This window comes from Streptomyces sp. NPDC055025, from assembly GCF_053608565.1.
The window spans coordinates 43,950-101,620 of sequence record NZ_JBSGVS010000002.1 but is presented as its reverse complement, the minus strand read 5'-3'; the positions used below and the strand labels follow the sequence as shown (position 1 = coordinate 101,620).

Annotated in this window: 35 protein-coding genes (1 of these 35 only partly in view); 15 read left to right on the top strand and 20 right to left on the bottom strand. The window is 70.9% G+C overall.

All coding sequences use genetic code 11. From position 1 onward, the window contains the following. The 6 genes from ACWGDX_RS01705 to acnA all read right to left on the bottom strand — a co-directional run. A protein-coding gene (locus ACWGDX_RS01705) for a non-ribosomal peptide synthase/polyketide synthase (protein ID WP_453621162.1) crosses the window boundary here: on the bottom strand, nucleotides 1-5,177 show its beginning. It extends 17,509 nt beyond the left edge of the window; 5,177 of the gene's 22,686 nt are visible here — the first part of the coding sequence; its start codon is at nucleotides 5,175-5,177; its stop codon lies beyond the left edge, outside the window. Nucleotides 5,178-5,396: 219 nt separating this feature from the next. Then, complete coding sequence (locus ACWGDX_RS01700; protein ID WP_453621160.1) at nucleotides 5,397-6,719, bottom strand: sensor histidine kinase; 1,323 nt, start codon at nucleotides 6,717-6,719, stop codon at nucleotides 5,397-5,399. 1 nt (nucleotide 6,720) lies between these two features. After that, nucleotides 6,721-7,374, bottom strand: coding sequence for a response regulator transcription factor (locus ACWGDX_RS01695; RefSeq protein WP_453621158.1), 654 nt, complete (start codon nucleotides 7,372-7,374; stop codon nucleotides 6,721-6,723). Between the two features lie 130 nt (nucleotides 7,375-7,504). Further along, nucleotides 7,505-8,158, bottom strand: a complete 654-nt coding sequence (locus ACWGDX_RS01690) for a response regulator transcription factor (RefSeq protein ID WP_453621156.1) — start codon at nucleotides 8,156-8,158, stop codon at nucleotides 7,505-7,507. Between the two features lie 147 nt (nucleotides 8,159-8,305). After that, on the bottom strand, nucleotides 8,306-8,500 hold the full coding sequence (locus ACWGDX_RS01685) for a hypothetical protein (protein ID WP_453621154.1): 195 nt from the start codon (nucleotides 8,498-8,500) through the stop codon (nucleotides 8,306-8,308). A 275-nt stretch (nucleotides 8,501-8,775) separates the two neighbouring features. Next, entirely contained in the window at nucleotides 8,776-11,490 is a 2,715-nt protein-coding gene (acnA, locus tag ACWGDX_RS01680) for an aconitate hydratase AcnA (RefSeq protein ID WP_453621152.1), read from the bottom strand. 412 nt (nucleotides 11,491-11,902) lie between these two features. Here acnA and ACWGDX_RS01675 point away from each other — a divergent pair, with 412 nt between their 5' ends. The 4 genes from ACWGDX_RS01675 (at nucleotide 11,903) to ACWGDX_RS01660 (ending at nucleotide 17,244) form a co-directional block, all read left to right on the top strand. Then, nucleotides 11,903-12,712, top strand: a complete 810-nt coding sequence (locus tag ACWGDX_RS01675; RefSeq protein WP_453621150.1) for a leucine-rich repeat domain-containing protein — start codon at nucleotides 11,903-11,905, stop codon at nucleotides 12,710-12,712. Between the two features lie 543 nt (nucleotides 12,713-13,255). Beyond that, complete coding sequence (locus ACWGDX_RS01670; protein WP_453621423.1) at nucleotides 13,256-13,861, top strand: superoxide dismutase family protein; 606 nt, start codon at nucleotides 13,256-13,258, stop codon at nucleotides 13,859-13,861. A gap of 366 nt (nucleotides 13,862-14,227) precedes the next feature. Further along, the gene (locus ACWGDX_RS01665) at nucleotides 14,228-15,208 is read left to right on the top strand and encodes a hydroxyacid dehydrogenase (protein ID WP_453621148.1); all 981 of its coding nucleotides are present in this window, start codon (nucleotides 14,228-14,230) and stop codon (nucleotides 15,206-15,208) included. Next, a complete protein-coding gene (locus ACWGDX_RS01660) occupies nucleotides 15,205-17,244 on the top strand; it encodes a DUF2264 domain-containing protein (protein ID WP_453621146.1) in 2,040 nt (679 codons plus the stop codon). The genes ACWGDX_RS01665 and ACWGDX_RS01660 overlap by 4 nt, the downstream gene beginning before the upstream one ends. Nucleotides 17,245-17,342: 98 nt before the next feature. Here the strand turns inward: ACWGDX_RS01660 and ACWGDX_RS01655 are convergent, their stop codons facing one another. Further along, entirely contained in the window at nucleotides 17,343-18,308 is a 966-nt protein-coding gene (locus ACWGDX_RS01655) for a quinone oxidoreductase family protein (protein ID WP_453621144.1), read from the bottom strand. 160 nt (nucleotides 18,309-18,468) lie between these two features. On the opposite strand from ACWGDX_RS01655, the gene ACWGDX_RS01650 reads away from it, so the two are divergent. After that, a complete protein-coding gene (locus tag ACWGDX_RS01650; protein ID WP_453621142.1) occupies nucleotides 18,469-19,065 on the top strand; it encodes a TetR/AcrR family transcriptional regulator in 597 nt (198 codons plus the stop codon). 411 nt (nucleotides 19,066-19,476) lie between these two features. Beyond that, complete coding sequence (locus ACWGDX_RS01645; RefSeq protein ID WP_453621140.1) at nucleotides 19,477-20,448, top strand: nitroreductase/quinone reductase family protein; 972 nt, start codon at nucleotides 19,477-19,479, stop codon at nucleotides 20,446-20,448. Nucleotides 20,449-20,459: 11 nt separating this feature from the next. Here the strand turns inward: ACWGDX_RS01645 and ACWGDX_RS01640 are convergent, their stop codons facing one another. Both ACWGDX_RS01640 and ACWGDX_RS01635 read right to left on the bottom strand, forming a co-directional pair. Then, nucleotides 20,460-21,107, bottom strand: coding sequence for a histidine phosphatase family protein (locus ACWGDX_RS01640; protein ID WP_453621138.1), 648 nt, complete (start codon nucleotides 21,105-21,107; stop codon nucleotides 20,460-20,462). Next, nucleotides 21,104-22,588, bottom strand: coding sequence for an FGGY-family carbohydrate kinase (locus ACWGDX_RS01635; RefSeq protein WP_453621136.1), 1,485 nt, complete (start codon nucleotides 22,586-22,588; stop codon nucleotides 21,104-21,106). The genes ACWGDX_RS01640 and ACWGDX_RS01635 overlap by 4 nt, the downstream gene beginning before the upstream one ends. Nucleotides 22,589-22,967: 379 nt before the next feature. Here ACWGDX_RS01635 and ACWGDX_RS01630 point away from each other — a divergent pair, with 379 nt between their 5' ends. From ACWGDX_RS01630 to ACWGDX_RS01620, 3 genes are all read left to right on the top strand, one after another. Beyond that, the gene (locus ACWGDX_RS01630) at nucleotides 22,968-23,753 is read left to right on the top strand and encodes a DeoR/GlpR family DNA-binding transcription regulator (RefSeq protein WP_382851300.1); all 786 of its coding nucleotides are present in this window, start codon (nucleotides 22,968-22,970) and stop codon (nucleotides 23,751-23,753) included. Nucleotides 23,754-23,857: 104 nt separating this feature from the next. Continuing rightward, nucleotides 23,858-24,874, top strand: coding sequence for a 2-hydroxyacid dehydrogenase (locus ACWGDX_RS01625; RefSeq protein ID WP_453621134.1), 1,017 nt, complete (start codon nucleotides 23,858-23,860; stop codon nucleotides 24,872-24,874). 46 nt (nucleotides 24,875-24,920) lie between these two features. Further along, a complete protein-coding gene (locus tag ACWGDX_RS01620; protein WP_453621132.1) occupies nucleotides 24,921-26,372 on the top strand; it encodes an FGGY family carbohydrate kinase in 1,452 nt (483 codons plus the stop codon). A 38-nt stretch (nucleotides 26,373-26,410) separates the two neighbouring features. On the opposite strand, the gene ACWGDX_RS01615 is transcribed toward ACWGDX_RS01620, so the two are convergent. The 5 genes from ACWGDX_RS01615 to ACWGDX_RS01595 form a co-directional block, all read right to left on the bottom strand. Further along, complete coding sequence (locus tag ACWGDX_RS01615; RefSeq protein WP_453621130.1) at nucleotides 26,411-30,625, bottom strand: hypothetical protein; 4,215 nt, start codon at nucleotides 30,623-30,625, stop codon at nucleotides 26,411-26,413. A gap of 126 nt (nucleotides 30,626-30,751) precedes the next feature. Beyond that, on the bottom strand, nucleotides 30,752-31,633 hold the full coding sequence (locus tag ACWGDX_RS01610) for a carbohydrate ABC transporter permease (protein ID WP_453621128.1): 882 nt from the start codon (nucleotides 31,631-31,633) through the stop codon (nucleotides 30,752-30,754). Further along, complete coding sequence (locus ACWGDX_RS01605) at nucleotides 31,630-32,715, bottom strand: carbohydrate ABC transporter permease (RefSeq protein ID WP_453621126.1); 1,086 nt, start codon at nucleotides 32,713-32,715, stop codon at nucleotides 31,630-31,632. The genes ACWGDX_RS01610 and ACWGDX_RS01605 overlap by 4 nt, the downstream gene beginning before the upstream one ends. After that, nucleotides 32,712-34,085, bottom strand: a complete 1,374-nt coding sequence (locus ACWGDX_RS01600; RefSeq protein ID WP_453621124.1) for an ABC transporter substrate-binding protein — start codon at nucleotides 34,083-34,085, stop codon at nucleotides 32,712-32,714. The genes ACWGDX_RS01605 and ACWGDX_RS01600 overlap by 4 nt, the downstream gene beginning before the upstream one ends. After that, nucleotides 34,082-37,207 (bottom strand): family 78 glycoside hydrolase catalytic domain, encoded by a 3,126-nt coding sequence (locus ACWGDX_RS01595; RefSeq protein ID WP_453621122.1) that lies wholly within the window; start codon nucleotides 37,205-37,207, stop codon nucleotides 34,082-34,084. The genes ACWGDX_RS01600 and ACWGDX_RS01595 overlap by 4 nt, the downstream gene beginning before the upstream one ends. A gap of 401 nt (nucleotides 37,208-37,608) precedes the next feature. Between ACWGDX_RS01595 and ACWGDX_RS01590 the strand changes: the two genes are divergently transcribed. The 4 genes from ACWGDX_RS01590 (at nucleotide 37,609) to ACWGDX_RS01575 (ending at nucleotide 45,373) form a co-directional block, all read left to right on the top strand. Continuing rightward, nucleotides 37,609-39,210 carry an alkaline phosphatase D family protein gene (locus ACWGDX_RS01590; RefSeq protein ID WP_453621120.1) on the top strand — a complete coding sequence of 534 codons (1,602 nt, stop codon included), beginning with the start codon at nucleotides 37,609-37,611 and terminating at the stop codon, nucleotides 39,208-39,210. A 332-nt stretch (nucleotides 39,211-39,542) separates the two neighbouring features. Next, nucleotides 39,543-41,072: a helix-turn-helix domain-containing protein gene (locus ACWGDX_RS01585; RefSeq protein ID WP_453621118.1), complete on the top strand. Its 1,530-nt coding sequence runs from the start codon at nucleotides 39,543-39,545 to the stop codon at nucleotides 41,070-41,072. 354 nt (nucleotides 41,073-41,426) lie between these two features. Then, nucleotides 41,427-43,220 carry a protein kinase domain-containing protein gene (locus ACWGDX_RS01580; RefSeq protein WP_453621116.1) on the top strand — a complete coding sequence of 598 codons (1,794 nt, stop codon included), beginning with the start codon at nucleotides 41,427-41,429 and terminating at the stop codon, nucleotides 43,218-43,220. Nucleotides 43,221-43,459: 239 nt separating this feature from the next. Beyond that, complete coding sequence (locus ACWGDX_RS01575; RefSeq protein ID WP_453621114.1) at nucleotides 43,460-45,373, top strand: FHA domain-containing protein; 1,914 nt, start codon at nucleotides 43,460-43,462, stop codon at nucleotides 45,371-45,373. Nucleotides 45,374-45,503: 130 nt separating this feature from the next. Here the strand turns inward: ACWGDX_RS01575 and ACWGDX_RS01570 are convergent, their stop codons facing one another. Together ACWGDX_RS01570 and ACWGDX_RS01565 are read right to left on the bottom strand one after the other, a co-directional pair. Next, the gene (locus ACWGDX_RS01570) at nucleotides 45,504-45,857 is read right to left on the bottom strand and encodes a VOC family protein (protein WP_453621112.1); all 354 of its coding nucleotides are present in this window, start codon (nucleotides 45,855-45,857) and stop codon (nucleotides 45,504-45,506) included. 205 nt (nucleotides 45,858-46,062) lie between these two features. Next, complete coding sequence (locus tag ACWGDX_RS01565) at nucleotides 46,063-49,455, bottom strand: S8 family serine peptidase (RefSeq protein ID WP_453621110.1); 3,393 nt, start codon at nucleotides 49,453-49,455, stop codon at nucleotides 46,063-46,065. Between the two features lie 256 nt (nucleotides 49,456-49,711). Here ACWGDX_RS01565 and ACWGDX_RS01560 point away from each other — a divergent pair, with 256 nt between their 5' ends. Beyond that, entirely contained in the window at nucleotides 49,712-51,301 is a 1,590-nt protein-coding gene (locus tag ACWGDX_RS01560) for a hypothetical protein (protein ID WP_453621108.1), read from the top strand. A gap of 91 nt (nucleotides 51,302-51,392) precedes the next feature. On the opposite strand, the gene ACWGDX_RS01555 is transcribed toward ACWGDX_RS01560, so the two are convergent. After that, on the bottom strand, nucleotides 51,393-51,563 hold the full coding sequence (locus ACWGDX_RS01555; protein ID WP_453621106.1) for a hypothetical protein: 171 nt from the start codon (nucleotides 51,561-51,563) through the stop codon (nucleotides 51,393-51,395). 382 nt (nucleotides 51,564-51,945) lie between these two features. Between ACWGDX_RS01555 and ACWGDX_RS01550 the strand changes: the two genes are divergently transcribed. Then, on the top strand, nucleotides 51,946-52,362 hold the full coding sequence (locus ACWGDX_RS01550; protein WP_453621104.1) for an ATP-binding protein: 417 nt from the start codon (nucleotides 51,946-51,948) through the stop codon (nucleotides 52,360-52,362). Between the two features lie 63 nt (nucleotides 52,363-52,425). Here the strand turns inward: ACWGDX_RS01550 and argF are convergent, their stop codons facing one another. The 3 genes from argF to ACWGDX_RS01535 all read right to left on the bottom strand — a co-directional run bounded on the left by argF (nucleotide 52,426) and on the right by ACWGDX_RS01535 (nucleotide 57,507). Then, nucleotides 52,426-53,442, bottom strand: coding sequence for an ornithine carbamoyltransferase (gene argF / locus ACWGDX_RS01545; RefSeq protein ID WP_453621102.1), 1,017 nt, complete (start codon nucleotides 53,440-53,442; stop codon nucleotides 52,426-52,428). Nucleotides 53,443-53,666: 224 nt separating this feature from the next. Then, a complete protein-coding gene (locus ACWGDX_RS01540) occupies nucleotides 53,667-54,899 on the bottom strand; it encodes an arginine deiminase (protein WP_453621100.1) in 1,233 nt (410 codons plus the stop codon). Nucleotides 54,900-54,975: 76 nt separating this feature from the next. Continuing rightward, nucleotides 54,976-57,507, bottom strand: coding sequence for a polynucleotide kinase-phosphatase (locus tag ACWGDX_RS01535; RefSeq protein WP_453621098.1), 2,532 nt, complete (start codon nucleotides 57,505-57,507; stop codon nucleotides 54,976-54,978). Between the last annotated feature and the right edge of the window lie 164 nt (nucleotides 57,508-57,671).

The following is a 57,671-nucleotide window of genomic DNA, read 5'->3' as shown; positions in this document are numbered from 1 at the left end:
TGGTCTGTCACCCGGTCCAGGACGACGGACGCCGTCGCACTCGGCTCGGTGGGCGCGACGAGCGTCGGCTCCTCGACCGGCGCCAACTCGGCCCGCCACGCCTCCAGCGCCACCGACGTATCCCGACCGGCCAACCACGCCCAGTACGGCCGCGACGACACCGGCACACCGAGTCCGACCGCCCGGCCGCCTGCCGCATACAACGCCCACAACTCCCGCATCACCAACGGGAGCGACCAACCATCCAACAGCAGGTGATGCAGCGTCACCACCATCCGGAAACGACGCTCACCGACCCGCACCAGCGCCACCCGCAGCAACGGAGGCGCCGCGAGATCGAACCGTGCCGACCGCTCCTCGACACCCACCCGATCCGCGGCATCGTCGCCCAGATCCGTCAAGTCGACCTCGCGCCACGGCAGTTCGGCCCGGCCAACCACCACCTGCACCGGACCCGCAGCGCCCCCGACCTGCACGAAACCGGCCCGCAAGGCCGCATGCCGATCCACCAACGCCCGCCACGACGCCCGCAGCAGGCCCCCGTCCACCTCACCATCGAGCGCCAGAACCATCTGCTCGACATAGACATCCACACCGTCTTCGTCGAAGAGCGAGTGGAACAACAGGCCCTCCTGAAGCGGAGCGATCGGCAGTACCTCCGCCAGCCCCGGAACCGCCTCCTCGATCTCCTCCACCCCGGCCTGGTCCAGTACCACCAGCGGGAAGTCAGACGGCGAGTACCCGCCGGCCCCCGCACAGACGTCCGCGACCAGACCGACGAGCGCGCTCGCCCACGCCTCCACCAGTCCGCGCGCCCGACCGACATCCAACAACCGCGGTGGGAACGCCAACCGCAGCTCCAGCACCGGCCCGTCCGCCGACTCCCGCACCAACCCCAGCAACTCCAGGGCATGCATCACCGGAGCCTGCGGCGCACTCCCCGCCCCAAAACCGTCGCCAGTCCCCACGCGACCGAGATAGTTGAAGCCGACCTGCGCCGACGGCAGCCCCGCCAACTCCCCAGCGGTGTCAGGATTGACGTACCGCAGCAGCCCGTAGCCGAGCCCGTCCCCGGGCACCGCGCGCACCTGCTCCTTCACCCCGAGCACCGACGCACGACCAACGGCACCCGCGCCGGCGGCCAATCGCACCGGACGCGAGGCGGTGAACCACCCCACCGTCCGCGACAGATCCATTCCCTCGGACAACGGCAACCGGCCGTGCCCCTCGACATCCACCAGGAACCCGCCGTCCACACCGGCCCACTCGCCGACCGCCCCGGCAAGCCCGGCCAGCAACACCTCGTCCACCCCGGCATGAAACGCCGCCGGCACCGCCGCCAACAGCGCGGACGTCACCTCCGCCGGGACGGTCACCGCCACCTCACGAACCGTCGCACCCACATCCACCAGCGGATCCAGCGGAACATCCGTCAGCAACTCCTGCGGACCATCCACCACCGCCCGCCATGCGGCCAGCTCAGCCACCCGCTCGGCCCGACCCGCCTCCACCGCCAACTCCCGCGCCCACGCCCGGAACGACACCGGAACCGGCTCCAACTCCACGGACCGTCCCTCGGTGAGGGCCTCATACGCGGACCACAGATCCGGCAGGAGCATCTGCCAGGACACCGCGTCTACGACCAGGTGGTTGGCCACCACGACCAGTCGGCCCGCCACCTCCGGCCCGGCATCCAACCACACCACCTGCACCATCACCCCGGCCGCAGGATCCAACCGCCCCACCGCCGCCTCGACTTGCTCGCCCACCACCGCTGCCGGATCAACCCCGACCACAGACACCCGAGCCACGAACCCGGACACATCCACCGCATCCGCCCCGGGCACCGCCAACACCCCGGACTCCGCCACCAACCGTGCCCGCAGAATTTCATGTCGGTTCATCAGGGCCGCCATCGCGTCCCGCAGCGCCGCCTCGTCCAGTCTCGCCGGCGCCTTGACCGCCATCGACTGCACGACCGCGCGAACGCCCTCGGCACCGACCCGGTCCAGCACCTCGCGCATCACCGGGGTCAGCGGCACCTCGCCGGCGGCGGAGTCCGCCGGGCGCGTGCCGTCCGCCGCGCCGTCGACCGGCGTCGCCACCGCGGCCAACCGCGCCGGTGTCCGCAGTTCGTGCACCTGGCGGGCGCCGACGACCAGACCCTCGCGGCGGGACCGCGACACCAGCAGCATCGCCGTGATCGAGTCGCCGCCAAGCGCGAAGAAGCTGTCCCCTACCCCGACCTCCTCCAGCCCCAGCACCTCGGCGAACAGGGCGCAGAACGCCTCCTCGGCGGGCGTCGCCGCAACCCGACCGGCACTCGGCGCAGCCTCCGGCACCGGCACCGGCACCGGCACCGGCAGCGCGGCCCGGTCGATCTTCCCGTTGAGGGTCAGCGGGAACACGTCGAGGACAACGACCGCCGACGGAACCATGTACTCCGGCAGGCGGGTCGCCGCGAACTCCCGTACGTCCTCACCGTCCGGGTCCCCGACGACGTATCCGACCAGCTGACCGTCCCGAACCACCACCACGGCCCGCTCGACCCGCGGGTGCGCGGCAAGGACGGCCTCCACCTCACCCAACTCCACCCGGAAGCCACGGATCTTCACCTGCGCGTCCGCACGCCCCACGAACTCCAGCTGCCCGTCCGACGTCCACCGGGCCAGGTCCCCGGTGCGGTACATCCGCCCGCTGCCGTCACCGAACGGGCACGCGACGAACCGTTCCGCCGTCAGATCCGCACGACCGATATAACCGCGGGCCAGACCCGAACCCGCGATGTACAACTCGCCCGCCACACCCACCGGAACAGGCCGCAGGAACGCATCCAGCACATAGGTACGAACATTCCCCAGAGGACGGCCGATCGCGGGCGGCGCGTCCTCACCCGTAATGCCCTCCTCCAGCAGGACGGCGGTGGTGATGACAGTGGCCTCGGTGGGCCCGTACGTGTTCCACACCCGGGCGCCCTCACGCCACTTCGCCGCGAGACCGGCCTCAAGCCGCTCCGCACCCAGCACCCAGTTCCCCACCCCCGCAACCGACGTCGGCTCCAAAGCCCCCAGCAACGACGGCACCACACTCGCCACACCCACACCGGCCGCCTCCACCATCGCGGCAAGGGCAGACGGGTCCTGCCGCTCCTCGGACGAAGCGACCGCCAACGTGCCCCCGGCGCCCAGCGTGACCGCCACGTCCAGCACCGCCGCATCAAAACTGAACGACGCGAACTGCAACGCCGTCACACCAGGCTCCACACCGAGAACGGGACCCATCGCCGAAGCGAGGTTCGCCACGGAGGCATGCGCCACCGCCACACCCTTCGGACGCCCCGTCGACCCCGACGTATAGATGACGTACGCCAGCTGGTCCGAGGTGACCTCGGGCAGCTCACCCGAGCCGGTCCCCAACTCGCCCAGCAGCACCGCCTCCACATCCGCCGACAACCGGTCTACGGTCTCCTCCGCGACCAGCACCAACTCCGCACCGCTGTCGGCCACCATGAACGCCAGCCGGTCGGACGGATACTCCGGATCCAACGGGACGTACGCGCCACCCGCCTTCCACACCGCCAACATCGCGGTCACCATCTCGGCCCCACGCGGCAGACACAGACCCACCCGCGACTCACGCCCCACCCCACGAGCGACCAGCCCACGGGCCAACGCATCCGACCGCGCATCCAACTCGCCGTAAGACAGGGCCTGTCGCCGGAACCACAACGCCGCCGCGTCCGGCGTCCGCACCGCCCACCCACGGAACCGCTCCACCACCGTCGACGCGTCCACATCCCGCGCCGTACCGCTCCACCCGCTCATCATCAGGGCACGTTCGTCATCCCCCGCCACTCCGATCCGGCGCACCGGCGCCGTCGGGTCCTCGACCGCGCGCGTGACGAATCCGGCCAGCGAGCGCTGGACCGCCCGCACCCACGCCCGGTCGTAGAGCGCCGCGTTCGCCTCGACGGTGATCTCGGTCCCCGAGCCCGTCCGGTCGATCAGCACCCCGAAGTCCTCGACCAGTCGGGTCGACACGTCCCGCGCGACGCCTCGGCAGTCACCGAAGGCCAACTCCCCTGTCCGCGGCAGGATGTTCAGGTAGGGCCCGAAGTGCCAGCGGTCGCCCTCCGGCCAGCCCAGGTCCCGGCGTAGGTGCTCGCCCCGGTACCGCTGGTGGTGGAGCAGTTCGCCGAGGGCCCCGTCGGCCGTCCGGGCGAGGTCGAGGAGGCTCGCCCCGGCCGGGACCGGGAACCGTAGGGGCAGCATGTTCGCCCGGGTGATGCGGGCCCGCAGGTCCCTCTCGCCCACGCGCCCGGTCATGGGCAGGCTGAGCAGTGCCTCGGCCGAACCGGTCATGCCGCTCACGAAGGCGCCGGAGGCGGCGGCGAGCAGCCGGGACGTCCGCAGGCCGGCGCTGTCCGCCGCGGAGCGCAGCGCGTCCGTTGCGGCGGGTGCGAGGCTGCCTGTCTCGCGCAGCACCGCTCCGGCCCCGGTCTCCTGGGGAAATCCGGAAACACCGGAAAGGCGCGGAACCTCGGCCAATTCCGGCCGGTCCGAGAATCGGTCGCGCAGATAGAGTCGGTCGTCGGTGAATTCGGGCGAGTTCCGGTACCTCGTCTCCTCGTCAAGTGCCTCACTCAGCGAAACGAACTCGGCCTCCGGATATACCGCGCCCCTGACGTGAGCCGAATACACCTCGGCGACCCGGCGCGCCATCAGTGTGCACGCATATCCGTCGAGCAGCAGGTGGTTATAGCCCTGGAACCAGCAGTACCGATGGGAATCGAGACGGAAGAGCACGAACGAGAACAGCCGCTCTCCGCGCGGATCCTCAACGCCGGCGAGTTCCTCGCGCATCCGGGTTTCCAGCCACGCCCGCGGGTCGCCGCCGCCCCCGTCCGGCTCCTCGACGCGCAGCGACCATCGCCGAGCGGGGTGCGGTACGGCGCGTGCGCTGCCGACCGCGTCCTCGGCGAATCGCACGCCCAGGATCTCCGTCTCCTCGACCGTCCGGCGCAGCGCGGCCTCGAAGGCGGGCACGTCCAGCGCGCCCGTGATCTCGACGGCCTGCCCGACGCTGTAGAGCGCGCGAGGGCCTCCGAGGCGCTGCGCGTGCCAGATTCCCTCCTGGCTGTCGGACAAGGAAAAGCTGCCACCGATTCGCTCGCTCATATCTAGGCCTAACCCCTATTCCCTCTCCATGGGCATGCAGCTGCCCAATGCACCATTTCGCAGGAAACGCAAGGAAAGAGCTTCCGCTCGGAAAGCTCCTGGGAATCCCCACCCGTGGACCGAAAATCCCGGTGAAACGTCGTCAGAGCCCGTTCACGACCGGGGCCGGTCAATCAAGACAATACCTATCGGACGGTGTCGTCCAACCCGCCGTTCTGGTCACTTGGACGCGGTGGCCGCGCGCGGCTGTGGCCAACCCTCGTATCGCTCCCCGGCCTTGACAAGGAGGGGAAAGGAGACCTCGACGACGAGTCCGCCGCCCGGCCTGGCGCGGGCGGTGAGGGTGGCGTCGTGGGCGGCGGCGATGGCGCGGACGATCGACAGGCCGAGGCCGTGGTGGCCGTCGCCGGCGGTGCGGTACATGCGCTGGAACGGTTCGAAGAGCTGGTCGACCCGGTCCTTGGGGACCTCGGGGCCGGTGTTGGAGACCGTGAGGACGGCGCGCCGGTCGTGGCGCCGCACGGTGATGTCCACGGTCCCGTCGGGAACGTTGTAGTAGGCCGCGTTGTGGACGAGGTTGGCGACCAGCCGCTCCAGGAGCGCGCTGTCGCCGGCGACCGGCGTCGGCTCGGTGCGGTCCTCGATCCGTACGCCGTGCCGCAGGGGCTCCGGAAGCTGGGTGAGCAGCACGGACTCGTTGATCTCGGCCAGGTCGACGGGCTCGGTCCGTTCCACGCCCCGTTCGCTGACGGCCAGGGTGAGGAGGGATTCCAGCAGGGCTCCCTGGTGGGTGCTGATCCGCAGCAGGCGCTCGAAGTTCTCGCGGAACGACTCGGCGGTGGCGTCGCGGTCGAGGAGGGACTCCTCCAGGAGGGCGCGTTCCACGGTGAGCGGGGTGCGCAGCTCGTGGGCGGCGTTGGCGACAAAGCGCTTGTGGGACTCCAGGGCTGCTTCGAGCCTGGCGAGGAGCCCGTCGATGCTGTCGGCGAGTTCGCTGATCTCGTCGCGGGGGCCCGCGACGGCGAGGCGCTCGTGCACGTTGCTGGCGGAGATCCGGGCGATGCCGGCGTTGAGGGTGCGCATGGGCCGGAGCACGCGCCGGGCCAGGAGCCAGCTGAGCACGATGGAGATCGCCGCCATTATGGCGAGGGCGGTGCCGGACTGCACGAGGAGGTCGTGCATCTGGACGTCGTGCAGATGCTCGGTCTGCCTGCGCAGTTGGTCGTTGAGCCACACGGTGAGGTCCTGCCCGGATCCCGGGCCTGGCCGGATGACGGTCCCCGGTGATGAACCGCCTCCCGGTAGCCCTTCGTCGTGTACGGCGGTGACGACGCTGCGGGTGGGGCGGTTGACGAGCAGATAGGTGATGCTGAGCAGGACCGCGCCGGAGGCGATGAACAGCAGCCCGAAGAGCATGGCGAAGCGGACCCGGACCCGGCGGGGCGTGAGGGGGCGGATCAGGGCTCGCACCCAGGCGGCGCCGGGGCCGCTCAGCCAGCCGTGGGCGCGAACTCGGACGCGGGCCATGAGGGTTGTTGCCATGTCAGATCCGGTAGCCCTCTCCGGGCACGGTCTGGATCACGGAGCGGTCGACGAGTTTGGTCCGGAGCCGGTTGACCGTGGCCTTGACGGTGGTGGTGCCGGGGTCGATGACCTCGTCCCACACCTTGGCGAGCAGCTCGTCGGCCGGGACGGTCCGTCCCTCGGCGCCGAGCAGGTAGGCGAGCACGCCGAACTCCTTCGCGGTGAGAGGAAGTTGGGTGCCGGCGTGGCTGGCGGTACGGCGGGCGGGGTCGAGCAGGAGGGAGCCGCGGGCAAGGACGGGTTCCCGCACGGGGTGAGCGCGGCGGCCGAGGGCGCGGGTGCGGGCGAGGAGTTCGGCCCAGGCGAAGGGCTTGGGGAGGTAGTCGTCCGCGCCGAGGCCGAGGCCCTCGACCCGGTCGGCGACGGAGGCGGAGGCGGTGAGCATGAGCACCTTGGTGCGGACGCCCTCGGCGGTGAGCTCGGCGCAGACCTCGTCACCGTGCACGTCGGGGAGGTCGCGGTCGAGGACGACCACGTCGTAGTCGACGTCGATGGCGAGGTCGAGCGCGGTCCTCCCGTCGTAGGCGGTGTCCACCGCAAGGCCCTCGCGGCGGAACACCCTGGTGATCGAGTCCGCGAGTTCCGTATGGTCCTCAACCACCAGTACCCTCATCGCTCCCCCTACGAGACACACGTCACGGACCTGAGGCTCCCCCACCCCGGGTCACACCCGGGTTACTCCCCTCACAGGCTGGCGCACCGTCACCCGCCTGGCAACAACGGCCGTCCCGCGGTCGCGCCCGTCAGATCCGGTAACCGACGTGCGGGAGCGTCTCGATGACCGGCGGATCGCCGAGCTTCCGGCGCAGTCGGCTGACGGTGACCTTGACGGTGTTGCTGAACGGGTCGGCGTCCCGGTCCCAGGCCCGTTCCAGCAGTTCCTCGGCGGATACGACGGCACCGCCGGCGGCGAGCAGCACCTCCAGGACGGCCATCTCCTTCGGCGACAGGTCCAGCTTGCGTCCGCCGCGGAGCGCGGTACGGCGGGCGGAGTCGAGCTCGATGTCGCCGCGGACGAGGACGGGAGGCACGGCGGGCTGATCGCGTCTGTCCAACGCCTGGACACGGGCGATGAGTTCGGCGAAGGAGAAGGGCTTGGCAAGGTAGTCGTCCGCGCCGAGGTCGAGGCCGTCGACGCGTTCGGCGAGGGTGCCGGCGGCGGTGAGCATCAGGACGCGGGACGGGCTGCCCTGCCGGACGAGCGCACGGCAGATGTCGTCACCGTGCACGAGCGGCAGGTCACGGTCCAGGACGACGACGTCGTAGGCCCCGCTCGACGCCCGGCTCAGCCCCTGCTCGCCGTCGTGCGCGAGTTCGACCTCCATGGCATGCCGACGCAGCCCCCTCGCGATGCTCTCCGCGAGATCCTTGTGGTCCTCCACGATCAGTACGCGCATGACCCAACTCTGGCAACAGGAGGGTCACTTAGGGGTAACAAGGGACGTAAGCGGGCTCATCGCGGTCGTGGCCTCCGACACGGACCACTCGGTGCGGGACCGGACAGTCACGGACGCGGACACCAACAGGCGCTCCCGCGGTGGTGGTTACAGCCGGCAGCCGGGCGTTGTCGGTGCTGGGTGGCAGCATCGGGCGCGGTCGGCCTGGCCGGTCATCTCGGCGGCGGCGCAGGCGGCCTGACCGTGCAGGATCGTGGTCAGGTGGCCGGCGACCCACGCTTCGGCCTCGGCCGTGCCGGGCTTGTGGAAGCAGTGCGCCGCGCCCCAGCGGTACTCCGCCACGTGCACAAGGCCGAGAAGGACGTGCAGGCCGATGCGTCGGTCGGCGGCCTGCTGCGATGTGCCGCAGCCGCGTCGTTCACCACACGCTCGCGAGGACAGAGGAGCCCCGCACCTGGTACCAGGTGCGGGGCTCTTCGTCGTCGTAGGATGCGCGGCTCCGCTCCGGGAACAGATCGCGTGCGGCCATGGTCGCAGGCGCGTCTTCCGCCCCGTCAGCGCGAGTGCCCCGCCCCCCGCGCGCGAGATGCGGGGGCAGGGCGCTCGTTCACATCAGGTCAAGAACTGACAAGTTGGCGCAGCACGTACTGCATGATCCCGCCGTTGCGGTAGTAGTCCGCCTCGCCCGGGGTGTCGATGCGGACCACCGCGTCGAACTCCACGCCCGTGTCCGTGGTGACCTTGACCGTGCGGGGGGTGGTGCCGTTGTTCAGTTCCGTGACGCCGGTGAAGGAGAAGGTCTCCTCGCCCGTCAGGCCCAGGGCCTCCGCCGAGGCGCCCTCGGGGTACTGGAGCGGGAGGACGCCCATGCCGATCAGGTTCGAGCGGTGGATGCGCTCGTACGACTCGGCGATGACGGCCTTCACGCCCAGCAGCGCCGTGCCCTTCGCGGCCCAGTCGCGGGACGAGCCCGAGCCGTACTCCTTGCCCGCCAGGACGACCAGCGGGGTGCCGGCGGCCTGGTAGTTCTGGGAGGCGTCGTAGATGAAGGAGACCGGGGCGCCCTCGACGGTGAAGTCGCGGGTGAAGCCGCCCTCCGTGCCCGGCGCGATCTGGTTGCGCAGCCGGATGTTGGCGAAGGTGCCGCGGATCATCACCTCGTGGTTGCCACGGCGGGAGCCGTACGAGTTGAAGTCGCGCCGCTCGACGCCGTGCTCCGTGAGGTACGTGCCGGCCGGGGTGTCGGCCTTGATCGCACCGGCCGGGGAGATGTGGTCCGTGGTGACCGAGTCGCCCAGCTTGGCGAGCACACGCGCGCCGGCGATGTCCTCGACCGGGCTGGTCTCCATCGTCATGCCCTCGAAGTACGGGGGCTTGCGGACATAGGTGGACCGCGGGTCCCACTCGAAGGTGTTGCCGGTCGGGATCGGCAGCGCCTGCCACTGCGCGTCGCCCGCGAAGACGTCCTGGTAGGACTTGTTGAACATGTCCTCGCCGATGGCGTTGGCCACGACATCGTTGACCTCGGCCTCGGTGGGCCAGATGTCCGCGAGGTAGACGGGCTTGCCGTCCTGGTCGATACCCAGGGCGTCCTTGGTGATGTCCACCTTCATCGAGCCGGCGAGGGCGTACGCGACGACCAGCGGCGGGGACGCCAGGTAGTTCATCTTGACGTCGGGGTTGATCCGGCCCTCGAAGTTGCGGTTGCCGGAGAGCACCGAAGCGACCGCGAGATCGTGCTCGTTGACCGCCTTGGAGACCTCCTCGGGCAGCGGGCCCGAGTTGCCGATGCAGGTGGTGCAGCCGTAGCCGACGAGGTTGAAGCCGACCTTGTCGAGGTACGGGGTCAGACCCGCCTTGTCGAAGTAGTCGGTGACGACCTTCGAACCGGGGGCGAGGGTGGTCTTGACCCAGGGCTTGCGGGTCAGGCCCTTCTCGACCGCCTTCTTGGCCACCAGCGCGGCGGCGACCATGACATACGGGTTCGAGGTGTTGGTGCAGGAGGTGATCGCGGCGACGACCACGGCGCCGTGGTCGATCTCGTACGTCGAGCCGTCGGGGGCCGTGACCGATGTCGGCCGCGTCGGTACGCCGTCGGCGGAGGCCGGGGCGTCGGAGGCCGGGAAGGACTCCTTGCCCGCCTCCTCGTCCTCGGACACGTAGTTGCGTACGTCCTCGGTGAACTTCTGCTTGGCCTCGGCCAGGACGATACGGTCCTGGGGGCGCTTCGGGCCCGCGATGGACGGGACGACCGTGGCGAGGTCCAGCTGCAGCTTCTCGGAGAAGTCGGGCTCGGCGGCCGGGTCGAGCCAGAGGCCCTGCTCCTTGGCGTACGCCTCGACGAGCGCGACCTGCTGGTCGCTGCGGCCGGTCAGCCGCAGATACTTCAGCGTCTCGTCGTCGATCGGGAAGATCGCGGCGGTGGAGCCGAACTCCGGCGACATGTTGCCGATGGTGGCGCGGTTGGCGAGGGAGGTGGCGGCGACGCCCTCACCGTAGAACTCGACGAACTTGCCGACGACGCCGTGCTTGCGCAGCATCTCGGTGATCGTGAGGACGAGGTCGGTCGCGGTGGTGCCGGCGGGCAGCTCACCGGTCAGCTTGAAGCCGACGACACGCGGGATGAGCATCGAGACGGGCTGGCCGAGCATCGCGGCCTCGGCCTCGATACCGCCGACGCCCCAGCCGAGCACACCGAGGCCGTTGACCATGGTGGTGTGCGAGTCGGTGCCGACGAGGGTGTCGGGGTACGCCTGGCCGCCCCGGACCATGACCGTACGGGCCAGGTGCTCGATATTGACCTGGTGGACGATGCCGGTGCCGGGCGGGACGACCTTGAACTCGTCGAACGCGGTCTGGCCCCAGCGCAGGAACTGGTAACGCTCCCTGTTGCGGCCGTACTCCAGCTCCACGTTCTGCGCGAAGGCCTCCGCCGTACCGAACTTGTCGGCGATGACGGAGTGGTCGATGACCAGCTCTGCGGGCGCCAGCGGGTTGATCTTCGCCGGGTCGCCGCCCAGTTCCTTCACGGCCTCGCGCATGGTGGCGAGGTCCACGACACAGGGCACGCCGGTGAAGTCCTGCATGATCACGCGTGCCGGGGTGAACTGGATCTCCTGGCTCGGCTGCGCCTGGGAGTCCCAGCCGCCGAGCGCGCGGATGTGGTCGGCGGTGATGTTCGCGCCGTCCTCGGTGCGGAGCAGGTTCTCCAGCAGCACCTTCAGGCTGTATGGGAGGCGCGCGGAGCCCTCGACCTTGTCCAGCTTGAAGATCTCGTACGACTCGTCGCCCACGCGCAGCGTGCTGCGGGCGTCGAAGCTGTTCGCCGACACGACAGTCTCCTTCATCAATGTGCGCGTACTACCGCGCCTGTACCTCTATGTGCGGCCTACCGCCGCGTGGTGCCGCCACGACCCTCGCCGATCCGCTAAGGTAAGGCTTGGTTAGGTAACCCTTACCGAGTGGCGGCCGCGGTACGCCTCGGGCAGATATCTCGATGTCGAGATAACTCTAGTACATGACCGCTGCCGGGTCATGCGCGGGCTCGGTGACCGCTCTGGACGACCACGACGTCTCAGTGTCCTACTCCTCCATCAACGTCTGCTTCCGGTCCCGTCCGCATGCGGAACGTCACGCAATTCCCCATCAGCAGCGTCAGCTTCCCCACGCAAGCATTCGCCCCCGAGTCTCTCGCGCGCGCATAGTCACTGAAGCGGCCCTCAGCAACCTCCGTATCTTGGTGCCATGACGGACGCGGAAGAACCGAAGCTCTACGTGAACCGCTGGGGCGACACATCAGATCCAGCCCCGGAGCGGCAGGGGCCCCGCCAGGACGCGTGCTCGTGCTTCGACCAGTCCAGGCCACGCCCGCGAGCCCGCGTCGGATTCCACACCGAACGGCAGGACACCTCTGCCCCGGGCTGGCAACACCTGCTGGAGCTGGTCGATGAGGCCGCCGCCGACGGGCGCGAAGAGTTCCGCCCCCTCACCGAGCTGAGCCCGGAAGAGCGGCGGCAGGTCATCACCCTGCCGCCGAGCATCGCCAGGCTGACGGCGGTCAAACACCTGGTCCTCTACGGCAGCAACTTGGTCCGCATCCCGCCCGAGATCGGATCCATGACCAGCCTGGAGGAGTTCACCCCATACACCTCATACCGACTTCACTGGTTCCCCTACGAGATCACCCGATGCCAGAAGCTGAACCGCAGCACAGTGAGCACGCGCGCATTGTTCGGCAACGAGAAGCTGCGGCCACCCTTCCCAAGGCTTCAGCCTGCCCAGGACTCCGTGGCGGACCTCGATCTGGAGAACCTGGATCCCCGGCAATGGGGCATCACCGCCATCCATCGCTGCGGTGTCTGCAACCATCCGATCGCACAGAGCGGATTCCATCAGGTATGGATCTCGCTACGCGTGGCCACCGACGTGCTTCCTCTGCTGGTCAGCGCCTGCTCGTCGGCATGTATCGCCGAACTGCCCGACGGTGCGGAGGGCTACATCCCCACACCCCACTCAGGCGGTCGAGTCGCTCAGCCGGCGTCCGACTGGGACTGACCAGCCGACGGGACCGCCAACGCCGCGGCCGATCTCACGTGATCGTTTGCCAACCAACTCAGTCGTGGCAGGTCAGCGCGATCCAGGCGACTGACTTCAGTGTCAAAGGACATCGGCTCTCCCGCCGGGCCGTCGTACGCTGTCGCGTCACCCGCCCGGAGGATCCGGTCCGCCGGACCGGTCGCCGGGCGGGAGCGGACGTGCCGCACGAGGCGTGCCCGTCGAGCCGTTCCCGGCGGACCCTCCTCGGATACCGGGAGATGATCACTCTCGAATGCCGCCGATGTGTCCCGGAGCTAATCTGGCGCTGTCCGAGTCGCCGGCGCGGAACGCCCAGTCGTGGCCACCGCCTCGGCGCACCCGACGCTTCACTGCACCGAACGCCTTAACCGCGTGGCGCGGACTCGCCATGCGACACGGCGGGACCGCCGCCGTCCACCACCCTGGACTCCTCAACATCACCGTCGAAGGAGACCGCTCGTGAGGACTCATCGCAAGGCGTCCGCGGCCCTTGCCGTCACCGCCGCGCTCGTGATGCCGGCCATGACCACCACGGCATTCGCGCGGGACGGCTCCGACCTGGTCGAGGCAGGGGGGTGGTTCGCACAGGTCTCCGCCCTCCAGCTCTCGAACGCGCTGACGTACGACGTGACGAAGGTGCCCGTGGGCTCCCGCGTCTCCGTCGTCCAGCAGGGCAGCGAGAAGGGCGGCGGGCAGGGCAGCGGGCAGGGCCGTGAGCACGCCGGGGATCAGGCCGGGGAGCAGGCCGGCGGGGCGATCACCACGGTCCGGCTCAGGGTGAGCGGTCTGCTCCCGGACCGTATGTACGGCGCGCATGTGCACACCGGGCCGTGCGGCCGGACCCCGGAGGCCGCGGGGCCGCACTACCAGAACGTCGAGGACCCGCAGCAGCCGTCCACCGACCCCGCCTACGCGAACCCGGAGAACGAGGTCTGGCTGGACTTCACCACCGACGCCGAGGGCCAGGGCGCCGCCGAGTCCCGGCACGACTGGCGCTTCCGGCCGGGCGGGGCGCGTTCCGTGGTCATCCATGAGCACCACACCTCGACGTCCCCCGGTCAGGCGGGGACTGCGGGGGCACGGCTCGCCTGTCTCACCGTGCCCTTCGAACCGTCCGCCGGCGAGTGAGCTGATACGTCCCGGTCGTGTACGTCCCGGTCGTGCCGGAGCGGCGTTCGGCGTTCGTATCCGTACGAGACGCCGCCCGGCACCCGGTCCCGGTGCGCGGGCCGACATACTTGGTCCAGGACCGGAGCCACGGGAGGCGCCCGTACCCGGCACTCCCGTATCAGGAGATCGAGTTCGTTGACCGCCGCACCGACCCCACGCCCCGCACAGCCCCACGCGGAGCCCCCGGCACAAGCTCCAGCCCCGGCACCGGCACCGGCACCGGCACAAGCTCCGGCACCGGCACCGGCACCAGCCCGGTCACCAGCCCCCGTACGGGCACCAGCCCCGGTACCGGCCGGGGCACGGCCGCGCGCCGCGCTCGCCATGGCACCGGATGTCGCGGACTCCGTCCTCGGCCCCGACGCGCTGACCGCCCTGCGCGCCGTGTGCGATCTGGCGCCACCGCCCGTCCTCGACGACTTCACCACCGACCGGGCCCGCGCCACGCTCGCGGACGTCGAACTCCTCGTCACCGGCTGGGGCTGCCCGCCCCTGGACGCGGCCGTCCTGGAGACGGCACCGCGGCTGCGCGCCGTCGTCCACACCGCGGGATCGGTCCGCGGCCATATCACCGAAGCCTGCTGGGAGCGCGGGATCGAGGTGTCCTCGGCCGCCGCGGCCAACGCCCTTCCGGTGGCGGAGTACACCGTCGCGATGATCCTGCTGTCCGGCAAACGCGCCCTGGAGCGCGCCCGCGACCACCGCGCCGCGCGCCGCCGCCCGGAGGCACCCCGTACCCCCGCCAAAGTGGGCAACTACGGCCGTACGGTGGGGATTCTGTCCGCCTCCCTGATCGGCCGGCGCGTCATCGAACTGCTGCGGCCCTACGATCTGCGGGTGCTGCTGCACGATCCGTACGTCGATGACGAGGAGGCCGCCGCGCTCGGCGTCCGGCGGGTGGAGCTGGGTGAACTGTTCGCGCTGAGCGACACCGTGAGCGTGCACACCCCGCTGCTGCCCGCGACCCGTGGTCTCGTCAGCCGTGAACTCCTGCTGTCGATGCGGCGGGACGGCGTTCTCATCAACACCGCGCGCGGCGCCGTCATCGATCAGGACGCCCTCGTCGACGTGCTCCGGGCGGAACGGATCCGGGCCGTCCTCGATGTCACGGATCCCGACGAGCTGCCGCCGGACCATCCGCTGTGGGAGTGCGGGAACGCCGTCATCACCCCGCATCTCGCCGGCTCGGAGGGCAATGAGCTGCGGCGGCTGGCCGATCTCGCCGTCGGTGAAGCCGCCCGCTGGGCCGCGGGCGACGGCTTCGCCCATCCCGTACGACGCGAAAGGCTGGCCTTTCTCGCATGAGCGCACCCCGCGAAGTCCGGGAAGTCCCCGGGTTCCCGCCGCCCGCCGAGAACCGTGCGCTGAGTCCCCTCACCGGCTACACCCGGGCGCACTGGGAGGCCACCGCCGACGGTCTGCTGCACGCCGCCTGGCAGTGGGCCACCCCCGGCCGCGCCCTGCTCGACCTGCCCGGCCGGCCCTCCGTCTCCGGTGTGCGGTCGGACGGTCTGGAGGGGTACGCCCGTACGTTCCTCGCCGCCGCCTTCCGGGTCGCGGGCGCGGGCGGCGAGGATCCGCACGGCTGGCTCGACCGGTACGCGGACGGGCTCGCGGCGGGGACCCGTACCCCCGGCCGGGACGACACCGAGTCCTGGCCGTACGTCCTCGGCCACGATGTGCGCGGGCAGCCGATGGTCGAGTCCGCGTCCGTCGCCATCGGGCTGCGGCTGACCAGGAAGTGGCTCTGGGACCGGCTGGATCCGGGGGTGCGGGACCGCGCCGAGGAGTGGCTGCGGGGCACGCTGCGGCACACCCCGGCCCCCAACAACTGGTATCTCTTCCCGTACACCGTCGCCGGATTCCTGGAGTCGGTGGGACGCGGCGACGCCGAGACGGCACGCGCGCGGGAGCGTGCGCTCGGTCTGCTGGAGGGGTGGTACCGAGGACAGGGCTGGTACGCCGACGGCGACGGGCGCGCCTTCGACCACTACAACGGCTGGGCGCTGCACTTCTATCCGGTGCTGGACGCCCATCTCGCGCGTCTCGACGCCGGTCCGCGCGACGCCCATGCCCTTGCGGCCCATCTCACCGACGGCGCCACGGAGCCGGACACGCGAACTCGTCTCGGCGCGCGGCTGCGTGAGCATCTGGAGAGTTTCTCGCTGCTGTTCGGCGCCGACGGCGCCCCCCTCCACTTCGGCCGCTCGCTCACCTACCGCTTCGCGGCCGGCACGGCAGTCGCCCTGGGCGCCGTCACCGGGCACACCCCGCTCGCTCCCGGTGTCTCGCGGCGGCTGCTGAACGGATCGCTGCGCTACTTCCTCGACCGGGGCGCCGTCGGCGCGGACGGTCTGCTCGGTCTGGGCTGGCACGGGCCCCATGTCCCGACGCTCCAGCGCTACTCGGGTCCCGCCTCGCCCTACTGGGCGTCCAAGGCCTTTGTCGCGCTGCTCGCGCCCCAGGACCATCCGCTGTGGACGGCCACCGAGGAACCCGCGCCCAGCGAAGGCCCCGACCGGGTGCTCTCCCTGCCCGCGCCGGGGCTGCTGATCCAGTCCACGGCGGCGGACGGGATCGTACGGCTGCACAACCACGGCAGCGACAACGTCCGGCCCCACGAGGGCGAGTCGGCGGCGGAGGACGACCCGCACTACGGCCGACAGGCCTACTCCACCAGGACGGGGCCCACCTCGCCGGAGAACATCGCGGACAACCACTTCGGCGTCGAGATCGCGGGGGTGGGCAGTGTGCGCCGCCGTATCCGCCCGCTGGGCGCCGGACACGGCGACGGCTGGGGCTGGGCCGCCTCCTGGCATCTGCCCGTCTTCGTGACCGGGCCGCCCGCGGCACCGGGACTGCGGGTCGAGAGCGTCACCGTGGTCAGGGGGCGGTACGAACTACGCGTACACCGTGTCGTCGGCGCCCCGCCCGGAACGCGCGTACGGCAGACGGGCTGGGCGACCGGCCCCGGCCCCGGCCCCGGTGACAGCACGGGCGAGGGGGCCGCGGGCGGCGACAGGGCCGAAGTCGGCGACGGCGTACGGTCCGCTCTGTTCGGGCTGTCCGGCTGGGAGTCGCCGGACGAGCCACGGGCACCGCAGGGTACGGCGTTCACACGCTGGGTACGGGTGCCCCGGCTGACCGCCGAGGCCGAGGGGACGGCCCTCTTCGCCGCCCTCGCCCTCCTCACCGCCGAGCCCGGCCCCGCCCCGCTGTCCGAGGTCGTGAGCGAGGTCCGTACACCGGGCGTCGACGGGAGCGCGATCGAGGTGACCTGGGCGGACGACGGCTCGACAACCCGCGTCGGTTTCGACCCGCTGACGGTCCACCACGGCTGAGGGCAGGACGGATCGGGGGACGGACCCAAGGGACGGGCCGGGAGAACCGGAGACCCGACGGGAGGCCCGGCGGCGCGGTGTACCGCGCTGCCGTGCGGCTACGGCAGGAGCAGCAGCTTGCCCGTGGTCGCGCGGGATTCGATGTCGCGGTGGGCCCGCGCGGCCTCGGCCAGTGGGTATCTCCCCCCGACGGGGACCTTGAGCTGTCCTGTCCCGACCAGTTCGAAGATCTCGGCCGTCCGGGCGAGCAGGGCCTCCCGCGTCGGGATGTGATCGCGGAAGACCGGGTAGCAGACCTTGACGCTCTTCGGCAGCTCGCGCATGGTCACGACCGGGGACTCGCCGATCAGCGGGCCGTAGTACAGCACGGTGCCGTGCCGGCGCGCCACCCTCAGAGAGGCGCGGAAGGTGGTCTCGCCACCGCCGTCGTAGACCTGGTGCACGCCCTCGCCGTCCGTCAGTGCCATGACGTCCTTCACGAACCGGTCGCCGGTGGACACCAGCACATGATCGGCGCCCGCCGCCCGTGCCACATCCGCCTTGGCCTCGCGGGAGACCAGACCGATGACCACACCGCCCCGGAGCTTGATCAGCCGGGTGAGCTGCTGGCCGAGACCGCCGGCCGCCGCGTGCACCAGGGTGATGTCACCCGGCCCCACCGGGGCGGCCTCGGTCACGAAGTGATGGGCGGTGAGGCCCTGCATCATGACGCCCGCCGCCATCTCGTCCGTCAGGGACTCGGGGACCGGTACGGCGCCGGCCGCCGGCAGCACGATCTGTTCGGCGTAGGAGCCGTAGGCGTACACCCAGGCGACCCGGTCACCGATGGCGAAGTCCGTCACACCCGCGCCGAGCGCGCTCACCCGCCCCGCTCCCTCGACACCGGGCACGAACGGCACCCCGACGCCCGGCGGGCCGAAACGGCGGCTGCCGGTGTCCATGAAGTTCACCCCCGCGACGGTGATGTCCACCCGTATCTCTCCGGCGCCCGGTACCGGGGACGGCCGCTCCGCCGGCCTCAGCACCTCGGGACCGCCCAGTTCCTCGACGACAATCGCGCGCATCGCCCGCGCCCCTCTCTTCGGTCAGGTCTTCCTGTCGGCCCTCGGCCGGCTCTCCGGCCGGTCTTCAGCCGGTCTCCGGTCGACAGCCCCACCATCGCGCGCTTAAAATAGACCGGCAAGTCCAGAATCATGGTTTCCGGAAGCCGGAAGGACGGCCGACATGGCGAGGACGCTGACCGCCAAGGGGGCCGCGACCCGGCAGCGGATCATCGACGGCGCGGCGGCCGAGATCCGTGACCGCGGGGTGCTGACCACCACGCTCGACGACGTCTGCCGCAGGACCGCCACCAGCAAGGGCCAGCTCTTCCACTACTTCCCGGACGGCCGGGAGCAGCTTCTGCTCGCCGTCGCCGAGCAGGAGGCCGAGCGTGTGCTGGAGGACCAGCAGCCGCATCTCGGCCGGCTGACCACCTGGGACGCGTGGCAGGCCTGGCGGGACGCGGTCGTACGCCGCTATCAGCGACAGGGGATGAACTGCCCCCTGGGTGTGCTGATCACCGAGCTGGGGCGCAGCACGCCCGCCGCGCAGGCGGTGACCGTGCGGCTCATCGAGCAGTGGCAGCACGAACTGCACGTGGGCATCGCCGGGATGCAGCGGAGCGGCCATATCTCGGCGGACCTCGACGCCGGACGCACCGCCGCCGCGATCGTCGCGGCCATCCAGGGCGGTGTCACCATCCTGATGTCCACCGGCGGCAGCACGCATCTGGAGGCCGCGCTGGACACCTCGCTGCTCTTCCTCCGCCTCGCGCGCTGACCGCACTGGCCGCACTGACCGCGCCGGCCCCAGTGACCGCGCCGGCCGACCGTGTCGGCGGAGAGCGACGTTGACAGAGCGCGGGCGGGCTGGCTGTAATGGGACGCGTGTCGCGTGACACCGGTCGAAGAGCAGTGGGCGGACCGGCGGTTGGGCGGACACCTGTCAGCAAGGAACGACTCCATGAGCGCACACTCCACCAGCCTCGTCTGATGTGAGCCGCCGCCGCGCGCTGGACGCCGCCGCGCGTTCCTTGCCCCCCTCTCCGTCCTTCGTGGTGCCCCGCACCGCCGTGTGACGTCCTGAGTTCCTTCCTCCGGGCGAGGTCCGTATGTGGTGCGCGGTCAGCCGCCCTCACCACCCCCGCCGCCGTCACCGCGGCCCCACACACGTCCGGAGAGCCGACGCCGTATGCCCATGTCCTCCCCTCATCTGTCCTTCAACCAATCGATCATCGACGAGTTCCGGGCCAACGCGGGAAAGGTCGGTGGCCCCTTCGAGGGCGGCGATCTCCTCCTGCTGACCACCACCGGCGCCCGGTCCGCGACGGAGCACACCGTTCCGCTCGGCTTCGTCCGCGCCGACGGCCTGCTGCTGGTCGTCGGTTCCGCCGGTGGAGCGGACCGTCATCCCGCCTGGTATCACAACCTCCTCGCCCGTCCCATGGTGCGGGTGGAGATCGGCACCGAGGTGTTCGAGGCGATCGCGGTCCCCGCCGAGGGCGCACGGCGCGAGCCGCTGTTCGAGCAGATCGTCCGCGCGGCGCCCGGATACGGTGACTACCAGGCCCGTACCGCCCGGATCCTGCCGGTCGTCGCGCTGGAACGGTCCGGTCCCGAGCCCGGGGAGGGTCCGGAACTGGTCGTCGACCTGGCCGGCAAGCTCCGGGAGATCCACACCTGGCTGCGCGCGCAGTTGCGGCAGGTACGGGCAGAGGCCGATGCCCACTTCGCCGGCGCCGGAACCGGCGCGGATACCGGGACCGGCCAAGGCACCGGAACCGGCCACCGGATCGGTCTGGGGCTCCAGCTCCGGCAGCACTGTCTGGCCTTCTGCCAGTCCCTGGAGTTCCATCACCGCAGCGAGGACGCGCACATGTTCCCCGGACTCGCACGTCACTACCCGCAGCTGCGCGATGTCTTCGACCGGCTCGGCGAGGAGCACCGTACGCTCGCACGCGTCCAGGCCGAACTGCTCACCCTGCTCGGCGGGATCGGTACGGCCGACCCACGGCGGTTCCGTGCCGAACTGGACCGGATGACAAGGGAGTTGCACGACCATCTCGACCGCGAGGAGGAGTCGCTGCTCCCGCTCCTGGCCGGCATCCCACTGCCGCCCCCGCCCGGCACAACGTCCGGCACGACGTCCGGCACCGCCGGGTGACCGGATCCCCCCTACGGCGTCGGCACGTTGTACGACATCAGGGCCACCTGCCCCGATGACACCCGCAGTTCGGTGATCGCGCAATTGCGCATCCCCGGGAGCACCCGGCGGTACTCGCTCCCGGGGATACCGAGCAGCCGGCACAGCACCAGCCGGAACAGGGTGTTGTGCGCGACGGCCAGGACCCGGCGGCCCTGATGGGTCCCGGCCAGCCGCAGCAGCGCGGCGGCGCCCCGGGCGGCGGCGGCCTCCGGGTCCTCGCCGCCCGGCAGCGGACACGCGGCCGGGTCACGGCGGAAGTCCGCGACCTCCCGTGGATACGCCACTTCGAGTTCGGCGATGGTCCGGCCCTCGGCGACCCCGAAGTCCAGCTCGGTCAGGTCGGGTTCGACGACGGCGTCCAGACCCGTGGCGCGGACGGCGGGTCCGGCGGTGCGGCGGGCCCGTGAGAGCGGTGAGGTCACGATCGCGTCAAGGCGGGCGCCCGCCGCCCAGACACCGAGTCCTTCGGCCTGCTCGACACCGCGCGGGGTCAGCCCGATGTCGCTGATCCCGGCGTAGCGGTTCTCGTCGTGCCAGACGCTCTCCCCGTGCCGGGCCAGGAAGAGGGCCGTGGAAACGGGAGATGCCGCGGGCCCGGGAGATATCGACGCCGTCATCCGTGCTCCCGTGCGTAGGCGGCCGTCGCCGGGGGCAGCCAGCCGCGCCGTTCGAGCGCGTCCACCAGATTGACGAAGGGCCCGGCGAAGCGCGCGCTGATCCTCGGCCGCGGATCGAGGATCGTCCGTACCCGGACCATGCCCCGTACGGCGGACAGCGACGAGGGCTCGCCGCCCGACCGCACACCGTGCGCCGCGAGCACCGCCATCCCGAGCGCGGAGTCCGTGTGTTCGGGGACCGTCGCGGTGAGCCCGAGGACGTCCGCGCGGAGCTGGTTCCAGTACGGGCTGCTCGTGGCGCCGCCGGTGAACGCGATCGGCGACTGGGCCGGGGCGCCCAGAAAACGGATATAGGCGAGACAGAGCCGTTCGACCAGTGCCACGCCCTGGAGCAGCGCGGCATAGCGATCGCCGTCGTCGGCGGGCCTGCCCAGTACGAAGGGTTCGGCGTCCGCCGCCAGGAACGGGAAGCGTTCCCCGCGCGAGACGAGGGGATACGCGACGACGCTCGCCGGCTCGTGCTCGGCGGCGAGCCGGTCGAGCCGGTCGAGGTCCGCCCCGGGGAAGGCCCGGGTCAGGGCGCCCGCGCCGACACTGGAGGCGCCGCCGGGCAGCCAGTGTCCGTCCGGTGAGCGGTGGTTGTAGAGCACCCCGGCGGGATCGTGGAGCGGGTCCTCGGTGACGCCCTTGAGGACGAGGGTGGTGCCGAGGACGGTGTTCCACTGTCCGACGCCCCAGGCCCCGGAGCCGAGTTGGGCCGCGCACCCGTCGGTCATCCCCGCGATGACCGGAGTGCCCTCGGCCAGCCCCGTACCGGCCGCCGCCTCCTCGCACACCGTACCGATCCTGGTGCCCGGGGCCACCACGTCGGGGAAGTCGAGAAGGGACAGTCCGAGCCGGTCGTGGACGGCCGTGGGCCAGGTACGGGTGTGCAGGTCGTAGCCGGTCTTGAGGGCATGGCTGGAGTCGGCCGGCACGGGACGCCCGACCAGCCGGGTGGTGATGAAGTCGGACTGGTGGCAGACGCGCGCGCCCTTGAGCCCGGACCCGGCGCCGTCCCGCCGTCCCTCGCGCTCGGCGCGGGTGAGCCAGAGGAGTTTGGCGAGGGCCCAGGTCGGCTGGATGCGATGGCCGAGTGTGCGCCACACCTCCGCGCCGGCCTCCTGCGCCTCCCGTGCCTCGCTCGCCGCCCTGCCGTCGTCGTACATCAGCGCGGGCGTCAGGGGGGTCCCCCGGGAGTCGGTCAGCAGCACGGTGCCCGAGGTGGCGCACACCGCGACTCCCCGTACGCGCGCGGCGGAGAGCGTACGCAGGGTCCGGCGGACGGCGGCGCGGGTGCTCTCCCACCAGTCGGACGGGAGCTGTTCATGGCGGTTGCCGTCGCGCCGGCCGGTGAGCGGGGCCGAGCCGCGGCCCAGTACGTGTCCGTCGTCGGTGACGGCCAGGGCACGCACGCTCTGCGTCCCCAGGTCGATCCCCATCCACACGTCCTTGTGGCGTGCGTCCGTCACAGATTCCCGCCTTCCACGTCCCGTCGCCTGCCGGTCGTCTTCTCGTCGCCCGCTGGTGATCTCACGATGCTTTTCACACGGTGACCACGATGGTGCACCAGGGGGCGCGCACGGGGGTCCACAGGACCCGGATTCCCTTGTCTCACCTGGTGAGGACAGTGGGACGGCAGCGGACAGCACCGGTCGACGGGTTGACCCGATCGCCGCCCGTGGTGAACACTGCCGAACGGTACATCAACAATCTATGTTATATCCTCAGAGCTTCATGTTATTGATGAGGTGTCTCGGGCGGAGGAGCACACACGTCCTCACCTGTCCCGTGCACGACGGATCGGAACAGGACCGGGGAATGTCACAGGACAAGAGCCAGCGGGGCCCCATACAGCGGCGCCGGGAGATCTCCGACCATGTGCTGACCGAGGGGTCGGCATCGGCGGCGGACCTGGCGGAGCGGTTCGGTGTGAGTCCGATGACGATCTACCGGGACATCGACGAGCTCGAACGCGAAGGTGTGGTACGCAAGTTCCGGGGCGGGGTCACCGCGCAGCCCTCCGGGGTGTTCGAGAGCAATGTGGCCTACCGCAAGAATTCGATGCGGGCGGAGAAGGAGGCACTCGCCGCGAAGGCCGTCACCCTCATCGAACCCGGGATGTCCGTGATGATCGACGACTCGACCACCGCGCTCGAACTGGCCAGGCTCCTCCCCCGTATCGAGCCGCTGACCGTCGTCACCAACTTCCTCGAAGCGCTGAATCTGCTGGCCGACGAGCGCGGTCTCCATCTGATGGCCCTGGGCGGCGACTACGACCCGCTGCACGACTCCTTCCTCGGGGTGCCGTGCGTGGAGGCCGTCGAGGCGCTGCGGGTGGATCTCTGCTTCGTGTCCACCTCGTCCGTGTACGGCGACTACGCCTTCCATCAGGAACAGCGCATAGTCGCGGTCAAACGCGCGATGCTGAAGTCCGCCGGGCGCACGGTGCTGATGATCGACCACTCCAAGCTCACCCGCACCGCGCTGCACCGGCTGGCCCCGCTCTCCACCTTCGATCTGGTACTGGTCGACGACCGCACACCGCCGGAGGCCCTGCGGGCCCTCGACGAGAGCGGTGTCCGGTACGAACTCGCCCCGACCTGAGGGCCCCTGGCCTTCCCTTGAGGGCCCCTGGCCTCCCCGCCCCCACGCTTCCCCCTCCGCACTCCCCACCCCTGGGCCGATCCACCGCCAAGGAGACCTGGCCGATGAGAATCCTCGCCGCGGGCGACCACTTCGTCACCCCCGAACTGCTCACCCGGGAGCTGACGGCCGAGATCGGCACCGCTCACACGATCGACGGGATGCGCCTGCCCTGGCCCCTCACCCCCTTCGGGCCGGTCGCCGAGGTGGACGAGGCGTCGGGTGACGAGGAGACACTCCTCGCGGCGCTCGACGGGGCACGGATCTGCGTGACCCAGATGGCACCGGTGACCGGAAAGGTCCTCGACGGGTCACCGGATCTGCGGCTGGTGGTCGTCGGCCGGGGCGGGCCCGTCAATGTCGATCTGGACGCGGCGAAGGAGCACGGCGTCCAGGTCTGCAACACCCCCGGACGCAATGCCGCCGCCACCGCCGAGTACACCGTCGGACTGCTGCTCGCCACGATGCGCCGTATCCCGGAGACCTCGGCGGCGCTCGCCGAGGGGCGCTGGGCGGGCGAGTTCTACACGTACGGCAACTGCGGACCCGGTCTCGCCGGCGCGACCGTCGGACTGATCGGCTGCGGCGCGGTCGGCAGCCGGGTGGCGCGAGCCCTGACCGCCCTCGGCTCGGACGTCCTGGTGTACGACCCCTACGCCGACCCGGACGCCCTGCGCGAGGTGGGCACACCCGTCACGGGTCTGGAGGAGCTGCTGCGCCGGTCCGCCGTCGTCTCGCTGCACGCGCGGCTGACACCCGAGACGCGCGGACTGCTCGGCGCCCGGGAACTCGCCCTGCTCCCCGACGGCGCGGTCGTGGTCAACTGCGCGCGTGGCGCTCTCCTGGACGAGGACGCCCTGTGCGACGCCCTGGAGTCGGGCCGGCTCGCCGCGGCCGGACTCGATGTGTTCGCCGTGGAGCCCCCGCCGCCCGGCTCCCGGCTGCGCTCGGCCCCCCGGCTGGTGATGACGCCCCATCTGGCGGGCGCGAACAAGTCGGTCGCGCACAACGCGGCACGCGTCGCCGCCGCCGAGGTCGGCCGGTTTCTGCGTGGCGAACCGCTCGCCCACCGTGTCGTCTGAGGAGAACGCCGTCCGCACGTCCATCAGTCGGGGAAGGGGCTGCACAGTGTTCGTCGGCCTGGACATGGGAACCTCGGTCGCGAAGGCGGCGGCCTTCGACGAGGACGGCACCGCGCTGCGCGTGGAGTCGACACCGATCTCGCTCGGCGGGCGCGGTGACCGGGTGGAGCAGAGCGTCGAAGAGGTCGTACGGGCCGCCTCCCGTGTCCTGGGAGCGGTGACCGAGGGCCGGGCGCCCGCACTGGTCGCCCTCACCGGCCAGGGCGACGGGCTGTGGCTGGTCGACGCCGGGGGACGGCCCGTACGCCCCGCGCTGTCGTGGATGGACGGCCGGGCCGGTGATCTCGTCGCGGGCTGGATGGCCGACGGTACGGCGGAGCGGCTCTACCGCCGCACCGGCAATGTCCTCTTCCCCGGCTCCCCCGGCCCCCTCATGGCCTGGCTCGACCGCAACGAACCGGAGTCCCTGGACGCCGCCACCACCGCCGCGTGCTGCAAGGACGTCCTCCATCTCCGGCTCACCGGCGAGCGCGGCACCGATCTCTCCGACGCGTCGGTGCCCTTCCTCGATCCCCGCACCCGTACCTACTCCCCCGAGGTGCTGGCGGCCCTCGGACTCGGACACCGCGCGGATCTGCTGCCCCCGATCGCGGCGGACCTGCCGTACGGAGAGGCCACCGGCCGTACCCCCGGACTGGCCCAGGGGACCCCGGTCAGCTCCGGTCCGTACGATCTGCCCGCGTGCGCGATCGGCGCGGGCGTGACCGAACCGGGTGACGGACTGCTCATCGTCGGTACGACCCTGGCGTGCGAGGTCGTGGTGGAACGGGTCGCGCTGGACGAGGACCCGGTCGGATTCCATCTCGCCACGGCCCGGCCCGACCGCCATCTGCGGGCCCTGCCCGCGATGACCGGGACCGTCGCGCTCGACTGGGTGCTCGGTCTCACCGGCACCTCCCACGAACAGGTCTCGGGGCTGCTGGACACGACCCCGCGCGGGGCCCACGGCGTGGCCGCGCTGCCCTATCTGTCGCCCTCCGGCGAACGCGCGCCCTTTGTGGACCCCACCGCGCGGGCGGAGTTCACGGGCCTCGATCTGCGGGCGTCGCGCGCCGATCTGGTACGGGGCATGTGCGAGGCGATCGCCTTCGCGGCCCGGCACTGTCTGGAGGCCGCGGGGCTCACTGGCGAACTGGCCGTCTGCGGCGGCGGCGCGCGCAGTCTGGCGTGGCTGCGGGTCTTCGCCGATGTGCTCGGCCGTCCGCTGCGGGTCGCCCGTGGACCGGAACCGGGCGCGCGGGGGGCGGTGCTGGCCGCGGTCGCGGCTCAGGGCGCGGAGTTCGGACCCGGCCTGGACACCGCCGCGTGGACCGCGCCGGACACGGTGGTGGACCCGGATCCGGCAGGGGTGGAGTTCTACGAACAGGCCTACGCCGACTATCTGTTCAGGGTGGAGAGCGCGCGGGAGCGGTGGCGGGGGCCGACGGAGGGGAGTTGACCGGCTCCGCACGCCGCCGTGTTCCGGGCTCCGGGTGCTCAGTGTCCGCCCCCGTCCTCGCTCCCCGTGGAACCGAGCAGCAGCCGTACGGGACCCATCAGACCCGTGACCCGCTGTCCGGGGAAGACGAAGTGGGTCGGGCTCGTCGCGTCCAGGTGCGGTGCGAGCGTGCCGAAGACGGTGATCTCGATCTCCTGGGCGCCGGGTCCGACCAGCCCCGTGACATCGAAGACATACGGGGCGCACACCCGCACCCCGGCCGCGACACCGCCGATCCGTACCTCCGCCGTGCCGCGTACCCGGCCGAGATCGAGAGAGACCCGCCGCTCGGCGGGGCCGCCTGCCTCGTCGCCCATGGCCTCGGCGGGCACCGTGACCACACGGCGGTAGCGCACTCCCCCGCTGTACTCGGCGAGGCCCCGCGCCTCCCAGTCGCCCGTCCGGATCAGCCCGGGGCCGACCTCGCAGCGCAGGGGACCGGCCAGGGCGGCGCCGCCCTGACGGCCGGGACGGGTCACCACGCGCAGGGCGGCGGTGCGTGGTCCGGAGGGGCCGTCGGCCGGCAGATCGACGGTCACCGTGCGCACGCCGTCGGCGCCGGTACGGCCGGTCGTCGCCGGGTGCTCGTGGCCGTCCACGAACACGCTTGTCCCGCCGTACGCGCTCACCGTCAACCGGAGCGTGCCGGGGGGCAGTTCGCACCACAGCCACTCCGTCCCCGCGACGGCTCCCGGGACCGCGAAGCCGACCGGGACCACCGTGCCGTCGTCGGCGTCCGGGTCCAGCCAGGCGGCGCCGGGCAGGGGGTGCGGCCTGCGCCGCAGATACAGCGCGGCCGGGTCCCCGATCTGCCGGCGGCGCACCGCGACCGGCGTCCGTCCGCCACCGCGCCCGTCCCCGCCCACGTCCTCGCCACCGCGCTCGGCCCACCAGGTGGCGTCGCTGTGCGTGGCCGCGACCACGCGGTCGTGGTCGTCGTACAGCACCGCGTCCACCAGGACGGCCGGATCGGCGCCGTCGGCGCTCTCCACGGTGATCTCGTTGTCCCCGGCGCGCAGAGCCGCCGCCACCTCGTGCCGCCGTACGCGCGGCACGGCGTGTTCGGCGTACGGGTCGAAGCCGCCCTGCCTGCCCATGACATGGCCGTTGACACGCAGGACACACCGTCCGCGCGCCGCGACCTGGACGACGGCCCGGCTCGGCACCGCCGCGAGGGTCAGGGTCGTACCCACGGTGGCCCGCCCATCGCCGGTCTCCGCGCGGGGACCGTCCGCGAGGGGACCGTCCGCGAGGATCCACTCGGGACGCCGACAGCGTTCCGGGTCCCGGACGAGCGCGATGTGCGCGCGCAGATCGCCGTCCTGATCGGGCGTCAGGTCCAGTTCGAGGAGATGGCGGCCCGCGGCCAGCCGGACCGGTCCCATGGCGAGATGGCCTCCGCCGTCCAGCTCCACACGCGCACCGCCGAGCCTGGCCGCCTTCGCCGCCGCCGCCCCGACCGCGAGATATCCGTCGAAGTCCTCGTCCAGCAGCAGATCGGACCGTACGCGTGCCGTCGCCCCGGCGGCCGTCGGACCGACAAGGACGAACTCCTCCGGCACATGGCCCTTGGGTCCGAGGACCTCGCGGTGGACCGGATCCTTGTGGATACCCCGGCTGTCGGACCACGAGAGGGTGGACCGGAGGCCGCCGTCCGCGCCCAGCACGACCGCGCGCGGCCCGAACGTCGCGTGGACCGGCGGCCCGTCCGGACCTTCGGCGCCGCCCTGCCGGAAGGTACGGCACTCGGTGACCGCCGTGGCACCGGGCGGCCCGGCAGTCGGGCCGGTCACGGGCCGGGTGAAGTCGCCCCAGGTGTTGTCGAGGGTCGGTACGAGCGTCATCTCCCACTCCGCGTCCGCCGGGATCTCGACCGTCGGGATCACGGCCGCCGTACGGAAGGGCCCCGGCGCGGTCACCGGCCCGGTCCCGGGCTGTCCCTCGGACCCCGGGGTCCATGAGCCGCGCGCGGGAAGGACCAGCACCGCCGCGGGTCCGGTGTCGAAGGGCACCTCGATGTCCACGGCCCGTGGCTCGTCCTCGGCCTGCCGGACCGGCAGCGTACGCGGCGGACCGCCGAACGGATCAAGCAGTACGGCCGGGCCCCCGGTGCCGAGGACCCGCACCCGCGCGGTGCGCGCGTACCGGTCGGGGTCGAAGTCGTAGCGCGCGTCGAGCCAGCCGAGCGCGGCGCCTCGCGCGTCGGGGGCGGCGACGGCCGCGCGGGTCGCACGGGGGGACGCGGCGGTCAGGAACACCACCGTGGCGTCGTCCACCCGGCGCGCCAGCGCGGGCACCGACGCCCGGACGGCCGGACGGGACGCGGTAAAAGACGGGCGGGGCGCGGTGAGCGCCTGGCCCAGATCCGCCGCCGACGGTACGAAGACGGCCCTCCCCTCGGCGAAGCACGCGCGCAGTTCGTCCCGCACCTTGTCCAGGGTCGCCGCGTCGTCGGGGCCGACGACCTGTTCGGGAAGGGCGCCCAGCGCGATCAGACCGCCACCGGCGGAGGCGAACTCGACCAGCCTTCGCGCGGTGTCCTGTTCGAGCACCGTGCACGCGGGCAGCACGATCGTCGCGTAGCGCTCGTCCGCGACACACAGGCGTACGGCATTATCACCGTCACCCGCGCCCTCATGGACGCCTTCGCCCCGGTCCTCCCGTACCCGGGCGCGCGCGACCGACTCGTCGTCGATCACATCGGCGTCGAGACCCAGCCGGTCGAACACCCCGGGCCGGCTGTGGAACCAGGTCATGTCCCCGACGAGTTCGAGATAGACCGCCTGCGCCCCGGCAGCCGCCTCGGAGACACCGTCGAGGGCCGTACCCGCCTGCGCCGTGGTGGTGGGCAGCAGGATCGCGGTGTCGCAGAGATGGCGGCCGAGACTCAGCACGGCGCACAGCCGGGTCACGGCGTCCGCGAAGACACGGTGGTGACGCCAGTACGGCTGACGCCAGTCGGTGCCCGGAGGTGCCCACTCCCACCAGCCGCCCTTGGTCGTGTAGTAGACGGCGTGCGGGTTGTAGAGGGTCGCGCCGGCCCGGAGCCAGGGCAGCAGCCAGTCGAACGTCTCCTCCAGCGTGCCGCCCCAGCCGGTGGAGTGGAAGGCCTCGATCCAGGTCCGGGGCCTGCCGTAGAGATGCGCGAGCGAGGAGTGGATACGGGCGTCGCCGTGGTGGTCGGAGCCGGGCGCGGAGAACCAGCGGTGGGTACGGGCATAGTCCGCGTACAGCTCGACACCGCCGACGGGGTGTCCCGCGCGGGCGGGATCCTGCTGGTCGCAGCCGGCCAGCAGACCGTGGCGCTCGTGCCAGGCGGCGAGGGGCCGGAAGAACGCCTCCTCGGCCAGTTCGGCGCGGGTGAGGTGGTAGTCACGCCGGACGCGGGCGGTGTCCGGGCGCGCGCCGTCCTCGTACAGCGCGTCCAGACACTCGGTGAGGTCGTAACCGCGCAGCCGCAGAAAGGCGTCGGCGAACCCGGTCGACCAGGTCGGCAGGGTCGGCAGCTCGTCCTGGAACGACCCGGCGACCACCGTGCCCAGCCGGTCCCCGAGTCGTCGTTCGAACGCGCCGTGCACCCGGTCGAGCAGTGCCGCGCAGGCGTCCTTGCCGAGATAGTCGAAGCCCAGGGGCACCTGGTGATGGAGCGTCAGGCGCCATCGTCCTGGACCCGGCGCCCGTACGGTCCGGCCGTCCAGGGGGAGGGGGACGGTGGGTCCCGTGGGCCGGCCGTCGCCGTCGAGCCGTACGGCGCTGCCCGCGAGGGGCTGTCCGTGCGCGGGGCAGCGCAGTTCTCCGCCGCCGTCGGTCGCCGTACGCACGCGTTCGAGCCGGCGGCCCGCGTGGGCCGGCTCCTCGTCGACGAGCCGTGCCTGGAGATCGGCCCCGGAGAAGCCGAGCTGGTCGTAGAACCAGAGGCGGACCCCGAGCGCGTGCGCGTCGTCGCAGACGCCTTCGAGCAGGGTCCACCACTCCTCGGACATGAACGGCGGATCGTCGGCGTCGGAGCCGAACAGCGGTCCCGACGGCGCGAGATTGAGGAGTACGAGGTTGAACACCCCGCCCTCCGCGAGGCGTTCGAGCTGGGCGCGCAGCCGCGCGCGGTCGAGCCGTTCCCCGCTCCACCACCAGATGGCGGTGGGTGAGAAGGCGCGCGGCGGATCGGCCAGCACCGCCTCGATGTCCTCGGGGAGCTTTCCGTGCGCCATGACCATGTTCTCGTTCCTTCGAAAGCCCCCGTCCGGAATCCCCCCGATCCCCCCTCTCCCCGGCCCCTCTCTTCGGCCTCTCCGGCCTCTTCGGCCTCTTCGACCTCTTCGGCTTCTTCGGCACCCGGGCGCTCAGCCCTTGAGTCCGCCCGCGAAGCCCTTGATCACATAACGCTGGAGCAGCAGGAAGACCACCAGGACGGGCAGCGCGGCCAGGACCAGACCGGCGAAGACCAGACCGTAGTCCGAGACGTACTGGCCGACGAACGAGAACACCCCCACGGGGACGGTCTCCTTGCCCGAACCGCCCAGATACAGCAGCGGGGTGAAGAAGTCGTTCCAGATGAAGACGGCGTTCAGGATGATCACGGTGCCGGTGATCGGCCGCAGCAGCGGGAAGACGATCCGGGTGAACGCCTGGCGGTGGTCGCAGCCGTCGATCAGCGCGGCCTGCGCGTAGTCCGGCGGCAGGGCGCGGATGAAGCCGGTGTAGAGGAACACGGTGAACGGGAGCTGGACGCCCGTGTAGAAGAGCACCATGCCGTGGTACGTGCCGAGCCAGCCGAGACTGTCGACCAGTTTGTACAGGGGGATCATCCCGAGCTGGAAGGGCAGCACGATGCCCAGCAGGAAGAGGATGTAGAGCCCGTAGCCGAGTCCGCGTGCCCGGCGCGCGAGACAGTAGGCGGCCGTGGAGCCGAGGGCGATGAGCAGCAGCAGTCCGGCGACGGTGATGACGGTGCTGCTCACCAGGGCCGGGCCGAGGGAGGCGGAGGTCCAGGCGTTGCCGAAGTTGGCCCAGGTGGGCGGCAGGGGCGGGGACAGCGGCGACTCCGCGATCTGCCTCGGGTCCTTCATCGCCAGGGCGATCAGGGCGTACACGGGGAAGAGGAACACGGCAGCGGCGGCGGTCATCAGCAGTTCGAGACCGTAACTCCCGTACCTGGGGCGGTGCTTGCGTGTGCGAGGGGACTTCGGTCCGCCGGGGGCGGTGGTACGCGCGGTGGTGTTCACGCGGTGACCTCCCGGGCGCGCAGATAGCGGAGCTGGACCAGCGAGACGGCGGCGACGAAGAGCGCGAGGACCAGGGCGACGGCGGTGCTGTAGCCGAACTTCCCGAAGACGAAGGCCTCCTTGTACAGCACGGTCGACAGGGTCTCGCTCGATGTGCCGGGGCCGCCGTTGGTGGCGGCGTAGACCTGGTCGAAGAGCTTGAGGCCGCCGATGGTGGACAGCATGAGGTTGATGGTCAGCGCCGGGGCCAGCAGCGGCCAGGTGACATGGCGGAAGCGCTGCCAGGTGCCCGCGCCGTCGATCCTGGCGGCCTCGTGGAGTTCAGCGGGCACGCCCTGGAGCCCGGCCAGGAAGATCACCATGGAGTAACCCGCGTACTGCCACACGACCATCGCGGCCACGGACCAGAGCGCGAGCGAGGGATCGCCCAGCCAGTCCTGCCGGAGCCCGTCGAGGCCGACGGCGCCGAGGACCGCGTTGAGACCGGCGCCGTTGTCGGGGTTGTAGACGTACTTCCACAGGAACGCGACCATGACCGGGCTGACCACGGCGGGGGCGAAGAAAACGATCCGCAGCAGCGACCGGGATCTGATCTCGGCGTTGACACCGAGCGCGAGCAGCAGACCGATGCCGTTCTGGACGACGACGACGGCGAAGGTGAGCAGCAGCGTATTGCCGATGGACTCCAGCGCCCGGTCGTCGTCCAGCAGGGTGCGGAAGTTGTCCAGCCCGACGAAGGAGAAGTCGCCGACGCCCGACCAGTCGGTGAACGCGTAGCCGACACCGGCGAGGCTCGGGTAGAGCACGACGAGCGCGTAGACGGCGAGCGCCGGGACGACGAAGATCCAGGGCGGGACGGTGGGATCGCGGCGGACCGGACCCCGGTACCGGAGCCTGACCCGGTCCCGGTCCCGGAGCCTGAGCCGGAGCGGGCGGCGCCGACGGGGGTGACCGGCCTCGGTGACCGTGCCCGACGCGGCGGGTCCGGCTGGGGGTCCGGCAGAGGAGCCGGCCGGGGGTCCGGCCGGGAGTCCGCTTTCTGTTCCGGTCCCCGAAGTGGCGCCCCCGGGACGGGAGTTCACGACTTCTTCCTGTAGGCCTCGTCCATCCGCCCCAGCGCGCCCCTGACGTCCGTCTTCCCGGCGAGCAACTCCTGTACGGCCGCGAAGTGGGCGGGCTGCACCTCGGCGTTGGGCCAGCTCTGGTCCATGAAGGGGACGGCGCGGCCGGAGTCGATGATGGGCAGGAACTCGTCCAGTACGGGATCGATCCTCGTGGACGGACCGCGTTTGAACGGGATGGCCGAGACGGCCGTGGCCCAGCGGTCGATGTTCTCCTGCTGTCCGAGGAAGGCGATCAGCTTCTTGGCCCTGGCGGTGTTCTTGGCGTGCGCGGCGACACCGAGGCCGACGACGATGCCCGCCGGGATCCACAGCCGGCCGGGGTCGTCGCCGCCGGGGAAGGGGAACATGCCCAGGTCGTCGGGGGACGCGGCGGCGGCGCGGAAGTTGGAGAGTACGGCGGAGACCTGGACGGCCATGGCCGCCTTGCCGCCCGCGACCAGCGCGGTCTGCTGTTCATAGGTGGTGCCGTTGGGGTTGTCGTTGAAGAAGCCCCGGCGCTGGAGCTCCTGGTACCTGCCCATGGCGTCGGCCCAGCCGGAGCCGGCGAAGGTGGCGCGCCCGGCGGCCATCTCCCGGTCGAAACCGGCGTTACCGGCGTAGACGGCGTTGGGGACCAGGGCGTAGGTGATGAGCTGGGTGACCCAGGGGGTCTGGGCGCCGAGTGCGATCGGCACGACGCCCCTGGCCTTGAGTTCGGCGCAGACGTCGAGGAGCGCGGCCCATGTCCTGGGTGGCTGTAACCCGGCCGCGGCGAAAACCTTCTTGTTGTAGATGGCCCCTATGACACTGCTGCCCGCCGAGTAGAGATACGTCTTGCCCTCGTACCGGTAGGCGGCGTCGAAGTTCCTGGGGATGCCCTCGGTCCACTTCTGGTCGCCGAGGTCGGTGAGCAGCCCCGCCCTGGCCAGCTCGACCATGGACATCGCGCTGCCGCTGCCCGGGAAGAGCACATGGACATCGGGCGCGTTGCCCCCGGCGAGCTGGGTGCGTACGACGGTCTGCACCTGGTCGGTGGGGGCGAAGGAGGTGCTGAAGCGGTCGTCCGGGTGGGTCCTGCGGTACTCGGTGAGCAGTTCGTCCATCGGCTTCTGCTGGTCCGCGACACCGACGACACGGATCTGTCCCGATCCGCCGCCCTGACCGGAGCACGCGGTGAGGGCCGGGGGAAGCGCGGCGAGGGCGGCGGCGCCACCGCCGATACGGAGGAACCCCCGTCGGCTGACCGTACCCCGGCCGCCGGCCCCGCCCGCGCGGGCCGCCGTACCCGTGCCGCCCGCCGTACTCAGGCCCGGGACGGGGCCCGGCTCGCTGCGAGAACCCATGGTCATGGTGTGTCCTCCTCGTGGGAGCCGGCGGACGACGGCGCCGCCGGGCTTGGTGTGCGTCGGCTCGGGGTGAGGACCGGTCGCGGCCGGTCCGCCGGGGGCGTGACGGCGTACGCGCGCGGCTCGGGCGGCTCGGGCGGCTCGGGCACCGCCCCCGCGGCGCCCGGGGGCCGGCCGGCCGGTGTGAGGACGGCGGGAGGAAGGACGGCCGGAGTGAGGACGGCGGTGAAGCGGTAGCGGCCCGAGGCGACGCGATAGACGGCGTGGTCGGACCCGGTCGCCAGGAGCGAGATGTGGTCATGGCCGGAGCCGGAGCGGGCACCGGAGTCGGAGCCGGGACGGGAGCGGGGACCTGGGCCGTCGTCACCGCCCCCGTCGTCACCACCCCTGTGGTCACCGCCCCCGTCCGCCGGCTCCGCGCCCGGCGCCCGGACCGAGCCCGGGTCGCTGGTGGGCACGCGTACCTCGGCGGTGGCCCCGGGCGGCACCTGGACATCGAGGTCGAACCGGTCGCCGTCCCGCCGCCAGTTCACCGCGATCGTGCCGCGTACGGATTCGTAGCGGGCGCTCGCGTGGGTGAGCGCGCCGGGGCGGGGGCGGATGCTCAGCTTCCGGTATCCGGTGGAGTCCGCGCTCTGGTCGAGCCCCGCGACACCTCGGTAGAGCCACTCGCCGATCGAGCCGAGCGCGTAGTGGTTGAACGAGTTCATCGACGGGGCCCGGAAGCCCGTCTCCGGGGTCCAGCCGTCCCAGCGTTCCCAGATGGTGGTGGCGCCATGGCGCAACGGAAACAGCCAGGAGGGCACCTCCGTACGGCGCAGCAGCGCGTGGGCGAGATCGTCCCTGCCGTACGCGTCCAGTACGGGCGCGGCGAGCGCGACACCGAGGAAGCCGGTCCTGAGGGCGGGACCCGCGGACTCGATCAGTTCGGCCAGCCGGTGCGCGGCGGCGGCGACGCCGTCCTCGGGCAGCAGGCCGAAGGCGAGCGCGACGAGATAGCCCGTCTGGGTGTCGCCCGCGATCCGTACGGTGGCGCCGTCGTCAGCGGTGGTGACGAACCGTTCGACGAAGACTTCCCGGATGTCGGCGGCCAGCCGGTGGTAAGGGTCCGCGACATCCGGCCGGCCCAGGGCGTCGGCGGCCCTGGCGGTGAGACGCGCGCTGTGCGCGAAGTACGCGGTGGCGATGACCTCGCGTGGGGTGGGGGTGCCGGGCGCCAGCCAGTCGGAGAAGTGCGGTCCCACGCGCCTGCGCCAAATCAGATCGGGGTTGTGACGGTGGATGAGATCGACCCAGGCGCGCATACCGGGCAGCGCGCGGGAGAGAAAGCGCGGATCGCCGTAGACGCGGTAGAGATGCCAGGGGATGATCACTGCGCCGTCGCCCCAGCCGGGGGCGCCTTCGTCGGCGACCCCGACGAGGCGCGGCGCGACATTGGTGAAGCCGCCGTCCGGGGTGCGGGCGTCGTCCACATCGCGCAGCCACTTGGTGAAGAACGCGGCGACATCGGCGTTGAGCGCGGCCGTGGGCAGGAAGACCTGCGCGTCGGCGAGCCAGCCGAGCCGTTCGTCGCGCTGCGGACAGTCGGTGGGCACACTGACGAAGTTGGAACGCTGTCCCCAGCCCACACAGGCGTGCAGGCGCCGCAGCTCGGGGTCCGAGCAGTCGAACTCGCCGGTCCACGGGGTGTCGCTGTGCAGTGCCACGGCGACGATGTCGTCGGCGCCGAGCCGGTCCACTCCGCTGATCTCCGCGTACCGGAAGCCGTGGTAGGTGAAGCGCGGCTCGAAGAGGACGGGTGTACGGCCGTCGCCGATCAGTACGTCCGTGGCGGCGGCGGTGCGCAGATTCGCCGTGTAGAGCCCGCCCGTCCCGTCCAGCACCTCGGCGTGGCGTACGACCACCCGGGCGCCGGGGGCGAGTCCGTCGACGCGGAGCCGTACCCGGCCGGCGAGGTTCTGGCCGAAGTCGACCACATGGACTCCGTCGCGCGGACGGGTGATGGAGCGCGGGCGCAGTTCGGCGGTCGCCCGTACGGGCTCGTCCACGGAGGCCACGAGCGGCCGGTGGTCGGTGTCCGCGATCAGGGCGGGTGACCAGTCGGAGCAGTCGAAGCCGGGCAGTTCCCAGCCGTCGGCCGCGTACCGCAGGTCATGGCACTCGCCCATGAGCAGATCGGCGTGGCGGATCGCTCCGGTGCGGGTGCGCCATGACCCGTCGGTGACGATCGTGGTGGTACGGCCGTCGGTGCCGGTGAGATGCAGCTCGGCCAGGAACTGGGGGTGTGAGCCGTAGTGGGCGCCCGCCCTGCGCGGTTCGAAGCCGACGAATCCGCTCCACCAGCCGTCGGCGACGGTCGCCGCGAGGACGTTCTCGCCGGACCGGACCAGCTCCGTCACGTCGTACGTCTGGTACTGGATCCGGCGGGTGTAGTCGGTCCAGCCGGGTGCGAGTTCCGCGTCACCGACCCGGGTCCCGTTGAGCCGGACCTCGTACAGCCCGCGCGCTGTGACATGGAGACGGGCGCGGGTGACGATGGCGGAGACGAAGGTACGGCGGAAGAGCGGGCAGGGGGCGAGGCCATGGGCGTCGAGGGCGTGCTCGCCTTCGGTGGGTGCGTCCATGACATCGATGGGGCGGGGGTCGTGGGAGATCCAGGAGGCTCGCCAGGGGCCGGGTTCCGACGGAACGGCGGGTTCCGACGGGACGGCGGGTTCCGACGGGACGGCGGGCAGGGCGGCGGGCGGCGGCACGCCCGGCGGTGCCGGGGCTTCCGACGCCGTGACGGACATCGCGGTCTCGAACCAGGAGGTGGCCTCCGCCGGAGCGGCCGTCCCGGCCGGCCATACGGCGACCCGCCAGTGGTAGCGCGTACGGGCCCGGAGCGCGGGTCCCTCGTACACGGCGCCGATCGCGTCCGGATCGTCGACCCGGCCCGAGTCCCAGCGGGGCCGCCCGCCCTCGTCCAGATCCTCCGGCCGTTCCGCGACCCGGATCCGATAGGCGGTCGGATCATCACCCCGGTGATCGGATGTCAGACGCCAGGACAGCAGCGGAGCGGGCTCGTCGATTCCCAGGGGAGTGGTCCGGTGGTCGCATCGCAGGGCGTAGGGCCGCAGGGACACGAGCACGTCCTTCCTTCGCGCCGGGAGCGACGCGGCGCCATCGGCTGTTCGTCCGTTCGTCCGCCCGTCGTCACCTGTCCGCCGTGAAGACGACCCTCTTTGAATGTGAAATCTAACGTGAATTCTGTGGCGTGGAGACTATGAGCCCCCCGCGAGAGGTGTCAAGAGTGTTACCGACGCGCTCGACCACCCATCTCATAGCGTGACCGAACTCCCCATACAGGGCGCCCGGGACAAGCGTCGCACCGGGGGTCGCACCCCCACGGCGGGTGCCCTTGTGGCCCACGATCCCTGTGTGATAGTCACCGTGTGATTACCACATGAACGGACGTTAAATCACGTGTGATCCCGCCCTCGGGCGGCCGGGATCACGCACGACGAACGGACCAGCCTTCATGAGAATGAACAGTGGAACCGGCGGCATCAGAGGCCTGGAGAGACGGGCGGTGCTCAGCGCCGGCACCGTCGCCCTGGCACTCGCCGCGAGCGGACTGTCGGCCACCGGCGCCAGAGCCGCGGAGCGGTTCCGCGAGGACCCCTTCACCCTGGGCGTCGCGTCCGGCGATCCCTGGCCGGACGGATTCGTGCTGTGGACCCGGCTCGCCCCCCACCCCCTCGCCCCCGACGGCACCGGCGGGATGACTCCGTACCCCGTCGACGTCCACTGGGAGGTGGCCACCGACGAACGCTTCCGCCATGTCGTCCGCAGCGGGCGGACCCGCGCGGTGGCCGAACTCGCCCACTCCGTCCATGTCGAGGTCTCCGGCCTGCCGGCGGGGCGTCAGTACCACTACCGTTTCCGGGCCGGCGGGGTCATCAGCCCCGTGGGCCGTACCCGTACGGCGCCCTCACCGTTCAGCCGTCCCAAGGTCCTGAACTTCGCCTTCGCGTCCTGCCAGGCATGGTTCGAGGGCTTCTACACCGCGTACCGGCATCTCGCCGAGGAGGATCTCGACCTCGTCCTCCATCTCGGCGACTACATCTACGAGAACCCCATCGACGCGATGGGCGGGGTACGCAACGTCCCGGTGGCCGCCGAACTGCGCCCCGAGCCGATGGACCTCACCCAGTACCGCAACCGGCACGCGCTGCACCGCTTCGACCCCGATCTCATCGCCGCGCACCAGGCCCATCCGTGGGCCGTCGTCTGGGACGACCACGAGGTCGAGGACAACTGGGCGCGGGACGTCTCCAAGCTGGACAACGAGGCCGACCAGGATCCGGCGGTCTTCCGCACGCGGGCCGCGGCGGGGTTCCAGGCGTACTACGAACACCTTCCGCTGCGGCTGCCGAACAAGCCGAGGGGCTTTGACGCCCGGATGTACCGGAGTCTGCGGTACGGCCGGATGGCCACGTTCCATATCCTCGACACCCGGCTCTTCCGTGACGACCAGCCGTGCGGGGACGGCACCAGAAGCGGTTGCGCCGAACGGCTGCTGCCCGAGCGCAGCATTCTCGGCGCGGAGCAGGAGCAGTGGCTCTACCGCGGCCTCGGGCGCTCCGACTCGACCTGGAATCTCATCCCCCAGCAGATTCCCGTGGGCCAGGTCGACACGGACCCGGGTCCCGGCCAGTCGTTCGTCATGGACTTCTGGGACGGCTACGCGGCCTCGCGCCAGCGGCTCTTCCAGCAGTTCGCCGACCGCGATGTGAGCAACCCCGTCGTACTGACCGGCGACATGCACCGCCATCTCGCCGCCGATCTCAAGCGGAACTACGACGATCCGGACTCACCGACGGTCGGTGTCGAATTCGTCGGCAGTTCGATCGCCACGGGCAAGGACGGGATGGACCTGGACCCCTCGGGAGCGAATCTGCTCGCGGCCAACTCACATATCAAGTTCACCAACTTCCAGCGCGGATACGTCCGTTGCCAGCTGACACCGAAGACCTGCCGCGCCGACTTCCGGGTGCTTCCCTACGTGACCACCCCCGGCGCTCCCGTCTCGACCCGTGTCTCCTATGTCACCGAGGCGGGCCGGCCCGGAGTGAAGCCCGCCTGACCGTCCGTACGGCTCACCCGCACCGCGGCGTCACCCGTGCGGCGGCGCAGCGGTTGCCGGGGCGGCCCCCGGGTGCACAGGATCGGACATAGGTGGCCGTCCCGGACACGCGTCCGGGCCGTCCGCCTCGGCCTGCCCTGGGGTCCGTCCCTGGTCCGTCCGGGTCTGTCCTGGTGGATATTCCGGTCATATCGTCCGGAAAATCCCCCTGGATTCCCTCTCGGACTCCCCCATGGCTCCCCTATGGCCGGTTTGGATACACCCGGGCGGCCGTCACCCCAACGGCACTCCCCAGTATCTCTCTTATCTCACAGCTGAGATAACCTGCCTCTATGGCAGACGACTACCTCGTACGCATCGGCAAGCTCATCCGAGACGCGCGCCAGCACCGGGGCTGGACTCAAACCCAGCTCGCCGAGGCTCTGGCCACCAGCCAGAGCGCGGTGAACCGCATCGAGCGCGGCAACCAGAACATCAGCCTTGAGATGATCGCGCGCATCGGTGAGGCGCTCGACAGTGAAATCGTGTCGCTCGGCTATGCCGGGCCCATGCATCTGCGGGTGGTCGGCGGACGCCGGCTCTCCGGGGCCATCGATGTCAAGACGAGCAAGAACGCGTGTGTGGCACTCCTCTGCGGCTCGCTGCTCAACAAGGGCCGTACGGTACTGCGCCGGGTGGCGCGCATCGAGGAGGTGTTCCGGCTTCTGGAGGTGCTCAACTCCATCGGGGTGCGGACCCGCTGGATCAACGACGGCGTCGACCTGGAGATCGTGCCGCCCGCCGAGCTGGACATGGAGGCGATCGACGCGGAGGCGGCCCGCCGTACCCGCTCCATCATCATGTTCCTCGGCCCGCTGCTGCACCGGATGGACAGCTTCCGGCTGCCGTACGCGGGCGGCTGCGACCTCGGTACGCGCACCATCGAGCCGCATATGATCGCACTGCGCCGGTTCGGGCTGGACATCGCGGCGACCGAGGGCCTCTACCACGCGCAGGTGGACCGCTCGATCACCCCGGGCCGCCCCATCGTGCTGACCGAGCGCGGGGACACCGTCACCGAGAACGCCCTGCTGGCCGCCGCGCGCCATGACGGCGCGACGGTCATCCGCAACGCCTCGTCCAACTACATGGTCCAGGACCTGTGCTTCTTCCTCGAAGCGCTGGGCGTGCGGGTCGACGGCATCGGCACGACCACCCTGACCGTGCACGGGGTACCGAGCATCGACGTGGACGTGGACTACTCCCCCTCCGAGGACCCGGTCGAGGCGATGAGCCTGATCGCCGCCGCGGTGGTCACCGAGTCCCAGCTCACCATCCGCCGGGTGCCGATCGAGTTCCTGGAGATCGAGCTGGCCGTGCTGGAGGAGATGGGCCTCGACCACGACCGGTCCACCGAGTACTCCGCCGACAACGGGCGCACCCGGCTGGTGGACCTGACCGTACGGCCCTCCAAGCTGGAGGCCCCGATCGACAAGATCCACCCGATGCCGTTCCCGGGCCTGAACATCGACAACGTGCCGTTCTTCGCGGCGATCGCGGCGGTGGCCCAGGGCAAGACCCTGATCCACGACTGGGTCTACGACAACCGCGCCATCTATCTGACGGACCTCAACCGTCTGGGCGGCCGCCTCCAGCTCCTCGACCCGCACCGCGTCCTGGTCGAGGGCCCGACCCGCTGGCGCGCCGCCGAAATGATGTGCCCGCCGGCCCTGCGCCCCGCCGTGGTCGTCCTGCTGGCCATGATGGCGGCCGAGGGCACCTCCGTCCTGCGCAACGTCTACGTCATCAACCGCGGCTACGAGGACCTGGCGGAACGCCTCAACTCGGTGGGCGCGCAGATCGAGATCTTCCGCGACATCTGATCCGACGACACCGCCGCACCCCGTCCGACCTGCCATGTGGCGGGTCGGGGAGGGGTGCGGCGGCATCTCCGGGACTTCTGCGGGACTTCGAGAGCTGAAGCGCGGCGGACGGTGTCCGGTGCCGACCAGGTTCTGTCCCAGAAGGCGCTTCCCCCTTGTGTGGGTGGTGACTTAGTGTGTGCCCGCAGTCGGCAAGTCGCCCGCCCCGTCCGCCCACCCTGTCCCCGGCAACGGGCGCCGGTTCGGGTTCTTGGATACTGGGGGCACGATGGGGAACGACGCGGACGCCACTCATGTGGACGGCCGGCATCGACACGCCCCGGTCATTCGCACGAGACAGGAAATATGAGCCCGATGCCTCATGATGACGCGGCCTCGACCGACGAAGCCGCCGAACGGCTGATAGCCGGTCGCTATCGCCTACGGTCCGTGCTCGGCGAGGGCGGTATGGGCACCGTGTGGCGGGCCCGTGACGAGGTGCTGCACCGTGAGGTCGCCGTCAAGGAGGTACGCGCTCCGGCCGGACTGGCCAGGGAGCAGGTCCAGCGGATGTACACCCGCCTGGAGCGGGAGGCCCTGTCGGCGGCGCGCATCAGTGCTCGGAGCGTGGTGACCGTCCATGACGTGACCACCTACGACGGCCGGCCCTGGATCGTCATGGAGTTCGTCCGTGGCCGCTCGCTCGCCGAAGTCATCAGCTCCGAGGGCGCCCTCTCCCCGCAGAGGTCCGCGCGTATCGGTGCCGAGGTGCTCGCCGCTCTGCGCGCCGCGTACGACGCCGGAGTGCTGCACCGCGATGTGAAGCCCGCCAATGTCCTGCTCGGTGACGACGGCAGGGTGGTACTCACCGACTTCGGCATCGCCACCCTTGAGGGGGATACCGCGCTGACGATGACCGGCGAGGTCATCGGTTCTCCCGAATATCTGGCGCCGGAACGGGCGTTGGGCCAGATCCCCACCCTCGCGTCGGATCTCTGGTCCCTCGGCGCGCTGCTCTACACAGCGGTCCAGGGCCGGTCGCCCTTCCGCCGGACGACTCCCCTCGCCACCCTGCGCGCTGTCGTTGACGACCAGTTGCCTCCGCCGCACCGGGCCGGGCCCCTCACGTCCGTCATCGAGCGCCTGATGCACAAGGACCCCGCCGAGCGTATGTCGCCCGACGAGGCCGAGCGGGAGCTACGCGCGGCGGCCGCCGACACGGCGGTACCGTCCGCGCGGCCCCCCGTGCCCGCCGACGGGGAACTGCCCACCGCCGAGACTTCGTTCGGGGCGACCGCGGAGGGTGCCACGGTCGGGTCACCGACCACGACAGCGGCATCGCCGGTCCCGGGGAACACCACGGATACCGGGGAGATGACGACGGCTGCCGATATTCCGACAGCGGGGGTTCCCGCCGCGCCCCGGCCCGCCGTTCCGGAGTCTGAAACCGTGACCGCGGTCGGCATCCCCAACTCCCCTGGGCAGCCGACGCTTTCCGATTCAGCGACGACCGCCACCACGACGGCAGCCGCTCCGGCGCCACGCTCCCCGGAGGCCGGCCCGGCCGCGGACACCGCCAGGCCACCCGTCATATCGGCAGGACCCGCAGGACCGGCAGGACCGGCGGCAGGGTCCGTATCCGCGACGCCCGCCTCGGTATCCGGCTCCCAACCCGCACGGCGGCGCGTCGGATACCTGATCGCCGGGGGAGCCCTGGTGCTCGCCCTGGTCGCCGGAGGACTGGCCTACGTGCTCGGCAACGACGACCAGGGGACCGGTACGAACGCCGGCTCACTCCTGGAGCAGGGCGACACGGCCGGGCAGCCCGTCTCGGTCAGCGTGGAGGGCGGCTCGACCACATACACCGGAAGCTGCCCCGCCAATGACTCGTCCCCGCGCTTCACCGCGACCTTCACGGTCGCCGAGCTGCCCTTCCAGTTCTCGTACCGCTGGGTCTCGGCGAACGGTTCGGTGATCGACAAGGAGTGGCGGTCGCTGGCGTTCGAGGAAGGCGGCCCCCGCACCCATCAGGAGTCGGTGCAGCTGTCGACATACGCGCAGGCCGGAACGCTCGAAAGCAGCATGGCCGTCGAGATCCAGTCCCCCTTCGAGGCGGTCTCCAACTCGGTGCCGTTCTCGGTGACATGCGTCACGGCGGCGGGCGGGTAGGTTCTTTCCTCACCGGTCGAGACCGAACAAAGGTCCTACACGCGCCACGGTGTGGCATATCCGGCATACTTCAACCGGCAAGGACTGAACCTTTGTCGGGCATACTCGGACGCCTCCGGTCAAGTTCGGTCTGCTGGACCGGAGTTCCTAAGGTGGGCCGGGAACATTCCACTCTCGTGGCGGGCCGACCAGGGATGTGGTTCCTTCGCCCGCAACCGAGACTTTCGCAAGGAGTTTGTGTGTCGTCGGTCATCGTGGGACGTACGGGTCCCTTCGCCGGTCAGAGTGCGGTTCTGGGCGGTGCTCCGCTGCGGTTCGGACGCAAGAGCGACAACGACGTGATCATCGTCAGCGCCAACGCCTCCCGCCTGCACGCCGAAATCCTCACGGAGGACGGCGCGTACGTGCTCCACGACCGGAACAGCAGAAACGGAACCTTCGTCAACGACCGGCGGATCACCCGTCATGTTCTGGTACCCGGCGACTCCATACGCATCGGCGACGAGACCTTCCTGTTCGAGACCCAGGAGGCCCTGGAGACGGTCCTGGTCTCCCCTCTCGAATCGCCCCGTGCCGACGGCCCGGCCGACCCGGGCGAGCTGCGCGTCACGGTCACGGGAGGGGGACCGGTCGGCCTCGCCTTCGCCCTGCTGCTGGAGAAGGCGCTGCCCGGGAAGGTCTCGGTCACCGTCTACGAAGGCCGGTGGATCAACGACGGCGCCAGGGTGGTCTGGAAGGACGAGACCCACGGCAACGTACGGCGCCAGCAGGTCGTCACCGTCCAGAGCCGGCAGTACCTCGCGCTGACCGACGAGATGCAGTCGGTTCTCTTCGGCGACGAGGCGTACAGCTCCGAGATGTGGCCTGTGGGACCCGACTCCGTGGACGGCCGCGCGCCCCGCAACATCCGGATCGCCTACATCGAGGACAAACTGCTGGAGCTGGCCAACACCAAGTCCGCGATCCGCCTCGTACCCGAGCGTTTCGACCCGGCGCAGCCCGAGCACCGGCTCTCCCAGGAGAACGTCCTGGTCATCTGTGAGGGCGGCCGGTCACGTACCCGCGAGCACTTCGCGGACCGTTTCGGCACGGCCGACGCCTCGATCTACTCCCTCGACGGGGAGCACCTCCAGGACGTGGTACTGGGACTGCGTGTCAAGTCTCGGCTCACGGATCCGATGAGCGTCCTGCTGACCGTGTCCCAGAACAGGTTCCTGCTCAACTCCCTGCGCGGCGAGGGCTTCCTGAACATGAGGCTGACGCGCGACGAGGCGCGCAGCGTCGTCGGCATCGATCCGGTCCGGCAGGTCTTCGAGGAGTGCATCGCGGCCCGGCCCTGCGTGATGAGCCGCCACGAGGACAGCGAGTTCGTCTGCCCGACCCACGGGACCCTGTTCCTGCCCGCCCTGCTGCGCAGTTCGCCGCTGTGGAAGCGGATCAAGGAGGGCCTGAAGCTGTTCGATGTCCCCGAGGACGATCTGACCGCCATCACCTCGTTCCGGCTGGACATGGTGCAGCGCCCCCGGTTCACGGCTCAGCTCACACGCCCCACCCCCACGAGCCCCGGAACGTACGGCTTTCTGCTCGGTGACGCGGCCAACGCCATCCACTTCTGGCCCGGACGCGGCCTCAACAGCGGCCTTGCCTCGGCCGTCTCCCTGACCCGCTCCCTCAGCCGGGTGTGGCAGGGCCGTCCGCTGCGCGACGCCGACTTCATCCGGCACGAGGCGGCGATGTCCATGCTCCAGTACCGGCACAAGAGCCGCGCCTGGAACGCCATGGTGACCACCGACGAACAGGGCACCACTCGCGCGATCAAGGACATCGTCGCGATGAGCATGGTGGAGGACGGGGCTGCCGAAGCCCCCGCCGGGCGGTCCGACGACCTGGACATCCTGCTGGACCGTATGCGGGCGATCCGTGAGCGCCTCGCCGTCCGTCTTCCCGGAATGCCCAGCGACGAGGAACTGCGGAGCCATCTGTCGGCACTCGCTCCGTCGACCCTGCGGACCCTGCGGGAGAGCGGTGCGTGGGACACACTGATCGTCGGTGGCGAAGAGGCCGACATCGACATCTTCTACGAACCGAACGCCCCTGCCTTCATAGCGCCCCCGGTCGAGCCTGTGAGCCAGAAGGCCGCCGGAGCGCGGTAGCGGGTGCCCGACCTGGTGTGAGCCGACCGCAGGCCGGTCTGTCCGGTGACCGGGCCCCTGTCACCGGATGGACCGACCCCGCCGTGCGGTGCCCGGTCAAGACGGCGGGCGGGCCCGTTCGGTGCCCGCGTCACTGCCGCCGCGGGCTGAGGACACAGAACTCGTTACCTTCGGGATCCGCCAGGACGACCCACGACTGATCACCCTGGCCGATATCGACACGCTGTGCGCCGTGCGCCACCAGACGAGCCACCTCGGCGTCCTGGTCATCAGGCCTGAAGTCGAGATGCAGCCGGCTCTTGGCCTTCTTGCTCTCATCGAGCCGGACGAAATCCAGCCCCGGCAGGCGATCCGGCGCCGGGCGGATCTCGAACTCCTCGTCGGTGGTGTAGACCACAACCCAGCCAAGAGCCTCGGCCCACCACTGCCCCAGGGCCGCCGGATCCGCCGCGTGAACGATTACCTGTTCCCATTCCAAGGTCATCCGCAGAGCGTAGACCCGTCAGGGCTTCGGAGTACAAGGCCCGGCACCCCTCGTCGGGTCCGTCCGGCCCCGGCCGGATCAGGCACGGGCCTGCCGGTGCCCCGCCGGTGCACGGCCGCCCCCGCCGTCCCGGGCAGGTGGCAGAGCCCGGGACGGCGGGGGCGGGATCGGGACCGGGGCGGCGCCCGGCCGGCGCCGCTCCGGGTCACTTGAGCAGATAGGCCTTGATGACCGTCAGGTCGTAGGCATTGCCGCTCTTGTCCGTGAGCTTCGCCTTGAGCGAGACCGAGGTGGCCTTCTTCGGATGGCTCAGCGTCAGGCTCCGCCTGCCGTCCTTGGCGGTGGTGACCGTGGCCTTGGCCCACTTGGTGCCACCGTCGTAGGAGACCTGTACGGACAGGGACTTGAGGCCCTTGCCCGCCGCCGGGCCCTGGACGGAGAGCGGGACCGTCAGCTTCTTGCCCTTGGCGCCGGCACTGCCCAGGTCGAGCTTCGGGGCGAAGCGGACGGTGGAGAGCGGCAGCGTCACCACGGACTCACCGGCCGGCCTCTTCGAGGTGAACGTCCAGCCCGCGACGATCCGTGTGCTGACCCCGGCCACCGCGGTGGAACGGGACACGTCCGTGCTGATCCGGTACGCGGCCGACGCGGTGGGCAGAGCGTCGGTGTACGCGCAGAGTTCACCTCTGCTGTCGACGAGCTTCCTGCCGCCCGCGGTGATCACGGTCCGCTGCTTGGTCACCGAGGACAGGCCCAAGTGCCCGGAGCCGTCGGTGAATTCGGGGATGCAGACCGCCAGCTCGTTCTGGAATCGCTGGGCGACGCTGTCGCCGCCGGTCTTCGGGCTGAACACCCCGACGTTGTAGGTGTGCTCGTAGGTCTTCTTCGCCTGGTAGGTCCTCGCCCCGTCGGACCCCAGGAACACATAGCCCCCGGCCTCCGTCGCGCCCTGCTGTTCGAGCGCGAACTCCCAGGTGAAGCCCTTGGGCACGGTGACGTAGGTCTTCGCCACGGCGGGCAGGGCGAACGGCCGGGTGACCGTGCCGATCCCGAAGTTGGGTGCGTTCCAGAGGGGGTTGACGACCGCCCGCTGGGACTTCGCGGAGGCGCCGATCCGCAGATTCACCAGCGCCAGTTCGCTCTTGGTCACCTTGTGGGTGAACCCGGTGTGGAGCGAACCGGTGCGGTTGTAGAGCACGTTGTAAGAGGTGCTGCCCTTCTGCCAGGCGCCGCCCACCTGGGAGCTGAGGTCCCGGGCGGGGAGCGCCGCGCCGACCTGCGCGGTCCTGAAGCCCGTGAAGCTGTCCAGGAACCAGGAACTGCCGAGGCCGCCGCTCCGCAGCTCCAGCGAGTAGTTCAGATACGCGGCGACATTCGTCGCGGACTCCGGCGGGGTGATGCTCACCGGCTTCGCCTTGCGGGCGTCGAAGGTGACGGTGGAGTTCGCGGTGACCGAGAGCTTCGGCGCCACCATCAGGGCGATGTCGGAGCCGGGCTTGGATCCCCTGGGGGTCTCGACCGGGGCCTCGATCAGATAACTGCCCCTGGGGACACGGATCTTCGCGGTCCCGTCACCGTCGGCCTCGAAGAGGTCCTCCCAGAAGTCACCGCTGTGGCCGTACACCATCGCGCCGGCCCGTGCGGGCTTGCCCTTGGTGTCGATGAACTTCACCGTGAGGTCGTACGACTCCGCCTCCCGCACGACGCCGAAGGATGTGCGCACGCTCTGGCCGCCCCCGCTCGCGGCGGCGACGACAGAACCCGAGAACGCGCCGTCCAGCGTGCCGGTCCGGGTGTCAGAGATGAGATCGACGCTCGCGTCGCCGCCCGCAGGTACGGTGACCTGCCGCGCGCCGAGCCCGAAGAAACCGGCCGGGGCGGGCTGTCCCTGGGGTCCCGCCGTGTCGAGCGACAGATCGAGGGTGACCGGCTCCGTGCCGCTGTTGCGGTAGGTGATCTGCCGGGTCACCGGGGTGTCGTCGGTGTGCGGCCATTTCTGGAGACCGAAGTTCACCGAGGTCTGCTCGCTGGCCACCGACTGGGTGATCGCCGCGGCCACATCGGTACGTCCGGTGCCCTGCTGGTACGCCGTCAGCCCGGCGGTCGGCCTCGCGGACGCGGCCAGCGTCTGCTTGATCCGCTGTCCGGTCCAGTCCGGGTGCTCCTGGGCGAGGATCGCCGCGGCGCCCGCCACGTGCGGGGTCGCCATGGACGTACCGGACATCGACACATAGCCGTCGGCCGCCGGGGTCCCGAGCCGTCCCTGGGCCGCCCTCGCGGCGACGATGTCCACACCGGGCGCGGTGAGGTCCGGCTTCAGCGAGCCGTCGGCCGTCTGGCCCACGCTGGAGAAGCCGGCGATCTTGTCGGCCCGGTCGACGGCGCCGACGGTGAGCGCGGAGGCCGCGCTGCCGGGCGAGCCCACCGTCCCCGCCCCGGGGCCCTCGTTGCCCGCCGCGATGACGAAGAGGATGCCCTTGTCCGCGGAGAGCCTGTCGACGGCCGCCTCCAGCGGATCCGTCTCCACGGTGTCCAGTCCGCCCAGGCTGAGGTTGGCCACCCGCGCGCCCTGGTCGGCGGCCCACTGCATCCCCGCGATGATCCCGGAGTCCGAGCCGGAGCCCGAGTCGTCGAGGACCTTGCCGTCGAGGATCCGCGCACCGGGCGCGACGCCCTTGTACTTCCCGCCCGACGTGGCCCCCGAGCCCGCGGCGATCGACGCGACATGGGTGCCGTGGCCGACGTGGTCGACGGTGCTGCCCGAACCGGAGAAGTCCCGCTGCCCCACCTCGACGCCCTTGAGGTCGGGATGGGTCTCGTCGACCCCGGTGTCCAGGACGGCTATCTTCACTCCGGTGCCGTCGTATCCGGCCTGCCAGGCGGCCGGGGCGCCGATCTGCGCGACGCTCCTGTCCAGGCTCGCGTGGCGCCTGCCGTCCAGCCACACCCTCGCCACACCGGGTGCCGTGCCGCGCGCCGACCGCTGACCGGCGACGGGCGCGGTGAGGGCGTGCCACACCTCGGACGAGCCGGTCCTGGGCGCGGTGAGCGCCTCCCCCCTGACCGCGGGCAGGCTCCGCCGTACGGAGACGTCCGCGGCCGAGATCGCCGACTTCGCCCGTGCCTTGTCCTCGGTGTCCTTGGAGTACGACACGATCAGCGGCAGGGTCGCGCGGTGCGCGTCGTCGTACCGGTCCCTGATGAGACCGGTCACATCGAACAGCCGCCGGTCGAGAATGCCTTGGGCCACCAGCCGCGACGCGTCGGCCGGCAGGACATACGTACTGTCCCCGACACGCCTGACGGTCGCGCGGACGCTCTCACGCCCCTCGGCGGGCTCGATCCGGGTCACCCGTCCCCTGGCGTCCACACGCACACGGTCCCCGGTGATCAGGGTGACCACGGACGGCTCGCCCTGTGCCTCGCGTGCCTTCGCGGCGAAATCCCCCGGCGCCGTGGCGCCGGATCCCGAGCCCAAGCCCGAGTCGGAGGCGGAGGCGGAGGCGGACGACGTCCCTGGAGCGGCCCCTGTGATGAGTCCCGCCGTGAGCAGCGCCGCCACCATGGCCGCGCCTGCCCTGCTTCGTTTTCCGGACAACTCTCCCCCTGTGTACACCTGTTGAGATGCGGTCATAAATCGAACTAACCCCCGAAGTGAAGCATACCGAGTATGCACGCGATTGATCGTCTTGGGCCCCCAAGTGGGTCCGGGGACCCTGCCGTTGGGTCCTGCTTCGTCTTTACGCTGCCTTCCGTTCGGGGGAACGGTCACGGTGTGGGACGAGGAGTGGATGGTGAGGGGCGCCAGAGGTCTCCCGATTTGGCATGCGCATGGCAATAAGGGCCAGGGCGGGGTGGAGTACGTCGCACTGATCGGGGTGGTGGCCCTCGTCGTGGCGGCGATCGTGGGGCTGACGGTGCCCGACGACGAGGCGGTCGGGCTGAAGAACGCGGTGTGCAGAATCGTTCATGCCGACGATGGCGCCTTCGGGTGCGCCTCGGGTGAGGACGGGAACGGCGGAGACGGGGACGACGGTGGCGGCGGGGACAGCGGCGAGGATCCCGTCGTACCCCCCGACGACCCCTTCCAGCCCGCGAAGTGTCTGCTCTCGCAGGATCAGACCAAGGACACCGTCGTCATCCAGATCCTCTTCATCAAGATCAGCGGCTCGGAACAGCTCAAGGTCCAGCAGTGGTCCGACGGCACGGTCACCGTGGAACGGGTGACGGACAGCAGCGTCGGGGTCACCGCGAGCGTCTCCGCGGGTATCCCGGGGCTGAAGGACTGGGGCGGCAGCGCCTCGCTGAGCGGCACCTACACCAAGGGCAACGGCAGCGGGGGCCAGTGGCTGTTCGGCAGCCACAAGAGCGACAACCCGCAGGCCGATCTGGAGGCCAATCTCGCCGACGCCAAGGCCTTCGCCGAGGCGCTCAAGCAGCAGGACTTCTGCCGCGCCATGATCGGTTCCCCCGTCTCCCCCATCAGCCAGGTCGGCTGTAGCAACAACGCCGTCTCGCAGATGGAGCGGACCAATCCGGAGCGCATGCCGGACGTCGACATCACCAAGACGACCACCGAGGCGTCGGGCGGGGTGAGTTTCGGCAAGTCGTTCAAGAAGGGCAGCGGCGAGGGCGGCAAGGACGGCGAGCCCAAGGACCTCGGCAGCGTCTCGACCGATCTGATCAGCGGCTCCATGACCCAGGACGTGGTGGTTCTCCGTACCAACACCGGCCCGGACGCGGGCAAGGTCACCTTCGTCTACACCTTCTCGGTGAGCGGCAAGGCCGGTGAGGTGGGCCAGGTCAGCGGCACCCGGATGCAGCAGGTGGCGGTCACCTACGACGCGGCCATGTACGACGAGGAGGTGAAGAACGGCCGGCCGCACCGCCCGCAGAAGATGGTGATCACGACCAGTCAGGAGGCCGGTGAGGGGCCTGGGGTCAATATGGGCGCGGGAGCCAACGCCGGGCCCGTGACCATCGACGTCGGCGGAGGCGGCGGTGAGGTGGAGTCCCGGATACACACCGAGTCCGCCGAACTGGTCCTCGACAACGACGCGGACAGCACGCTGGTGGAGGACTGGCTGCGCGGACGCGGCGACTTCCCCGCCGGTGACGCGCTGCCCTCACCCTCCGACGCGGCCGAGGCGCCCGGCGCCGACGCGGGCCCGCTGGAGCGGCTCCTGCACGACAAGGGCAAGCTCTCACGCCTCGACTACAAGGCCAACACCGACTGGTGGAACGCCTCACTCGGCATCGGCTTCGGCATCTCCGCAGGCCAGGTCACCATGGGCTTCAAACTCTTCGGCATCGACATCACCCACGAGCACAAGGAGCAGACGATCACCGGCGACCCCACTTACGCCACCGGCCCCCGGAGCGGCGGCACCCGACCCTGGGTCGAATGGAAGAACTGCACCCGGACCACACCCATCACCGCCTGACCGGCGGCGGCGGCCAGGCGGGGGCCGTGGGCCGTGGGCCGGGCCTGTACCCACGGGGGGACAGGCCCGGCCCGCGGTGGTGGACCACCGGTCAGGGCAGCACCGCGACAGCGTGCTCCCAGCGGCGACCGCCGGAGCCGGCCGCCATGCGCCGGTCGAGGGTGACGGTCGCGTCCCCGTCGACGTCGCGGGTCGGCCGGAGATGGCGCCACTCCTGGGTGCGGGGCGCGGAGCCGGTGAACGGGCTCGTGGAGTGGCTCATGGAGTACGGCCCCCCTCAGCGGACGCTGTCCCTCGCCGGAACGGCGTCACTCATGTGTGACTGTCGTCACAAGTGCGCGATACGTTTCGGGCCGCCCGTACGTTTCGGGCCACCCGTCGCGCCCCGTCCCCGGATCACTCCGGGCCACGCGGCACATGGGCCGCCCGGGGCACTTCACGGACGCGCCGGTGGCCTTTCCGTACCCGCCGAAGGGCCCATCCGCCAGAGGTTCCGAGGGCCAAAGGTCCCGATCCGGGCGGGACTTAGGTCCCTCTTCCGGCGGGCCGCCGCCTCTTGTCCGCGCCCTTACGCTCCGTAAAGTTGAAGCTGATAGCACTTCAGCCTCACGACACCCGCCGAACCCTTGATCGGACCACCCGCCGTGCCGGAAACCTCAGGCCTCCCCTCCTGGCGTGTCGCACTGCCCCACAGTGCGGAAGCAGTACCGCTCGCCCGCGCCCTGGTCCGGACGGCGATCGCGCATCTCGCGGACATGACCGACAGCGACACCGCGGAGCTGCTCACGGCGGAGCTGGTCGCGAACGCCATCAAGCACACACCGGGGAGCGACCCGATCGAGCTGGTCGTGGAACTGCTGCCCACCGGCTGCCAGGTCGAGGTGCACGACCGCGACCCGGCCCCGCCCGGGAATCTCTCGCGCCCGGGATTCGGCGCGATGCCCGATCCCTGGCAGGAGAACGGCCGCGGTCTGCTGCTGATCCATACCCTGAGCCTGGAGTGCGGCCACCGCCCCACGGATCAGGGCAAGGCGGTCTGGTTCACACTCCCCACCTGCTGACCCGCCGACCCGGCCGCCGCCTGACCTGGCCTCCGCCTGACCTGGCCTCAGCCTGACCTGGCCTCAGCCGGGCGCGCCGTCCCGGGCGAGGGTGGCGACCAGTACGGCCTTGATCGTGTGCAGCCGGTTCTCGGCCTCGTCGAAGACGACGGAGTGCGCCGACTCGAAGACCTCGTCGGTGACCTCCAGTTCGGTCAGACCGTGGCGCTCATGGATCTCGCGGCCGACCGCCGTGTCGAGGTTGTGGAAGGCCGGCAGACAGTGCAGGAACTTCACCTCGGGATTCCCGGTCGCGCGCAGGACGTCCATGGTCACGGCGTACGGACCGAGCGCGGCGATCCGCTCGTCCCAGACCTCCTTGGCCTCCCCCATCGACACCCAGACATCCGTGGCCACGAAGTCCGCGCCCGCGACCCCCTCCCCGATGCTCTCGGTGAGGGTCAGACGCGCCCCGCTCTCCTCGGCGGTCTTGCGCGCCAGGGTGACGATCTCCTCGTCCGGCCAGTAGGCGCGCGGCGCGACAAGCCGTACGTCCATCCCCAGCAGCGCGCCGGTGACCAGATACGAGTTGCCCATGTTGAAGCGCGCGTCACCGAGGTAGGCGAAGGCCGTCTCCGTCAGGGGCTTGGCGCAGTGCTCGGTCATGGTCAGCACATCGGCGAGCATCTGGGTGGGGTGCCAGTCGTCCGTGAGGCCGTTGAAGACCGGCACGCCCGCGTGCGCGGCGAGCTCCTCAACGGTCGCCTGGGCGTCCCCGCGGAACTCGATACCGTCGAACATCCGGCCGAGCACCCGGGCCGTATCCTTGGCCGACTCCTTCTTCCCGATGTGCGAACTCGCCGGGTCGATATAGGTCGTCGCCGCCCCCTGGTCCGCCGCCGCCACCTCGAAGGCACAGCGTGTACGGGTCGAGGCCTTCTCGAAGATCAGCGCGATGTTCCTGCCGCGCAGCCGCTGGATCTCGGTGCCCGCCTTCTTCGCGGCCTTCAGCTCGGCGGCGAGCTCGATCAGGCCGCGGAACTCCTCGGCCGTGAAGTCCAGCTCCTTGAGGAAGTGGCGGCCTGCGAGGTGTATCGCCATGGTGGCTGCTCCTGGGGCACAGATAGGAGGGGAGGGGAAAGGGGGTGGTGAAGGGGATGACATACCGGGACCATGGAACTATATACGATTGCCCGTATTGCTATACGATCGCAGAGGGTGCGTGGCGCACCCAGCGCGCGGGGCGCACATACGGCCCGCGGCACATACGGCCCGCGGCGCACATGGCCTCGCGCGGCGGTGTACGCGCTACGGCGGTGTACGCGCTACACAGCGGCGCGCTCGACCGGACAGCTCATACAGCGCGGCCCGCCACGACCACGCCCCAGCTCGCTGCCGGGGATCTCGATCACCTCGATGCCCTGTCTGCGCAGATGGGTGTTGGTGGTGACATTGCGGTCATAGGCGACGACGACACCGGGCTCGACGGCGAGCACGTTGCAGCCGTCGTCCCACTGCTCACGGGCGGCGGAGTGCACGTCCTGGGTGGCGGTCAGCACCCGGATCTCCGGCAGCCCGAGCGCCGCCGCGATGGCGCGGTGCATATGCTCCGGCGGATGGTCGGTGACCTTCAGTTCATGGCCGTCGCCGCCCGGTTCGATGGTGTACGAGCGGAGCATGCCGAGACCCGCGTACTGCGTGAAGGTGTCGCCGTCGACCATCGTCATCACCGTGTCGAGATGCATGAACGCCCGGCGCTTGGGCATGTCCAGCGCCACGATCGTGGTCGCGGAACCGGCCGCGAAGAGCCCTCGGGCCAGCATCTCGACCGCCTGCGGGGTGGTGCGTTCACTCATCCCGATCAGTACGGCTCCCTCGCCGATGACCAGCACATCGCCGCCCTCGATGGTGGACGGATAGTCGTCCTGCCCCTCCGACCAGTGGTGGAAGGCACCGGCCTCGGGGGCGGTGAAGAGCGGATGGTGCTTGTAGACCGCCTCGAAGTGCACGGTCTCGCGCCGGCGCGCGGGCCAGCGCATGGCGTTGATGCTCACTCCGTCGTAGATCCAGGCGGAGGTGTCCCGGGTGAAGATGTGGTTCGGCAGCGGGTCGAGCAGGAAGTCGTCCAGCGCCATCACATGGAAGCGTACGGAGGTCGGCTCGGCGTGCCGCTCCAGGAACTCCCGCTTGGTCATCCCGCCGACCAGCGCCTCGACCAGGTCGGCGGTCGGCAGTTCGTCGAACACCGCCCGGAGATGGCCGGTGGCGAGCGGACCGTACTCCTTCTCGTCGAAGACCCTGTCCAGCACGAGCCGCCGCGCCGCCGGCAGCTCCAGGGACTCACGGAGCAGATCGGCGAAGAGATGCACCTGTACTCCGCGGTCGCGCAGCACCGCGGCGAACGCGTCGTGCTCCTCCTGGGCGCGCCGCACCCACAGCACGTCGTCGAAGAGCAAGGCGTCCTTGTTGCCGGGCGTGAGCCGTTTCAGCTCCAGATCAGGCCGGTGCAGTATGACGCGGCGCAGCCGCCCGGCCTCGGAGTCGACATGGAATCCCATGACCCCATCCTCACCGCATGAGGCGCGATTCACGCGGTGAACGGATGAGGCCCTGGTCTCAAGGCCGGCCGCGGTGTCAGAGCCGGGGGTCCACCGGCTCCGACTCCAGGGCCAGGACCGCGAAGACCGCTTCATGGACCCGCCACAGCGGCTCGCCCTCCGCCAGCCGGTCCAGCGCCTCCAGGCCGAGGGCGTACTCCCGCAGCGCCAACGACCGCTTGTGGCCGAGGAATCGGCCGCGCAGCCGCTGGAGATTCTCCGGGCGGGTGTACTCGGGCCCGTAGATGATCCGCAGATACTCACGGCCGCGCACCTTGATGCCCGGCTGTACGAGCCGTCCCTTCTCGTCCCGGACCAGCGCCGCGAGCGGCTTGACGACCATGCCCTCGCCGCCGCGCTCGGTCATCTCCAGCCACCAGTCGGTCCCGCCGCGGACCGATGCCTCGTCACCCGTGTCGACGATCAGCCGCCGGGTGACCTGGAGCAGACCGGTCGGGTCGTGCTCGACCAGCCGGTCCAGCCAGGCGAGCTGCTGGTCGTGCGGGACCGCCGCGAGGCTGCGGCCCTGGACGGCCAGGAGCTGGAACGGCGCGAGACGCACTCCCGCCAGTCCGTCCGTGGGCCAGCAGTAGCGCCGGTACGCCTCGGTGAACGCCGCCGCGTCGCTCGCGCGGTCGCGCTGCGCCGTCAGCAGCGCGGTGGCCTCGACGCCCCGGGACACGGCGGCTTCGAGCGCCCGGGTCACGGCGGGGAAGGCGGCGCCCGCGGCGGCGCCGACCGCCGCGTACTGCGTGCGCAGCAGACCGGTGGCCTTGAGCGACCAGGGCATCAGCTCGGCGTCCAGCAGCAGCCAGTCCGTGTCGAGTTCCCGCCAGAGCCCGGCGGCCGTGACGGCCGCGCGCAGCCGCTCCAGTATCTCCTCGGTGACCGCGGGGTCGTCGAAGAAGGGACGGCCGGTACGGGTGTGCAGGGCGCCGGTCGGCCCGGCCACGCCGAAGCGTTCACGCGCCGCCGCCTCGTCCCGGCAGACCAGGGCCACCGCACGCGAACCCATGTGCTTCTCCTCGCACACGACCCGCGCGACACCGTCCGAGCGGTACTGGGCGAACGCCTCGGCCGGGTGCTCCAGATAGTGCCCGTCGGCACCCGCGCCCCGGGCCTCGGCGCCGGCGGTCGCGGTGGGTGCCATGGTGGGCGGGAGATAGGCCAGCAGCCGGGGGTCGACCGCGAAACGGCTCATGACCTCCAGCGCCGCCGCCGCGTTCTCCTCGCGCACCGCGAGCCGGCCCATGTGACGGGTCTCCACGATCCGCTTGCCGTGCACATCGGCGAGGTCGAGCGGCCGGCCCTCCCGCCCGCCGGGCGCCTCGGTGGTCAGTGGCCTGGCCGGCTCGTACCAGACCCGCTCGGCGGGTACGTCGACGAGTTCGCGCTCCGGCCAGCGCAGCGCGGTCATCTTCCCGCCGAAGACCGCCCCGGTGTCCAGACAGATGGTGTTGTTGATCCACGAGGTGTTCGGTACGGGGGTGTGGCCGTACACCACGGCCGCCCGGCCCCGGTAGTCCTCGGCCCAGGGATAGCGCACGGGCAGCCCGAACTCGTCGGTCTCGCCCGTGGTCTCGCCGTACAGGGCGTGCGAGCGGACCCGGCCCGAGGTACGGCCGTGGTACTTCTCCGGCAGACCCGCGTGACAGACGACCAGCCTGCCGCCGTCCAGGACGTAGTGGCTGACCAGCCCGTCGACGAACTCCCGCACCCGCGCGCGGAACGCGTCGTCCTCCTTCTCGAACTGCTCGACGGTCTCGGCGAGTCCGTGGGTGTGCTGGACCTGCCTTCCCTTGAGCCAGCGGCCGAGCTTGTTCTCGTGGTTGCCCGGTACGCACAGGGCGTCGCCGGACGCGACCATGTCCATCACCAGACGCAGCACACCGGGGCTGTCGGGACCGCGGTCGACGAGGTCGCCGACGAAGACGGCCGTACGCCCCTCGGGGTGGGTGCCGTCCCGGTAGCCCAGTCTGCCGAGCAGGGTCTCCAGCTCGGAGCGGCAGCCGTGGACGTCCCCGATGATGTCGAAGGGGCCGGTGAGATGGGTGAGGTCGTTGTAGCGGCGTTCGAGTACGACACCGGCGGCGGCCACTTCCCGCTCACCGCGCAGGATGTGGACCTTGCGGAAGCCCTCGCGCTCCAGACCGCGCAGCGAACGGCGCAGTTCGCCGCGGTGGCGCCTGATGACATGGCGCGGCATACCGGCCCGGTCGGGGCGGCCGGCGTTCCGTGCCGCGCACACCTCCTCCGGCAGGTCGAGGACGATCGCGACGGGCAGGACGTCATGCTCGCGCGCGATCCGTACGAGCTGCTTACGGCTCTCGGACTGCACATTGGTCGCGTCCACGACAGTGAGCCGGCCGGCCGCGAGCCGCTTGCCCACGATGTAGTGCAGTACGTCGAAGGCGTCACGGCTCGCGCTCTGGTCGTTCTCGTCGTCGGCGACCAGTCCACGGCAGAAGTCCGAGGAGACGATCTCGGTGGGCTTGAAGTGGCTCCTGGCGAAGGTGGACTTGCCGGAGCCGGTGGCACCGATCAGTACGACGAGGGAGAGGTCGGGCACGGCGAGAGCGCGCGGGGCGGCGGCCGGCTGCTCGTCGACGGCTTCGGTGCCGGTGTTTGTGCCGGTGCTTGTGCCGGTGCTTGTGCCGGTGCTTGTGCCGGTGCTTGTGCCGGTGCTTGTGCCGGTGCTTGTGCCGGTGCTTGTGCCGGTGCTTGTGCCGGTGC

Coding starts and splice junctions, on each gene's coding strand:
- ACWGDX_RS01700 (WP_453621160.1), bottom strand. CDS start 6,719: ATGGCAACAACCCTCATGGCCCGCGTCCGAGTTCGCGCCCACGGCTGG.
- ACWGDX_RS01695 (WP_453621158.1), bottom strand. CDS start 7,374: ATGAGGGTACTGGTGGTTGAGGACCATACGGAACTCGCGGACTCGATC.
- ACWGDX_RS01690 (WP_453621156.1), bottom strand. CDS start 8,158: ATGCGCGTACTGATCGTGGAGGACCACAAGGATCTCGCGGAGAGCATC.
- ACWGDX_RS01675 (WP_453621150.1), top strand. CDS start 11,903: ATGACGGACGCGGAAGAACCGAAGCTCTACGTGAACCGCTGGGGCGAC.
- ACWGDX_RS01670 (WP_453621423.1), top strand. CDS start 13,256: ATGACCACCACGGCATTCGCGCGGGACGGCTCCGACCTGGTCGAGGCA.
- ACWGDX_RS01665 (WP_453621148.1), top strand. CDS start 14,228: ATGGCACCGGATGTCGCGGACTCCGTCCTCGGCCCCGACGCGCTGACC.
- ACWGDX_RS01660 (WP_453621146.1), top strand. CDS start 15,205: ATGAGCGCACCCCGCGAAGTCCGGGAAGTCCCCGGGTTCCCGCCGCCC.
- ACWGDX_RS01655 (WP_453621144.1), bottom strand. CDS start 18,308: ATGCGCGCGATTGTCGTCGAGGAACTGGGCGGTCCCGAGGTGCTGAGG.
- ACWGDX_RS01650 (WP_453621142.1), top strand. CDS start 18,469: ATGGCGAGGACGCTGACCGCCAAGGGGGCCGCGACCCGGCAGCGGATC.
- ACWGDX_RS01645 (WP_453621140.1), top strand. CDS start 19,477: ATGCCCATGTCCTCCCCTCATCTGTCCTTCAACCAATCGATCATCGAC.
- ACWGDX_RS01640 (WP_453621138.1), bottom strand. CDS start 21,107: ATGACGGCGTCGATATCTCCCGGGCCCGCGGCATCTCCCGTTTCCACG.
- ACWGDX_RS01635 (WP_453621136.1), bottom strand. CDS start 22,588: ATGGGGATCGACCTGGGGACGCAGAGCGTGCGTGCCCTGGCCGTCACC.
- ACWGDX_RS01630 (WP_382851300.1), top strand. CDS start 22,968: ATGTCACAGGACAAGAGCCAGCGGGGCCCCATACAGCGGCGCCGGGAG.
- ACWGDX_RS01625 (WP_453621134.1), top strand. CDS start 23,858: ATGAGAATCCTCGCCGCGGGCGACCACTTCGTCACCCCCGAACTGCTC.
- ACWGDX_RS01615 (WP_453621130.1), bottom strand. CDS start 30,625: ATGGTCATGGCGCACGGAAAGCTCCCCGAGGACATCGAGGCGGTGCTG.
- ACWGDX_RS01600 (WP_453621124.1), bottom strand. CDS start 34,085: ATGACCATGGGTTCTCGCAGCGAGCCGGGCCCCGTCCCGGGCCTGAGT.
- ACWGDX_RS01590 (WP_453621120.1), top strand. CDS start 37,609: ATGAACAGTGGAACCGGCGGCATCAGAGGCCTGGAGAGACGGGCGGTG.
- ACWGDX_RS01585 (WP_453621118.1), top strand. CDS start 39,543: ATGGCAGACGACTACCTCGTACGCATCGGCAAGCTCATCCGAGACGCG.
- ACWGDX_RS01580 (WP_453621116.1), top strand. CDS start 41,427: ATGCCTCATGATGACGCGGCCTCGACCGACGAAGCCGCCGAACGGCTG.
- ACWGDX_RS01570 (WP_453621112.1), bottom strand. CDS start 45,857: ATGACCTTGGAATGGGAACAGGTAATCGTTCACGCGGCGGATCCGGCG.
- ACWGDX_RS01555 (WP_453621106.1), bottom strand. CDS start 51,563: ATGAGCCACTCCACGAGCCCGTTCACCGGCTCCGCGCCCCGCACCCAG.
- argF (WP_453621102.1), bottom strand. CDS start 53,442: ATGGCGATACACCTCGCAGGCCGCCACTTCCTCAAGGAGCTGGACTTC.
- ACWGDX_RS01540 (WP_453621100.1), bottom strand. CDS start 54,899: ATGGGATTCCATGTCGACTCCGAGGCCGGGCGGCTGCGCCGCGTCATA.